Source organism: Cellulophaga baltica (assembly GCF_900102165.1).
Classification (GTDB): Bacteria; Bacteroidota; Bacteroidia; order Flavobacteriales; family Flavobacteriaceae; genus Cellulophaga; species Cellulophaga baltica.
The window spans coordinates 114771-172441 of sequence record NZ_FNBD01000005.1 but is presented as its reverse complement, the minus strand read 5'-3'; the positions used below and the strand labels follow the sequence as shown (position 1 = coordinate 172441).

The following is a 57671-nucleotide window of genomic DNA, read 5'->3' as shown; positions in this document are numbered from 1 at the left end:
TATGTCGTACACGACAATTTTAAACGATTTCATGATACTATCTTACTCGTAGATAAAGGTCAAAAGCAAGTAAGTAGTACGGTAGGGCATAATTTAATGCATAATCATCCCTATGCAACACAGCGGTTTGAACAAGCGCATGACAATTTAGATAAATTGATTGCTGTTTTTAAAAGCGGTGATTTAAAAGAATTTATAGCTATTGTAGAAAGTGAGGCCTTAACCTTACATGCTATGATGATGACAAGTATGCCTTATTTTATTTTAATGAAACCCAATACTTTGGAAATCATCAATAAAATATGGGAGTTTAGAGAAAAATCTGGTTCTAATGTTTGCTTTACTTTAGATGCAGGAGCCAATGTTCATGTACTCTATCCTGAAAATGAAAAAGATATTGTTTTTCAATTTATTAAAGAAGAGTTAATTGCATATTGTGAAAACCAGCAGTATATTTGTGACCGAATTGGATTTGGTGCTAAACAATTAAAAATGAATGCCTAACGACTATAATTAAAGCTAATTATTTGCGTTATTGAGGAAGGTTTAAAGTGATTTTTACACTTATAAATGGGTTGAAGCTCATTTAAAGTGTAATAATTTGTTAATTTAGTGCTAAGTTAAAACAATCAAAAAGGTGAAGGGACCATTATTTTATTCAAAAATTTTACTTTTCGGAGAATATGGAATTATAAAAGATTCTAAAGGATTGTCCATACCTTATAATTTTTTTAAAGGAGCTTTAAAATCGGATGATAATTTATCGGATGAAGCAAAGAAATCTAATGAAAGTTTGGAGCGTTTTGCTGCATATCTTGAAGAATTAGCAGTAGAAAACCCAGAACTAGTAGCTTTCGATATAGCCTTATTGAAAAAGGGTGTAGCTCAAGGAATGTATTTTGATAGTTCAATACCACAAGGATATGGTGTAGGGAGTAGCGGTGCTTTAGTTGCTGCTATATATGATAAATACGCCTTTGATAAAATAACAGTTTTAGAGAATCTTACTAGAGAAAAATTACTGACCTTAAAAACTATATTTGGGAAAATGGAATCATTTTTTCATGGGAAGTCTTCAGGACTAGATCCTTTAAATAGTTACTTAAGCTTACCTATTTTAATTAATTCTAAAGACAATATTGAATCCACTAGCATTCCTTCTCAAAATGCAGAAGGTAAAGGTGCTGTGTTTTTATTAGATAGTGGTATTGTTGGAGAAACGGCGCCAATGGTGCAAATTTTTATGGAGCAAATGAAAGAAAAAGGCTTCCGTAAAATGTTAAAAGAACAATTTATTAAACACACAGATGCTTGTGTAGAAGATTTTGTTAGCGGTAACGTAAGTTCTCTTTTTGGAAATTTAAAGCAACTTTCTCATGTAGTTTTAGATAACTTTAAACCAATGATTCCAGTGGAGTTTCATAAACTTTGGAAACACGGGATTGATACGAACGAATACTACTTGAAACTTTGTGGTTCTGGTGGTGGTGGTTATATCCTAGGATTTACCGAAGATTTTGAGAAAGCTAAAAAATCCTTGAATGGTCATAAATTAGAAGTAGTCTATAACTTCTAAAAACAATCCGCATGCTTAATAGAAAAAACAAGCTCCTGCTTTTAAAGTTATTGAGTCTGTTTTCTGTTGTTAGGGGGTACAATATTTTAATTATTGTAATCGCTCAATATTTAGCATCCATTTATATCTTATCACCTAATTTACCACTTCGCAAGGTGGTTTTTGATTTTAACCTTTTCCTTATTGTTTTATCTTCTGCCATGGTTATTGCAGCGGGTTACATCATAAATAATTTTTACGATGCGGAAAAAGATCTGATAAATAAGCCGCGCAAAACAATGCTAGATAGGTTGGTGAGTCAGCGTTTTAAACTAAGCACTTATTTTGTCCTAAATTTTTTAGCAGCCTTGGTCGCAAGCTATGTTTCTTTCAAAGCTGTTTTGTTTTTCTCTTCGTATATTTTCGGAATTTGGATTTATTCACACAAACTGAAAAGAATCCCATTTGTTGGAAATTTTATTTCGGCCACACTTGCCGTAGCACCCTTTTTTGTGGTTTTTGTATATTATAAAAACTTTGAATCGGTCATATTTGTGCATGCACTATTTTTATTTTTAGTGATTTTAGCACGAGAACTCATCAAAGATTTAGAGAATATGGCAGGAGATTTGGCTCAGAATTATAAAACGATCCCTATTCTCTATGGGGAAAATACCTCAAAAACTATTATTGGTATGTTGTTTCTTCTCACTTTAATTCCTTCCATGCTATTAATCTTTAAATTTGATGTAGGATACATGTACGGCTATTTCATAGCTTGTGTTGTTTTGCTGTTGCTATGCCTAGTTTTGTTGTTGCGTTCAGATTCTAAAAAACACTACATCTTATTACATAATATTCTAAAGCTTATCATTATTGCAGGGGTTTTTAGTATCTTGTTGATTAATGTAGATCTGGTATTAAATAGAATTTTATAGATGAATAATTTACTTAAAGTAGCCTTAGCGCAAATTTCTCCTGTGTGGCTAGATAAAGAAGCAACCCTAAAGAAAATAGAATCTTCCATTGCAGAAGCGGCAGCTCAAAAAACAGAATTAATAGTTTTTGGTGAGGCGTTATTACCAGGATATCCATTTTGGTTGGCACTAACAGAAGGTGCTTCTTGGGATTTAAAAGTAAATAAAGAAATTCACGCACACTATGTTCGTAATGCGATACAGGTTGAAGCAGGAGAACTAGACGCTGTTTGTAATTTAGCAAAGGAGCATTCTATAGCCATTTATTTAGGTATTATGGAACGTGCAAAAAATAGAGGAGGCCATAGTATTTACTGTTCACTTGTCTATATTAATGAACAAGGAGAGATAAAATCTGTGCACCGAAAATTGCAGCCTACCTATGATGAGCGATTAACTTGGGCTCCAGGAGACGGTAATGGTTTGCAAGTTCATCCTTTAAAAGAATTTACGGTTGGTGGGTTAAACTGTTGGGAAAATTGGATGCCATTACCTCGTACAGCGCTTTACGGTTTAGGAGAAAATTTACATATTGCTGTTTGGCCAGGTAGTGACCATAATACCAAAGATATTACTCGTTTTATTGCACGGGAATCTCGTAGTTATGTAATATCTGTATCTTCTCTAATGAAGAAAACAGATTTCCCTAAAGCTACTCCGCATATAGAAGCAATTTTAGAAAAATCTCCCGAAGTTTTAGCGAATGGAGGATCATGTATTGCTGGCCCAGATGGGGAATGGCTTGTAGAACCTGTTTTGGATACGGAAGGTCTTATCTATCATACCTTAGATTTTAATCGGGTATATGAAGAGCGTCAGAATTTTGATGTGGTAGGGCATTACTCTAGGCCAGATGTTACTAAGTTAACGGTAAATAGAGAGCGACAATCTACTGTAGCGTACACCGATTAAGAACTAATTTTAACTTTATCTAACCTAGACAGTTAAATCAAAGGCTAGTTTGCTTATACATCCGATTTCCTTTATTACCTTTGCGGAAATATTTTAGTTATGAGTAGGTCAGATTCCAACAATGATAATAAGTCATCAGGAAGAGAAGGGGGAACATTTAGAAAGAAAAGTTATGCGAGAGGTAACGCTCCCATTAAGAAGAAGATAGAAACGAGAAAGCCTTCTAACCCAAATGTTCTACGACTAAATAGGTATGTAGCAAATTCAGGTGTTTGTTCTCGTAGAGAAGCAGATATCTATATTGCTGCAGGTAGTGTAACTGTTAATGGCAAGCCTATCATTGAAATGGGATATAAAGTTCAGCTAACAGACGAAGTTCGTTTTGATGGTAGACTTTTAAATCCAATCAAAAAAGAATATATCGTATTAAACAAGCCTAAAGATTTTGCTACATCTACTAGAGATGGTTCAGGTAATCGAACTGCAATGGGCTTAGTTTCTAATGCATCAAAAGCAAAATTACTTCCTGTAGGTAAAATGGATAAGGCTTCAACAGGCTTATTGTTATTTACCAATGATGGTGATTTAACGGCTCGTTTAAATTCGCCTAAAAATGGGTTGCGTAAAATTTTTCACGTAGAATTAACCAAGCCTTTGAAAAGTACAGACCTTAAACGGATAAAGGAAGGTATTGAGATAGAAGAGAGTATTGTAAGAATACAAGATATTAGTTATATCGAGAATGCTCCGAAAACACAAGTTGGTATTGAAATATTTAGTACTAGAAACAATATTGTGCGTAGACTTTTTGAAAAATTAGACTATGATGTCGTTAAGCTAGACCTTGTGGTTTACGCCGGACTTACTAAAAAAGATTTACCACGTGGACATTGGAGACCTCTGACTGAGCAAGAAATTATCAATTTAGGAATGATAAAATAATAGGAGCTCAACATGTTAAAGAACAAGCCGCATTTAGTTTTATGGTTTATAGGGGCCTTGCTAGCAATAGGGTGCTGCATTTCGTATTTCTTTAAGATTGATACTAATTTTCTATTAACTTTAGGGGAAACGTATTTAGTAGTAGCGCATTCACATATTTTTCTATTAGGATCTCTTTGGTTTTTGCTATGTGGATTCGGGTATTTTATTTTACAAAAATATGAGATAACACCAATCTATTCCCTTACTAAAATTCATTTGATTGCCACGTTATTAAGTTTGCTAGGTATCGTTGTTGATCAATTTACCAACAACGATGGTGTCGAATCTGTAATTGCTTGGACATCAATCTTACTATTTCTTGTAGCGCAAACAATTTACTTTATAAATATTACTACAGCAACGGTATTAAAAGTAAGGGTGAAGTAGATTAGTTATATGTTGAATATTAAAAATATATGCTCACTCAAAGAAAAACCGCATATTATTCTTTGGTTTTTTACTGCGCTATGTTTTGTTATTTATTTGTTGAACTATTTTTTTAACGATGATTCAACGATCGATATAAGCTATTATGATACGTATTATGTACTCTCTAAAAGTTCACTACTGCAGGTTTTGGGGTACTGGTTTTTTGTCTGTGGTATGGGTTACTTTCTCTTGAATTTTTATAACAAAAGAATCTTTTCTTGGTTAAGTAGGATTCATGTGTGGATGAGCTTATTAGCCATCACATTGATACTATTAGAATACAGTAATGTGAATTTTTTAAGTTCTACAAAACGATTTTATGAGATTACAGTATATTCTGAAACTTTAAATTATCTGGGAATACTACTTTTTATAATAGCTCAAATTATTTATTTTTTTCACATGCTTCTAAGTATTTTTAAGAAGCAACAACCTTAATTAGAAGATATTAATCAATAGCATACCCTTCGCCAAATTGATAACTAAGTACAAACCCATGTGTATTTCCTAGCGGAGATTTGTTGGTACTTAGGTTGTAATTATATATAAACCGGACGCTATCAAAAAGATATACTCCGGCCAATAGGTTAAGAGAAGAGCTTGTTCTGTAACCTCCTCCTATTTCAAACTTATTTTTAAAACTAACCGCTACGTTTAAATCTGCTTGTAGCAAATCTCAATCCGTAATAGTATAAAAGGTTTTAACATCAGTATTTGATAATCAATAGGATTTAGATCAGTTGAATAATTAGTAATCTACTCAATTTACCCATTTCCGTAAAATATAGGCTGTAATTCTTTAAGTTAATGCGTTAAGATTTAACTCATTTCAACAAACAGCATATTTTACTTGTAGGTACCTTGCCTTTAAAATAAAAATTATGAAGATTACTCCACTAATAGGAATGGCAAAATTGTTTGTCAAAAGCAAAAAAATAAAACTGGTACTTATAGGTGCTCAATTTGGATATATGGGCTATAAATATTTAAAAAGTAGAAAGCGAAAAAGAAATAATCTAAAAACTTTAAAATCGTAGAAGATTTCAAGTCAGTAATTTTTTTAAATATGTTCCATGAAAATCAAGGTGTTTCTTAGGGTTTTTGGGGTTATTTCAATCCTCTTGACAATATTTCCGTATATCTCGGCAAACCAATGGTACATTCGCATTTTTGATTTCCCACACCTTCAGCTTACGTTGCTTACGTTGTTAGCACTACTGGTCTATTTTCTTAAGTTTAATTTTGGAAATTTTATAGATTACCTCTTCGTGCTTGTTTTAGGCCTATGCTTTGTATTTCAGAGTTTGAAAATATATCCGTACACTGCATTTGCTCATTATGAGGTTCAGAATTCCAGCCCTTCTGCATCTAATGAGCTTAGTATTTACACGGCAAATGTGCTACAAGAGAATAAAAAAATAAAAGAGCTGTTATCTGACATTAAAAGTAATGATGCAGATCTTATGGTTTTTACAGAAACGAACACTCGATGGATAAATATATTAAAAAAAGAGTTAGCAGAAACTTATAGGTATACCGTTGAAGTGCCTTTGGAGAATACTTATGGAATGGTACTTTTCTCTAAATTGGAATCACACAACGCTGCTGTGCATTATATGGTTGAAGATTCGATCCCTTCAATTCACACGCAAATAATATTAGAAACTAAAGACACCATACAACTCTATGCAATTCACCCAGCACCACCAGCCCCACAGCACAATCCTTCTTCAGTAGACCGGGATGCAGAGATGATGAAAGTTACACGATTAGCTAGAGAATCTAAATTTCCTGTCGTTGTATTGGGTGATTTTAATGATGTTGCCTGGTCTGAGACTACTACTTTGTTTCAAAAGGTAAGCGGACTTTTAGATTTGCGAAAAGGGCGAGGTTTTTACAGTACCTATAATGCTAAAAGTTGGTTTATGCGTTGGCCTTTAGACCATGTATTCGCATCGGCTCATTTTAGAATTAAAGAGGTGCATAGGGGGGCAAAAATTGGTTCTGATCATTTTCCATTTTACGCTAAGTTTACTTTTGAACCTAAGTTATCAGCTATGCAAAAGCTACCAGAACCAAGCGACGAAGATCTGAAAACTGCATTTGATCAAATAATAGAAGAAGAAAAAGAAAACGAATAATGGGTGATTGTTGTAAAAAATCACCCATTATAAGATATTATAAAAAGATTTATTTGGTTGTTCCGTTGAAATGTTAGTTTATGTCGTTCATTTTTTTACGAATTTCATTTAAACATAAATTGCCTAAACTGCCTTCATGAGTATGTTTTATATCACGTTTAGGTGTAAACCTACCTTCGTGAATTTCAGTACCCATTTGTTTGTACGCATCGCGAAAAGGAATGCCACTTAAGACCAATTCATTTAAAGTGTCTACGCTAAATAGATAATCATATTTAGGGTCTTCCAAAATGTTTTCATTTACTCTAACTTCTTTTAAGCTGAACGTTAAGATTTCTATACACGCTCTTAAATCTTGAATAGCAGGTACAATCACTTCTTTTACCAATTGTAAATCTCGGTGATATCCACTGGGTAAATTGGTTAAGATTAGAGCTAATTGATTAGGAACTCCCTGAAGTCTATTGCATTTACCTCTCACCAATTCAAAAACATCAGGATTCTTCTTATGCGGCATAATACTAGAACCTGTAGTTAGCTCATCTGGGAAAGAAATAAAATTAAAGTTCTGACTCATATAAAGGCAAATATCCATTCCCATTTTAGAAAGGGTAGCAGCAACACTACTAATTCCAAAGGCAGTAGCTTTTTCTACTTTACCACGTCCCATTTGTGCGGCAACAACATTATATTTTAAATTAGCGAAACCCATTTCTTGTGTTGTAAAAGTTCTGTCAACAGGAAAAGAACTACCGTAACCGGCAGCACTACCTAAAGGGTTTTGGTCTGCTATTTTATATGCAGCATCAATAAAATATAAATCATCTATTAAACTTTCGGCATAGGCAGAAAACCATAGGCCAAAAGAAGAGGGCATTGCAATTTGTAAATGGGTATACCCAGGAATTAAAACCGACTTATATTTATCAGCTAGATTTAATAATAAGTCAAAGAGGATTTTTGTTTCAGATTTTATTTCTGCTAATTCATTCTTCAAATACAAATGCATCGCTACTAAAACCTGATCATTTCTTGAACGCGCTGTATGTATTTTTTTGCCAGTATCACCTAACTTTTCAGTAAGCATATACTCTATTTTAGAGTGCATATCTTCAAAAGAGTCATCAATAACAAATTCTCCTTTTTCAATACTCTCACCAATAGTAGCGAGCTCTTTTACAAGACTCTCTGTTTCTTCTTTTATTAGTAAGCCAATTTTGCCTAACATTTTGGCATGAGCTGTAGATGCTATTACATCATATTTAGCCAATAATAAATCTAATTCACGATCATTACCCACGGTAAAATGATCAATTTTCTTATCGGTGCTAAATCCTTTATCCCAAAGTTTCATAATATTAAGTATTAAGTAGTTAGTATTAAGTACAAAGGTGAATATCAAGCGAAACTTAATAATTTGTACTTAGTACTCAATTCTGTTCAATAAATCCTTCTAAAATTTTAATATACAAATCTATACCTTCTTCTATTTCATTCACATAAATAAATTCATCTGCCGAATGGGAGCGGGTGCTATCACCTGGACCTAATTTTAAAGATTGGCAGGTAAGAGCTGCTTGGTCAGAAAGGGTAGGAGACCCATAGGTTTCTCTTCCTAATGCAATTCCTGATTGTACCAAAGCATGATTTTTATCAATTTTAGACGAGTTTAATTTTAAACCACGTTCTTGTAAGGTGCACGGAGCTTCTTTTTTAAGTAAGTTAGCGACTTCTAGATTGGTATAACAATCATTTACACGAACATCTACTACTAAATCTACTTGTGAGGGTACTACATTATGTTGACTCCCAGCTTTGATTTGGGTGACCGTCATTTTCACTTCTCCTAATGCTTCTGATGTTTTTTCAAAGCTATAGTTTTTAAACCATTCTAGTACTTCAATTGTATTGTAAATAGCATTATCGGTATTAGGGTGTGCCGCATGAGAAGGCGTTCCTTTAACTACTGCATCAAAAACCACTAATCCTTTTTCTGCAATAGCTAAATTCATTAATGTTGGCTCACCTACAATAGCAACATCTATAGGAGGTAGTGAAGGTAAAAGGCCTCTTAAGCTATTTATTCCCGCACTTTCTTCTTCTGCAGACGCGACCATTAATATATTATGATTTAAATTTTCAGAAGCGTAAAAATGTGAAAAGGTAGCTAATAAAGAAACCAAGCAACCTCCAGCATCATTACTGCCTAATCCATACAATTTACCATCTTCAATATGTGGGTGAAAAGGATCTTTTGTATACGCCTGATTTGGCTTTACAGTATCATGGTGCGAGTTTAAAAGCAATGTTGGTTTTGTGTCGTCCCAATGTTTATTTTTCGCATAGACATTATTGTTATCTCTTGTAAATGAAATGTCAAAGGATGTAAACCAAACTTGAATAGCATCGGCCGTTTTATCTTCTTCACTTGAGAAAGATTGAATGCTGATTAACTGTTTTAGTAAAGCTATTGCTTTTTCTGTTAGTTGCTTTTGATTCATGATTATAAGATTATTGTGGTAAACAATTGTGCATCTTCTTGTATCATTTCTATATCACCCAAACATACTTTGTGTACGTTATGGTGTAAAGCATGATAGCAATTTTCTAGCTTTGGAAGCATACCGTCTGCAATAATTTCTTGCGCTAGTAGTTCTTTATATTTTTCACTGTTAATATGTGTTACAACAGAATTTTCATCTTTAATATCTAAAAGGACTCCCTTTTTTTCGAAGCAATAATACAGTGTAGTCTCAAAGGTATCTCCCATGCCTATCGCAATTTCAGAAGCTATCGTATCTGCATTGGTATTTAAAATCCGTCCTTGACCATCGTGAGATAATGCACAAAATACAGGTGTTAAGCCAATTTGTAATAAGGAGGCAACGAATGCTGTATTTACACCGTCTATATCACCTACAAAACCATAATCTATCTCTTTAACGGGGCGTTTGTGCGCCTGTATAGCATTCCCGTCTGCACCGCTAAGTCCTATGGCATTACAGTTCTTTGCTTGTAATTTGGCAACGATAGTTTTGTTGGTTAAACCGCCATATACCATGGTAATTATATCAATACTTTTGCCATCGGTAATACGCCTACCGTTAACTAATTGTGATTCAACCCCTAGTTTACTCGCTAATTGTGTGGCTAATTTACCACCACCATGAACCAAAATTTTAGGACCTTTTATTTTAGAAAAATGGACTAAGAACTTATCAAGTTCACTGGTGTTTTCAATTACATTCCCGCCTATTTTTACAACTGATAAGCTCCTCTTTTTCTCATCAAGGGGAAGATTTATATTTTCGGGTGAATTTGACTTCATTTTTCCGCTTTAAGTTTGTTATTCCTCTTACTTGCCAGTATTAGTTGAGGTTTTCTAGAATTTTTTTCAGTACAATTTGAGCAGAATAGGTTCTATTATTAGCCTGCTCTATGACAATACTTTGGTCAGAATCTAAAACAGCATCTTCTACGACGACATTTCTACGTACAGGTAAGCAATGCATGAATTTTGCATTTCCTAGTTTTGCTTTGGTCATCATCCAATTTTTATCTTGATTAATTACGTTACCGTAGTCCTTGTAGCTGCTCCAATTTTTTACATAAACAAAATCTGCATTTTCTAATGCTTTTTCTTGATTGTATTCTATAGTAGCGTCTTTTGTAATTTCAGGATTTAACTCATAACCTTCTGGATGTGTAATTACAAAATCGGCCTCTTGTTTTAGCATCATTTCCGTGAAAGAATTTGCTACGGCATGTGGTAAAGCTTTAGGGTGTGGCGCCCATGAAAGCACAACTTTTGGTTTCGCTTTTGTATTTTGCTCACTGATTGTGATTGCATCTGCCAAAGCTTGTAAGGGGTGGCCAACAGAGCTCTCCATATTTACAACAGGGATACTCGTATATTTTTTGAAGCCATTAAGGACTAACTCTGCTTCATCTTTTTCTTTATCAGTTAAAGAAGCAAATGCACGGATAGCAACAATATCACAAAATTGTGATACTACCTGCGCAGCTTCTTTAATATGTTCCGATGTACCTTGATCCATAACAGTGCCATCGCCATATTCTAAAGCCCATCCTTCACTTCCAAAATTCATGACCATGACTTCTAAACCTAAATTGGAAGCTGCTTTTTGAGTGCTCAAGCGCGTTCTAAGGCTATTATTAAAAAACAATAGGCAAATGGTTTTATCTGCGCCTAAATTTTTAAATGCTTTAGGGGCTGCCTTTAATGCTCTTGCTTCTTGTACCCAATTTGGGAGTGAATCTATGTCTTGAATGCTAGTGTAATGCTTCATGATACTGTACTTTTTATAGCCTTAAGGCTTTACTTTATTTTTGTAAAATTACTTTTGCCATTCATGGCATCCGTGATAAAATTATCTTTTAGTCCGTTGATGATCCATGTTTCAATGTTAGCAGCTTTTGCAATAGTTGCTGCTTCTATTTTAGATTGCATACCACCAGTGCCGTGTGTAGACTTATGATCGCCTACTTCATTGATTAATTCATTTAAATGTATGACCTCTTTAATTGTTTCTGGCATAGTTTCCGTTAATGATTTTTTGGTGTAAATACCATCAGTATTGGTGGCTATGATCAATAAATCTACTTGCAATAAAGAAGCGGTTAGCGCTGCTAGTTTATCGTTATCTCCAAATTGAATTTCATCGGTAGCTACGGTATCATTTTCATTAATAATGGGGATAAAATTATTCGCTACCAAAACATCTATGGTGTTTTTAATATTCAATTTAGATTTAGGATGTTCAAAGTCTGCATACGATAAGAGGCACTGCGAAGTAAACAGTCCTAATTCGCGAAAATTCTCCTGAAAAATACGCATGAGATGCGGTTGCCCAATAGAAGCTAGTGCTTGTTTTACATTAATATCCTCGCCATTATGTTCGAGCTTTACAAACTGACGTGCAGCAGCAATAGCCCCAGAGCTAACGATAATAAATTCATGCGAATCTTTTAGACGTTCTATTTGACGCCCAATATCTTCTATTTTACCCCGAGAAATATGATTGGTTTCTTTGGTTAAAGTATTAGAACCTATTTTTAATAATACGCGAATCTTTTTCATTTGCTGTTAACTTCTAACTTGTCCGTTGCCCAAAACATACCATTTGTTGGTTACCAAATGCTGTAAGCCAATAGGCCCTCTTTGGTGTAATTTATCTGTACTAATGGCTAGTTCTCCTCCTAAACCAAATTGAAAACCATCTGTAAACCGTGTGGAGGCATTATGATATACCGCAGCTGAATCTACAGACTCCATAAATAATTGCGCCTTTTCTTCGTTTGAGGTGATAATTACAGCAGAATGGCCGCCACCATAAGTGTTAATTTTGTGAATGGCATCCGTTACGTCTGCAACCTGCCCAATAACAATTTTGTAATCTAGAAATTCTTCATACCAAATTGCTTCAGTATCAAAAGTGGTAGAACCTTCTAAATCAGTAAGCGTTTGATCGGTTAATATCTCTACATCACGTTTCTTTAATTCTTGAATAAGATGTTGTAGAAATTCAAATTTCCGAGGCATATCTGCAGCAATTAATACTTTATCTAAAGCATTACAGGCTGATATTTTTGTTGTTTTTGCATTGATAATGATATCAACAGCCATCTCTAAATCGGCATCTGTAGCCACGTAAGCAAAGTTATTTCCTCTACCACTAATGATGACAGGGCAGGTGGCGTGTTTTTTGACAAAAGCGATGAGTTTTTCACCTCCACGCGGTACAATAAGATCAATCTTCTGTGTCGGGTGCTGTAAAAAAGCTTGGGTTTCTTCTCGGTTAAATTGTAAATAAGTAACCCAGTCTGTTGCGCATTCATTTTGTTCCAAAACCTTGTGCCAAAGCGCCACTAAGGCCAAATTGCTTTGTAAAGATTCTTTTCCGCCTTTCAATAAGATCTTATTTCCAGATTTAAAAGCAATACCAGCAGCTTCAATGGTAACATCTGGTCTGGATTCGTAAATAATACAAATAGTACCAAATGGAGCCGTTTTATTACTTACTTTAATTCCGTTTTCATGGGTAAAACCAAAACGTTCTACACCTAAGGGGTCTTCTTGGTCTGCTAACTGTTGTAAGGATAAGATCATCCCTTCAATTTTAGCATCATCAACTTTTAGGCGGTCTCCCATAGCAAGATCATCACCAGTATAGGCCTCTAAGTCTTTTTTATTAGCGTCTAAAATAGCTTCTTTTTCCAGGGCTATAAATTCCGCCATGGTTTTCAAAACCTTATTCCGTTGTTCTATACTTAATAGTAAACTCACTATAATTCCTTTTTTAAAGCATCAAAGAAGATATCTATCTCTTTTTCTGAAATGTTAAGCGCAGGTAAAATACGCAGCAGTTTTTTATTACTTGCTCCACCGGTAAAAATATGCTGATCATAAATAAGTTTTTTGCGTAATTCTGATACCTCAAAATCGAACTCCAAACCAAGCATTAATCCACGGCCTTTAATTTTTTTAACTTGAGGGATTTCTGCAGCACGCTCTTTAAAATAGGCTCCAATTTTTGCAGCATTGGCAATCAAGTCTTCTTTTTCAATAACTTCTAAAACAGCGAGAGATGCCGCACATGCTAAATGGTTGCCACCAAATGTAGTACCTAACATGCCGTATTTAGCCTCAATACTTTCATGAATTAGAACACCGCCCACAGGGAAACCATTCCCCATACCTTTTGCAATGCTAATAATATCTGGTTGAATGTTGTGATGTTGAAATCCAAAGAATTTACCACTTCTACCAAATCCTGATTGTACTTCATCAGCAATTAGGATGACATGATGTTTCTTGCAACTTTCAGCAATTTTCTGGTAAAATTCGGTTGATGGCTCATCTAATCCACCCACGCCTTGTATTGCTTCTATAATTACAGCACAAACATCTCCTTTTTCAATTTCGCTTTCAAAGGCATCAAAAGCATTGAATGGTAAGAAAGTTACTTTTTGTTGTTTGTTGATGGGGGCATTTATATTCTGATTATCTGTAGCGGCTACTGCAGCCGAAGTTCTACCGTGAAAACCGTTGTTAAATGCAATAACTCTGGATTTTCCAGTAATAAATGACGCCATTTTTAAGGCGTTTTCATTGGCTTCCGCCCCAGAGCTACATAGAAATAAGTTATAATCTTCACAATCAGAAAGCGCTCCCAATTTAGTTGCTAATTCTGTTTGTAATGGGTTTTGGATTGCATTGCTGTAAAATCCAATTTTATGTAATTGATCTTCTAATCTTTTAATATAATGTGGGTGTCCATGTCCGATAGATATTACAGCATGACCTCCATAAAAATCCCAGTAATCTTGTCCGTTTATATCAGTAACGATACTCCCTTTAGCACTAACAGGTGTAACATTATATAAAGGGTAAACATCAAATAGTTTCATTTTTTACGTTTTATTTTTACACGAATTAGGCTATTTGTTTTCTTCTTTAATACGACTAATTTTATCGTATGAAGCTACAATTCCTTGTATTAAAGAAGAGCTTAATCCTTGATGTTCCATTTCGTTTAATCCTTGAATCGTACAACCTTGAGGGGTTGTGACTCTATCTATTTCCGCCTCTGGATGGCTTCCTGATTCAATTAACAGGCCTGCCGCACCATTACAGGTATGCATGGCTAGCTCTTGAGCTTCTTTAGCGTCAAAACCTAATTGTATAGCTCCTTGAGTAGTAGCACGTATCATACGCATCCAAAAGGCAATTCCGCTAGCACAAATTACAGTTGCCGCCTGCATTTGAGTTTCTGGAATTTCTAGCGAATGGCCCATTCTATTAAAAATAGCTAGAGCCAATTCAATCCTTTTTTGTCCTTTTTCATTAGAGCAAATACAAGTCATAGATTTTCCTACTGAAATGGCGGTATTGGGCATGCTTCTAATGATGTTTTGGTCATCTCCAACTACCGCTTCTATTTGAGCAATACTAAATCCGGTAATCGTAGAAATAAGCACATGCTTTTCGGTTAATAGATCTTTTATTTCGCCTAGGATTTTTACAAACTGATTGGGCTGAACAGCAAAAATTAAAATATCAGAATTTAATACAGCTTCCCTATTGTCTGAGGTTACCGTAACATTGCCGTACTTCTCAAATTTTTCAATGCTACCTGTTTTTCTTTTGGTAAGGTACATGGTGGTTGCTCCATTGCTACTTAAAATTCCTTTGGCAATGGCTAGACCTAAATTTCCTGCTCCTATAATTGCTATTTTCATTTGTAAAAAATTTTATTTTCATTGCCGCTAAGGCGGAAATTTATTTTGATGACTTCTAAAATGACCATCTTCTTTTTCGGTGTACGCTTACCGCCGATGGGTACTAGAATGCTGCCGCTTTTAAATTTAGCCCGCTATTTTCTGCTAGGCCAAACATTAGATTCATATTTTGTACTGCTTGCCCAGATGCCCCTTTTAATAAGTTGTCTATTGCAGAAGTAATTAATAATCTATTGTTGTGTTTGTATAAATGAATATGACACTGATTGGTGTTTACCACTTGCTTTAAGTGAATCTCTTGATCTGAGATTTGTGTAAACAGGGCTTCTTTATAAAAATCTTTATACAAGGTAATTGCCTCCTCTAAAGTACCGTTATACTTGGTATACGCGGTAGCGAGTATGCCTCTAGGAAAGTTTCCTCTGGTGGGTAAAAATAATAACTCTCCCACGGGGGTTTCAAAAGAAGCTAAACTTTCGCCTATTTCTCCCAAATGTTGGTGCGTAAATGGCTTGTACCAAGACACATTATTATTTCTCCAGCTAAAATGTGTAGTTCCAGAAGGGCTAACACCAGCGCCAGTACTTCCAGTAACGGCATTGATATGGACTTCATCTCCTAATAGATTTGCTTTGGCCAATGGTAATAATGCTAATTGAATGGCTGTGGCAAAACATCCCGGATTTGCAATGTAGTTAGCTGTTTTTATTTTTTCTCTATTGGTCTCAGGCAAACCATAAATAAATTCCTTACCGTCTAATACAGCATCTGCATGTAAGCGGAAATCATTACTTAAATCTATAATTTTAGTATCTGAAGAAAAACTATGTTCTTTTAAGAAGCTTGTAGAATTCCCATGACCTAAGCACAAGAAAACAACAGCTACATTTAGATTTACAGTATCAGTAAATGCTAGGTCTGTAAGTCCTAATAAATCAGGATGTGCTGTGGTAATCTCTTTGCCTGCTCTTGTAGTGCTGTATACAAAATCTATTTCTGCTTCAGGATGGTTTAAAAGTATACGAATAAGTTCTCCACCCGTATATCCAGAACCACCAATTATGCCTGCTTTGATCATCGTTTTTACTTTTCTCCGTTTACATGATTGTATATTCTGCCAGGATTTGAAAGAATTTTTATAAAACCTTTCGCATCTGTAGCAGACCATCCTTTGTTTTCTTCACCGTAACTTCCAAAAGCATCCGTCATTAAATCATGCTGAGATGAAATTCCGTTTAATCTAAATTGGAACGGATATAAGCTTAGGAAAACATCACCAGAAACATTTTTTTGAGTATCTGTTAAGAAAGCTTCAATATTTCGCATTACTTCATCCAAGTAATTACCTTCATGTAACAACATGCCATAGAAATTACCTTGTTGTTCTTTTTGGTATTGTTGCCATTTTGTAAGCGTATGTTTCTCTAATAAATGATGCGCTTTGATGATGATTAAAGCAGCAGCAGCTTCAAAACCTACTCTACCTTTTGTCCCAATGATGGTATCACCAACGTGGATATCTCTACCAATAGCATACTTAGAGGCCATAACTTCTAGTTTTTCTATATTCGCAACAGGAGTATTTTTGATCCCGTTTACAGCTACTAATTCTCCTTTTTCAAAAGTAAGTGTAACATCTGCAGGCTCTTTTTCTTGAAGTTGACTAGGGTATGCGCTGTCCGGTAATGCTTTATTAGAACTTAGTGTTTCTTCTCCACCCACAGATGTTCCCCAAAGTCCTCTATTGATAGAGTATTTAGCCTTTTCCCAAGGATAATCAATTCCGTTTTCTTTCAGGTAAGCAATTTCAGTTTCTCTAGATAATTTATTATCTCTAATAGGGGTGATGATTTCTATTTCTGGAGCGATAATCTGAAAGATCATATCAAAACGTACTTGATCATTTCCTGCGCCAGTACTACCGTGAGCAATATAATTGGCTCCAACCTTTTTGGCGTAGTTAACTATTTCAATAGCTTGTACAATACGCTCTGCACTAACAGAAAGTGGGTAGGTGTTGTTTTTTAAGACATTCCCAAAAATTAAATACTTTACTACTTTATCATAAAACGTCTGTACGGCATCAATAGATTTGTATGAAGTAGCCCCTAATTCTAAAGATTTTTTTTCAATCTGACTTATTTCTTCTTTTGAAAAACCACCGGTATTTACACTCACGGCATGAACTTCAAATCCTTTGTCTTTTGATAAATGTTTCGCACAGTATGATGTGTCTAATCCGCCACTATAGGCTAAAACTAATTTTTTCATTTTATTTCTTTTTTAGGAAAAGGGATTCTTTTATACTTTTTAATCGCTTAAAAGCTTTTGTGTTTAATTTTTCTTTCTCTTCTTCAGCTTTCTTTTTTGATATTGCTTTAGGGTCATAAAGCATGGCAGTACATAGACACATTTTACGTTCTGTACGTGTAAGAATATCAAAATTTTTACAGGTTTGGCATCCTTTCCAAAACTCCGGATCATCAGTAAGCTCCGAGAAAGTGGTTGGTTTATATCCTAACTCGTAATTAATTTTCATTACAGCCAATCCGGTAGTAATACCAAAAATTTTAGCATCAGGAAATTTTTCTCCCGAGAGTTCAAAGATTCGTTGCTTTATTTGCTTAGCTAAACCTCTATCTCTATAGTCTGGATGGACGATAAGACCAGAATTAGCGACATATTTTTCATGTCCCCAAATTTCAATATAGCAGAAGCCAGCAAATGTGGTTCCGTCTAATGCTATAACAGCGTTACCGTTTTCAAGTTTTTTACGAATATATTCTGGAGTGCGTTTTGCAATACCAGTACCACGAGTTTTTGCAGATTCTGCAATCGTATCACAGATAATTTCTGCATACTTAAAATGTGATTCGTTAGCAATTAGTAATTCCATTGCCAATTAGGATTTAAGAGTAAAAATATTAATGAAATGTTGTTTTGAGACTTAGCGGAAATGGACTCACCTATTTCCATAATTATAGTGCACCCTTACGGGCGGCGACGTGTAGGCGTAAATGAACGGGCAGATGCGAATGATCTGTCTGTAGTGAATATGTAATTGTTTTTGTTCATTATGAGTCAAAAGTACAAATAAAATCGACTTATCAACAGTAGTGTTTAAATTTTTACAAAAACTTTACAATTTGTTACGTTGTTTACTTAATTCGTAAATCATAAAAGAAAATACTAGCAGATATTCAATAGTGAGAATTCCTAAATGCTCCACATAATTAGGATCAGAATAAGCCCAATAACTAAGAATTACAGTGGCAGACCATACTAAAGCGTATCTATAGTTGGTGAAACAAGTAAGTACTACTAAAAAGATAATGTACCAAGGGTGTACTGTTGGTGATATGAAGTAATATATCGTAAGTATCCAAAGCATACTGCTTATTAAAGTACTCAGGTTATCATTTTTTCTAAAAAAGGTAAAGGCTAATACTGTTAAGATAGTAATAATAGGCGTTAGCTTTCCGTAAGTTTTGATCAATTCCCAAGGTTTTGCATCAAAATAATTTACGCCTATTGTTTTAACAACATTATAAATGCTTGAATTAAACTCAAAATTAGAAAACCATAAGCCTACTGTCTTAGAAAAATTAGCAATGAATTCTGAGGCGTAAAAGGGGAGGAGTAACGTTAGGATACTTAGTCCCACGATACTGTAAAAAGCAACACTTTTTTTAAACTTAAAATGAGTTAAAAAAAGAGGTAAAAATAAAAGCGGAACTAATTTGATACTTATAGAGCAAGCGTAAACTACAGCGGCAAGCTTCCAATTGTTCATTGATAATAAGTATAGAGACCACACAAAGAAAAATAGCATAACCCCTTCAAAATGGAGATTTCCTGTAAGCTCCATGATTACAAGCGGATTTAAGAAATACCAGAAGATTAAATGTGGTGATTTGTTCAGCTTGCGCAATAGTTTTCTCCCGAAATAGACAATTCCTATATCTGCAAGGATTATAAGGATACGCATAACTATTACAGCGCCTAAAATACTTTTACCACCGAGTAGTGCTGCAACTGCGAATATAAGCTGATTTAGGGGTGGGTAATTACTGTGAAACTTAGGACTTAACTCTCCCATCCCCGTAAGGAGTTCCTTGGCGTTGTCTATTACTAGATTGGGATCTAGAATAAGATCATTAGGAATGTTTAGATAGGGGTTAATAAAGTTACTCACCAATTCACCATCCCATATAAATCGATAAAAGTCTTGTGATAGGTTGGGAATTGTTACTAAGAATATAATTCTAAAAATTATTCCTGTAACGAGAATAAATTTTAGGTTTAGTTTTTCAAACTGTACTATTTTAAAACACAAAACTAGTAGCCCTATAAAAAGGACTACTAGTTTTGTAAATTCGGTTCTTTCAAAATGAAATGCGAATATGTAATATAAGATGCAACTTAAAAGCATCATTACCATTGGAACTTTATGAAGCTTCCAATATGATTTCATTCTTATGCTCTTGCCGTGAGTGATTTAAAGAATACGAATCCGAATCCTAAAAATAACATAAAGTGAAAAGGGAACAATCCAAAATCATTCAATGGAATAGCACTATACATTCCAAATAGGAAGTAGACCATTAATGCCGCTTCTATAATCATGTTTGGAGATAGTTTGGTAGCTAAATACTTATTTCCTTTCCAACTGTTCTTAATATTGTCTAAGTTAAACTTAGGCGTTCTAACAAATTCACTTCTTTTACCCATATGGCCTTCTAATACAGCAATAGAATTGTGTAAAGAGAAACCTAATGCTATAGAGAAGAAGGTGAAAAATAGTTTTATATAGTCAATGAAATTATCAAAACTACTGCCTTGTATACTTTTGTAGGTAAACCAATAACAGACAAATAAGATAATAGTACTTACGATAAAGAAACTTGTAACTTCAAAAATCCAACCTAAATGGCCATAGCTGTTTTTGATATAAAGCATGGGAATACTTAATAGGGCTACTATGAATACGCATAGGAACATAGAACTATTAAGTAAATGCATTACCCCGTGAAATTTAGTTTTAAAAGGGATGTTTTTAGAAGAAACGACACTCGTAACTGTCTTTCTGAAATTCTCTGCACCACCCTTGTTCCATCTAAATTGTTGCGAACGTGCGGCGCTAATAACAACAGGTAATTCTGCAGGAGTTTCAACATCTTCAAGATATTTAAACTTCCAGTTCTTTAATTGAGCTCTGTAGCTTAGATCTAAATCTTCAGTTAAGGTATCGCCTTCCCAGTTACCAGCATCAAGAATACATTCTTTACGCCATATACCAGCAGTACCATTAAAATTGATAAAGTGTCCTTTTGCATTTCTTCCTACTTGTTCTAATGTAAAGTGAGCATCCAATGCAAAAGCTTGTATTCTAGTTAAGGTAGAATAGTCTCTGTTAATGTGGCCCCAACGGGTTTGCACTACTCCTATTTCTTGATCCTTAAAATAGATAATGGTCTTTTTTAGCCAATCTGCTGATGGCAAGAAATCTGCGTCAAAAATTGCAATAAATTCACCTTTTGCAATTGTTAATCCTTCTTTAAGAGCACCTGCTTTAAAACCACTTCTATTCTCACGTCTTATGTGTTGAATGTCTAAGCCAGTCTCTTGTAATTTTTTAATATGTTCAGCAGTCTTTTCTACAGACTCATCTGTAGAATCATCAAGAACTTGAATCTCTAATTTACTTGATGGGTACTCTAATTTTGCAATATTTTCTAATAAACGATCCATTACATACTCCTCATTATAAACAGGAAGCTGAATGGTTACAAACGGAATTTCTTTGGGGTCTAATAGGTTGTACTTGGGGGCTGTTTCATTTTTTTTCTTATAACTTAAGTAGTTGAACAACAGGTTCAATTGCGCCAAACTATAAAAGAAAATTAAAACAAGAGCAATACTATAGATTGCGATGATAATGTAGGAAATTGTTAATGCCATCTTATTTTATACTGTATTTAAAAATCCAACTTAGGATTTTTATGCCTGCAAATATACTACCTTTTACGGTACCTGACACTTTTGATATGCCAATTCTTTTTTTATAACGTACTGGTACTTCGGTATATGTAAATTTCTTCTTTAAAACCTTCAATTGCATCTCTACAGTCCAGCCATAAGTTTCATCCTCCATGTTCAAGGCCAGTAATTTATCATATTTGATAGCTCTAAACGGGCCTAAGTCTGTAAATCTTGCATTGAAAAACAGTTTCATTAGAAAGGTTGCTAACCAATTTCCAAATATTTGCTGGGGTGTCATAGAACCATCTTCTCGTAACGCCTCATCTCTAGCTCCAATAACCATATCAATATCATCATGAAGTATAGGGGCAACTATTTTAGTGAGTTCTTCCGGGTAATCAGAATAGTCACCATCAACAAATACGATGATATAGGGGTTTTTAGATGTTTTGGCGATATAATCCAGTCCTGCTAGGCAAGCATAACCATATCCTTTTCTGGTTTCTGTAAGTACTGTAGCGCCAGCGGCTTCAGCATTTTCAGCTGTGCTATCCGTAGAATTATTATTGACCACAATAATTTCAGAGACATTTCCGGGAATTTCTTTTATAACGTGGGCAATGGAATCTGCCTCATTATATGCGGGAATAATTACTATAATTTCTTTCATTATCTTAGGTCAGAAAGTTTATTCTCGCTTCTAAAACTAGAAAAGCTAAACCACTCTTTAATTTTTTCTCCATTTCTATACTTTTCTGCCGAAGTTAATTTCTGGTTGGTGTATTTTAAACAATACCCATCTTTGACTCCTTCACTAAGTTGGCATTTATGATTAATATGTCCGTTGCTATCATAAAACAACCACCACTTATATTTTTGACCGTATCTGTAGTTTCCTTCTTGTTTTAATTGTCCATTTTTAGTGAAATAAACCCAGTAATCTGTTTTGCTATTTTCTTTGTAATGTCCTTGTTCAGAGAGACGACCATTTTCATAATAAAATTTCCAATAGCCGTTTTTCTTTCCGTTTTCTACCCAACCTTCAGATTTCAATATTCCGTTTTTGTAATAATTTTTAGAATATGTTTTCGCAAAAGCATTGGTATTTAGCAAAACAAAGGCGCAAACATAGAAAAAAGCTTTTAAATACATGATTGATTATTTTTTGTTCACTAACTCCATTAAATCAACATCATTTCCTAAAAGTACTTCTGTAGAATTAATTCTTCCTTCTTCCGGTCCGTTTTCTAATTTTAGAACTCCTCTAGGGCATACAGCAGAACATACGCCACAACCAACACAACTAGAACGTACAATGTTTTCTCCTTTTTGAGCATACGCTCTAACATCAATACCTTGCTCGCAATACGTAGAACAGTTACCACAAGAAATACACTGTCCGCCATTTGTAGTAATTCTAAAGCGTGATTTGAAACGTTGTACAAAGCCTAGGTAAGCAGCTAATGGACAACCGAATCTACACCAAACTCTATTTCCGAAAATCGGATAAAATCCTGTTCCAATAACTCCAGCGAAAATAGAACCAATTAATAAGCTATATAAATTTTGAATGCTAGAGGTTTTAATTCCTAATACGGTTCCTGTTTCTGCAAAAAAGCTATATAAGGTTAAGGCTGTCATGACTAATGCAAATAATAATACCCCATGAATTAACCAACGTTCTACTTTCCATGAGAATAAAGATTTGCTAGAGTGTTGTCTGTAAGGGTCTCCTAAGGTCTCTGCAAGACCACCGCAACCACATACCCAAGAGCAATACCATCTTTTGCCAAAGAAATAAACCATGACAGGAACAAAAATCAAGGTTAATACAATACCCCAAACTAAAATAAAAAGACCAATACCACCACTGTTTAAGAGTGATTTTAAATTCCATTGAAAAAAGAAATCATAATCTAAAGGGAAAGCATTTTTAAAATCATAGTACGGCATTTGTAAACGCACCATTATTTCAGGGATAAGAAATGCAAATACAATTTGAAAGAATAATACCGATGTAGTGCGCACCATTTGATACACATTATGGCGGTATTTAATATACATTCTTGCAGCCATTACCGTCATTACAACACAATACATAAACCCGTAAACAAACCAGTGTCCGGCAGGATTACCGCTTAAACTTTCACTTATAGGATCTACTATGAAGGTCCAGTTTACAGCGTATTCTGATGCAAAATAAAGGACAAGGTAAAAAGAAACTAAGAAAATAAAGACCATCCATGCTATCCACCCCTTATTGGTGGCACTTTCATGGTAAACTCCATCATTTTTAATACCTTTTTTACCTAGTAAAATAGCATTAGGTAAAATGTACATTAACGCTCCAATAATGGCTAAGCCAAAAGTTAAGAACCACATGATACCTTTATTGTTAGCAATAAAACCAGTTCCTGACTTTTTACCAATAAGGGTAGCCATGTCACTAGAGCTGGTGTATATTTTTTTATCGTATTCTTTATTTTTTACATGGGTTTCATTAGCGTTGTCTAAAGCATTTGCTACAAGAGGTGATAATCCTTGCATTCCAGAAAACTCCTTGCCTACAACGTTTTGATTTATATCCGCTATGAATACTTCGCTTTTTATATTTTTTTCAGCAACAATGCTATCAAATGAATTCTGATCTAATTTAAAGGTTCCTAATAATGGAACAGCGGTGAAGACAGCTAAGCCCGTCAAAAAGATAATAAGGCCAATTTTTTGTATTATTTTCATGTTATATTTTTTACCTTATTAAGATTAAGCTTTACTAAAAATTCTTTTCCAACTCTTTTTCTTGACACTGATGTTTGTGTTGTAAGTGCTATTAAATTGGCTTACAATTTCTTGCTCGTAAGCTTTGAAGAATTCTGGATCAAAATTGGCATCTTTTAAATGCTCAATGACAAATTCTATATTCTTATTTTCTGTGAGCCAGCGGTCAAAAATTTCGTGCCGCATTCTTATACCAAAGGTGTTTATTCCTAAGAATTGTCTAGTATCTTTATGTATGGCAATCGTTAGGCAGATATTTTCTTTTGCATGGCGCCAATGAAAATGTTCTTCATGGTCTTGTTTGCTTCGTTCGCTAAATACCCAACCATATGTTTGGTATTCAATATCTAAAAATTTAGCAGAATTAAACCAGTGTCCAGGTTTGTATTCCGTAGGGTTGCCACATAATGTTTGGGCAAGGGTTTCTCCCATCATTCTTCCTGTATACCAAACAGCTTCAATAGGTCTTCTGTTGCCAATACCTTCATGCTGTTCCGCACAATCTCCAATAGCGTAGATATCTTTTATATTGGTTTCTAAAAGTCTATTTACTTTTACTCCTCTTCCTAGTTCAATACCAGAGTCTTTAAGGAAATCAATATTAGGGGAAACTCCTGCTGTTAGTCCAACAACAGAGCATTCTATAATATCTCCTTTATCTGTTCTAATTGCTTTTGCATGACCGTTTTCATCAGAAATAATTTCTTCTAAATTAGTCTCCAAGCGTAAATCTATATGGTGATCTAAAATATGCTCATTAATTAGTTGTGATTCTCCTTTCGGCAAAACGCCATTCCAAAAACTATTTTCTCGCACTAAAAAAGTAACAGGAATTTTTCTGCTGCGAAGCATTTCTGCCATCTCTATACCTATAAGTCCGCCACCAACAATTACGGCTCTCTTGCACACTTCTTGGTTTGGAGCATTTTTTTCAAGCTGTTCTAAATCTTGTTTAGAGTATAACCCTTGGACGCCTTTTAGGTCTTGACCTGGCCAACCAAATTTATTAGGTTTAGACCCTGTAGCTATAATTAACTTATCATAAGAAACAGATGTTCCACTTTTTAATTTCAAGCTTTTATTTTCGTGATCTACTCTTTCTACAAAAGCATTTAGTAACTCAATTCTATTCTTTTTCCAAAACCAATTCTCATACGGCTGTGTATGTTCAAACTTCATGTGCCCCATGTACACATACATTAAGGCCGTTCTAGAGAAGAAATATTCACTTTCTGCAGAGATGATTGTAATTTTTTTATCAGATAATTTTCGAATGTGTCTAGCGGCTGTAACACCTGCTATTCCATTTCCAATAATGACAATGTTTTCCATATGCTTTGATTGGTTGTTGGGTTTGAGTCGTAACTAGTTATGAGAACTTAACAAATTCTGAATATTTTATTTAAGTTTTTAAATAAAATATTTCTGTTATAGAATTGTGATATTCTTTGATTCTCTTTGAACCATCGAAACCAAGAAGCATTGTTATTGTTAGCATTTGAAAAGCTTCTCGACTTAGATGTAGATACTAATAAAAAGTTTAAGATATGAAAAAGAGTGTAGGTATAGTATTTTTTTTAATGGGAATTAACTTTAGTTTCGCACAGTCAACTACAGATTTTATTTACAAAGCAGATGCTTTTTTTAAAACGTATGTGACTGATGGTAGCGTTAATTATAAAGCAGTAAAGAAGAATAAAACCGATTTATTAGATTTAAAAACAATGCTGGCAACGCAAACTGTTGCTAAGGAAAACACGAAAGAGTATCAAGCTTTTTGGATCAATGCGTATAATATATCTGTAATTGACGGTGTAGTTGCTAATTACCCTATAAAATCTCCTTTAGATGTAGCAGGCTTTTTTGATAAAATCACCTATAAAATAGGAGGAACAAACATCACCCTTAATGATATAGAAAATAAGAAATTAAGAGCAGAGTTTCCTAAAGAAGCACGCTTTCATTTTGTGTTAGTCTGTGCAGGTTTAGGTTGTCCTCCGATAATAAATACAGCTTATAAAGCAGCTACATTAGACCATCAACTTACACAACAAACAAAGAAAGCAATCAACAACCCAAGCTTTATTATGGTAGAAAAGAATAAAGTAAAAATCTCTCAATTATTTGAGTGGTATAAAAAAGATTTTTTACAAAAAGATGCATCTGTAACAGATTTCATCAATAGATATAAAACAGAAAAACTTCCGGAAGGTGCAAAAGTGGGCTATTACAGCTATGATTGGCGCCTAAACGAAACTAAATAACTAAAGGAAATTAAGATAATCAAAGAATAAAAATTATGAAAAACAAAAATTACATAGCATTGGCAGTATTGGTCTTAGCAACCTCATTTGGGTTTGCACAAGATGAAGAAGAGAAAAGTAATATTCAACAATATACCCCCTCAAAATTAATAGGGAAAGGACAGTATGATATAAAATGGTTTAACAACTTATATACGCAAACAGAGAGTACTTTTTCTGAAGGCAAAGAACCGAGACAAACATTTTTCACCTCTAGTTTAGAAGCGTATACGGGTGTTGGTGAAAATAAAAGATGGAATGTTGGTGTTATTCTAGAATTTAGATCAAACGTTATAAATGATAGAAGTGCTTTAGATGTTTTTAAATTTGATGGAGAAGAGTCTTCGGCGCGTTCAGGACTTACCTCTATTGCGCCTTCTGTAAAATTTGTGCCTTTTACAGCGGTGAGTAATTTCAGTATTCAGAGTTCATTTTTCATTCCTTTAGTCGATAATGAAACAGAGAATGGCGTGTTCTTAGATCAAAAAGGGTATACTTGGCAAAATAGATTTTTCTATGATTATACCTTTCCAGGAGATAAATGGCAATTATTCTCTGAGCTAAATTCAGAACTTCATTTTGGTGATAAAGAAGAAAGTTTTGCGAATAACAGCTTAAGCTTAACTCCTGGGTTATTTTTAAGTTACTTTCCAAGCAGCAAATTTACGGTGCTAGCACTAGCGCAACACTCTCAAAGATTAGATTTAGGAAATGATTTTTCTCAAGATTTTACAGCCGTAGGTGGAGGAGCAAAATACCAATTAACCAAAGCACTAAATTTAGAACTGCTGTATACAAATTTTGTTAGAGGTTCTAATACTGGACTAGGAGAAACCTTTAACTTAGGATTACGAGGTATTTTTTAAAGCCTGTTTAATAAATGCCTATTTTTGAATTATAAATCAAGTATAATGAATAAAATAGGCGTTTTGCTTCTTTTTTGTATCCAAATTTCATGTTCTAGCCAGGAAAAGAATAAAATTAACGGAGTAAGTTTTGTATCCTCTAGAATAGAAGTAGCACAAGAACATATTCAAGAGGTGGTAGATTTAAATGCAAACCATGCAGCGGTGATGCCTTTTGGGTTTATTCGCGATTTAGCTTCTCCCAAAGTTAAATTTAATACGGATAAGCAGTGGTTTGGTGAAACTAAAAGTGGCGCAAAGCAATATATTGAAATGCTCCATAAAAATAATATTGCGGTGATGTTAAAACCACAAATTTGGATATGGCGTGGGGAATTTACTGGAAATTTAAAAATGAATAGCGAAGCGGAATGGCTGACACTGGAACAATCTTATAGTGACTTTATTCTAACTTATGCAGAATTGGCGCAAGAAGCTAAGGTAGAGATTCTGTGTATAGGAACAGAGTTAGAGCAGTTTGTGGTAAATAGGCCAGAATATTGGATGGCTCTTATTCTTAAAATAAAAGAACGCTATAAAGGGAAGCTTACCTACGCTGCTAATTGGGATGAATACAAGAAAGTTCATTTTTGGAATACTTTAGATTATATTGGTGTAGATGCATATTTTCCTTTATCTGAAGATAAATCGCCGTCTGTTGAGGCTCTGAAAACGGGTTGGCAAAAGTGGAAAACTGGTTTAGCGGAGATAGCGTCAAAAGAAGATAAGCCTATCTTATTTACAGAATATGGCTATAGAAGTATGGATTATACCGCTAAGAAACCTTGGTTGGTAGATCGGAATGATGAAAATGTAAACTTAGAAGCACAAGTAAATGCTACAGAAGCTATCATACAAGAATTTTGGTCGGAAGATTGGTTTGCGGGAGGATATGTTTGGAAGTGGTTTATAGATCACAAACAATCTGGCGGGGGTACGGATAATAGGTTTACGCCCCAAAACAAGCCAGCACAAGAAACCTTAAGAAAATTATATAAAATCAATTATTGATTTGAAATTTTTTACCATGAAATTAAATTATTTTTTCTTAAGTCTTATTTTCATGGTGTTTGGTACGGTCTTAGGGCAGGATCTAATCATTAAAGAAATTACAATAACAGGTGTAAAAAGAACCAAGCCATCTTTCTTGTCAAAAATTATTACAACAAGAAAGGGGGATGTTTTAAATACCCTTGCGTTAGAAAATGATATTCTAAAATTAAAAAGATTACCACCAGTAGCAAATGCAACTTTTAAAATAAACCAACTACGAGAGGGTACTGTAGCAGTTGTTTTTGCCATTGAAGAAAATTTTACCTTAATTCCTTTTGCAAATCTTTTTAGTTCTTCAAATGATGATTTTGCATTTCGGTTGGGTTTACAAGAATTTAATTTGTTAGGCAGGAATATTACCCTAGGGGGTTTTTATCAATACGATATATTTAATTCTTATGGTGTAAGTATAAGGGCGCCCTATTTGTTTTCTGATAAATTTGGTTTAGCAGTAAGTTACAATGATTTTACAACACAGGAGCCTGTTTTTTTTAGTGAAGCTACTGCAGATTATAAGTATAATAATAAAGGGGTGGAGGTGTTAGGCTTGTACCAAATGAACCTAAAAAATACAGTGGAGTTTGGTTTTTCTTTTTTTTCTGAAGACTATCAATATATTGATGGCTTTACAAGCAATGCAGTGCCTACGGCATTAAAAGTTGACAAACGCTTATGGAAATTACTGTATAACTTTGAAGCGCTGAATTATCATTACCAATACTTAAATGGCTTTAAAAGCGCATTAAACTTGCAGTATGTGCATAGCGCAGACGCAAATCTTCCAGATTTTGTCATAGGCTTTAATGATTTTCTGTTTTATAAACGTGTAGGTCAAAAAGGAAATTGGGCCAACAGAGTCCGCTTAGGGTTGGCTACTAATTCTGATAGTCCATTTGCTCCTTTTACCTTAGATAATAATTTAAATATTAGAGGGGTAGGTAATACCATAGATCGCGGTACCGGTGCCATAGTATTTAATACAGAGTATAGACATACCTTAGTAGATAAAGATTGGTTCGTATTACAGAGCAATGTTTTTGTAGATGGAGGCTCTTGGCGAAACCCAGGAGGTGAATTAAGTGATTTTTCTCAGAATGAAAATATTAGAATTTATCCTGGGGTAGGTTTGCGTTTTATGCATAAAAGAGTTTTTAATGCCATTTTTAGGATAGATTATGGCCATGGAGTCACAAAAGATGCAACAAAAGGCTTAGTATTTGGAATTGGACAATATTTTTAATAATATTTACTACAAATATCAGTATCAATGAACTACAAAAAAACAATCCCCCCTTTTTTGGCTTTGTTCGCGATGATTCAGTTTGGTTTTTCTCAAGAGAAATATCAGACATTTGTCGCTCAAAAAGGAGACGGAATTGTTTCTGTTTTATGGAGAGAAGGCCTTCAGGTAGATAAGTATTATCAGGAATTTTTGAAACTAAATAGGGGGTCAATTATCGATGGAAGTTATTTGGAACGTGGAAAAACTTATAAGATTCCTAATAGCGAAAGTTCTTTTCGGAATATGGGGAGAATGATAAACCTTAGTAATCAAGAAGATCGTCCTATTTTCGATACTACGAAGACAGCGATAAAGAAGAGGGATAGCTTGCTCAATAATACCGTATATTATTTACTTATTGATAATTTTAATGCCGATAATTTTCAGCAAGAAAAGAAGAATTCCAAAAGTAATTATCAGTTAGCTACTGCTATGGCTGTTAATTTGTTAGCTCATGGTGCTCGGGTGTTTTTATTTGAAAATGATAAAGAGGAGGGGGTAAAGTTAGGAGATTATGTAACTGCAATAAATCAGCGGTATTTAAAATACCAACAGGACTACCAGCGGCTTTTGGTGGTTGATGTGGGGAATGGTAGTCTTAGTGCTTCTTCTATAATTTCGGTAGCTCATGATCAGAAGAGTATGGAGGGAAAACATTTTGCCAATAGCATTACAAAAACGTTTAAATCAAAAAAGTTTAGATTGAATGCGAGACAACATGAGGCTGAATTTTTATCAAACAAAACCAACGTATATTTAATCAATAATGTGTTGCCAGCACTAAGCTTTATTACCGTAGAAAATCAGAATAAAAAAACACCACCCGTTACAGCTACTGAAGCAAATAAAAGTAAATTTGCGAATGTAATCACTACTGGTATACAAATTGATTACTCAACCATAGCCATGGAAGATAAAAAGTAACGCTTCCAAACACATTAAATTTATAAATTGAATTTTGAAATTACCATGTTAAAATCAGGCATAAAATATGTTTTGTTTGTCTTAGTTTGTACCGTTATTCTTCCGGTAAATGCTCAGGACTCTGTGAACACCGTAGTTGCGGAAAAAGGAGATGGGATACTCTCCTTATTAAGAAAACATGGGGCAGATCCGTACGAAACCTATGAGGAGTTTGTTTCTATGAATGTTCACAATCTTCGTGATAGTGTTCATCTGTATGAAGGCAGAGCATATAAAATACCTAAAGTAGTCCAGAATTTAAATCTTAAGGTAGAGCCAGAAGCTACATCTATCGCAGGTGTTTCTTATGAGATATTTGGTAAGAAGCATGCCGAAGTGATTCCGCAGAGTACTAAATTAAAAAATAATGTATACTATTTAGTTTCAGGGCATGGCGGTCCTGATCCTGGAGCTATGACTACCTATGTTGGGAAACCAATTTCTGAAGATGAATATGCGTATGATGTTACCTTAAGGCTTGCTAAGGAGTTGCTTTCTCATGGGGCCATCGTCTATGTCATTATTCGCGATCCTGATGATGGTATCCGAGATGAACGTATTTTGGAGATGGATAGAGATGAGGTGGCTTATCCAAATGAGGAAATTCCGTTAAATCAAGTAGCCCGATTAAAACAACGTGTGGACATCGTTAATAAACTCTACAAGGAAAATAAAGGAAAGTATCAGCGTTTGATTGTAACACATGTAGATAGCAGAAGTAAAGGTCAAAATATTGATGTTTTCTTTTACCATCATGAGGATAGTAAGAACGGTAAAAAATTAGCGGAAAGTATTCATAAAACTTTCGAAGCCAAATACAAGCAATACCAACCTAATAGAACATATTCTGGTACTTTTGAAGATAGGACTGCGCTTTATTTGGTGCGTAAAACGCACCCGGCAATGACTTTTATAGAAATTGGAAATATTACCAATGAAAAAGATCAACGTAGAATTCTTGACCCAGATAACCGGCAGGCACTCGCTAAATGGATTAGTGAAGGGGTGATATTAGATTACGAAAACTAAACGGCTACTTTTCTTCGGTAGTAATCGTATAATTTTTCTGGACCAGCACCTAGATAGTTTTTTAAGTGAATGACGCCAAAATGATACTGTAATGTAATTTTTCCTTTATCATCATACCTTCTCGTAGAGGTTTTTACATGAAAAGGGAGTATGGTAAAATTGGATATTTTATATATACGTCTTATGAATTCATTATCCTCATAAATAATATAGTTTTCATTAAAACCACTAGTTGTATCAAATAATTTTTTGGTAATAAAAAGCGATTGGTCTCCTCCTCTACAAATAGATAAATTAATTCTAGTTAGCCATCCAAAAAAGTTTAAAAACCTGCTATTGGTATCAAATTTAAGTAAAAAGCATCCTACCTTATTTCCTTGCTTCACTTGATTTACGATAAGACTATCAAATTTTATAGGAGGAAAGGTGTCTACATGTAAGAAGTACAATATAGCACCCTTTGCAGACATTGCTCCAGTATTGAGCTGCTTTGCTCTTCCCTTATCAGAATGAATGACTTTAGCGCCATTCTCTAATGCAATCTGTACCGTCTTATCCGTGCTTCCACCATCAATAACAAGAATTTCTTCAATGTACTCAGGACTACTGTGTGTAGTGAGATAATGTAGAATTGTTTTAATGCATTGTTCTTCATTTAGAACAGGGATTACAATGCTTATTTTAGGATTACTTGATTTCATTTAAGCTCCAGTTGTAATCAAGGTATTTTACTTTAGCATCTGTGCTTATTGCTATTTTGCTATATGGTTTTATGTATTCTTGTAAAGATACTTTTGTTGTAAAATCACTTTTATACCATTTAAAAATATTAGAAAGTTGTAATTCGTTTTCTGATATAGTATTACGAGTGGTATCGTTTATGAAACTGAACGTTGCTTTCTGTAATTGTGCTTCCATAGTTGCGGGAAGGTAAGCGGTATTTTCAAGCTTAGGGCAGGAGTAAGAAGCGCAATTAATTGCAAAATGAATTCTTGGTTCATTCATTTTACGTAAAATTTTATGTTCAATAGTTCCTAATGAATACGTTTTGTTACCAATTTTAACCCATTCTTGATCCCAAGGACTTTTAATATCCTTGATGCTTTTTACGGGGTAATTATCTAGAATTAATTTTACGGTAGCAGCATTGTATAAGTTAATATAGTAAGCTAGTTTCTCATCTTTAGACCATTGATCTGTAGGAGCATTTTTTGCTAAGCTATCTAAATAGGTACTTAAGGCAAAAGCGTCTTTTTTAAAATCTTTATAATTTACATTACCTTTTTGATCAACATATTTTCCAAGCAGTGTATTCCATTCCGCATGGCTGGGTTTGCTGTTGGTATTGGGTACGGAATTACTAGTACTCGTAAAACTAAGAGAAAACAGGGTAAACAGTATTAAGGTAAAAACTTTCATAACTCACTTTTTTACATTAGTTGAAATTTAAAAGATAACCTTACAAGATTTTTTTTATCGGCTTGTATAATCGTTTAAACGTACTTTTTTCCTTAAAGTTGTTTGATCAACTCTCTAAAGAGCTGTACCATACTAGGTTCTGTTTTTTCTGCAACAGCTATAATATCATTAATATCTACTGGTTTCAAGTTTTCTGGGTTGCATTCATCTGTTAAAACGGAGACAGCGATAACGGGTAGATTTAAATGATTAGCAACAATCACTTCGGGAACGGTACTCATACCTACTGCATCTGCTCCTAGAATTTTGAGCATTCTATATTCCGCTCTAGTTTCTAATTGTGGGCCAACGACAGAGGCGTAAACACCTTCTTTTAAAATAATATTTTCCTTTTTAGCTATGGCGAGTAGCTTCTTGCGCATATCAGCATCGTATGGAGCGCTCATGTCTGTAAACCTGCTGCCAAATTCGGCAACATTTTTAAAAGCGAGTGGTGAGCCTCCCTGAAGGTTAATATGATCTTCGATAAGCATCATGTCTCCCTTTTTTAAATCGGTATTAATAGCGCCCGATGCATTAGAAATAAAAAGCTTTTTAATTCCTAATTGATGCATCACGCGTATTGGATAGGTGACATCTATTAAATCATACCCTTCATACATATGAAAACGTCCTTGCATGACTACAACTTTCTTTCCTTGTAAGGTGCCAAATATTAATTTTCCAGAATGAAACTCTACTGTGGCTAGTGGAAAATATGGAATATGGTTGTAGTGTGCTTCAATAGGATCTTCTAAATCATTTGCTAGTCTGCCTAGTCCTGTGCCTAATACAATTCCTATTTCTGGCGCGTCAAAACCTTTTCCAATTAAGTAGCTTACAGATTCGTCTAATTCTTTTTTATTCATGAGTGTTATTTTTTTAAGAAAGATTGAAAGGCTGGATGGTCTTTGATATCTTCTATGACATCAACATCATTCCTTTTCTCTAATAGGGTTGTGTTTTTATCTTCTAAATTTTTCAAAGTGTCTTTTAGTACGGTAGGAGTGCCCCAGGCTTTATCTGTGAAAACTGCATGTTCTACTGCTTTCATGCCCAATAGGTAGTAGCCACCGTCTTCTGCAGGTCCTACAACAAAATCAGATGTATCCAATTGTGTAAAGGCATTCTCCAAATCTTTTTGGGTCAGATCATACATATCACTACCAATAACAATTATTTTTTTATACCCTTGTTTAAATCCAGCTTTAAATGCATTCTCCATTCGCAGTCCAAGATTAATTCCTTTTTGCAATTTCTTATCGTAAATATCGTTGCTCCAAATATCATCCTTCCAAATTTCCTCAGAATAATATAATTGTTTTTTTATAGTTAGATTTTTAGTGATTTCTTCGGTATGGTTGAGTAAGAATTTATAAATAGCTAATGCTTTTTTATCACCAATACTGGCCGCCAATCTGGTTTTGCATTTGCCAAGTTCTGGATTTCTCGTAAAAATTAAAAGAAGGTTTTCTTTAGACACAAGTGTTTGTTTAGTTTATGATTTTATTGCCTTTGGTCAGTAATTTTCCCCAGTACTTACTAAATACATGGACGTTTTCTGTACGGTTTTTTTCCGAGTCATAGACAGGTAGGTCTTCTTCTACCCATTTGAATATGCCACCGTATAGATTTTGGACATTAGAATAGCCATTTGCTAGTAATTTTTCGCCAATATTTTCAGAACGCACTCCTATAGAACAGTAGACCACTATCTTTTGGTTTTTGTCTTCCAGTTTTAATTTATGGGCGTCGAAATTATCATAACCCACCCAAATCGCATTTTTTAGGTGGCTTACTTTGTATTCCTTAAGTTCTCTTGTGTCAAGAATGACAAGGCTATCTTGTTGTTGTAGTTCTGCTACAGTGATGTAAGGTATACTTTCCTTATTGAGCTTTTCTAGTGTTTTTTCAATAGATCTTTGTCCTATTAAAAAGTTAGAAAAGCAAAGGAGAATGATTAGAACCAAGTATTGTCTTTGCACTGTAAATTATTTTCTAACAAAGATACCAATTAGAAAAGCTGATTTCAAAACAGTTTTTTATCTTTCTGTAAAGTGGCGCTAATTTCACTATTTTTATACTTCAATAAAATGTATATGAAGTTTATAATCAGGTGTTTATTTTCTTTTATGGGGTTGGTTTTCTTACTTTCTTGTCAGTCTAAAGAAAAGAAAAACAAAGTTAAAGAAGAGTCTATAGGGGCTACCGAGGTGGCAATTTTGCCTAATACAGAGGCATACCGGCCTCAGTATCATTTTACTCCGCCAGAAAAATGGATGAATGACCCTAATGGTTTGGTGTATCATCAAGGAATTTATCATCTCTTTTATCAATATTATCCAGATGATATTGTTTGGGGACCTATGCATTGGGGGCATGCGACAAGTAAGGATTTATTACATTGGGAGCATAAACCTATAGCCTTATTTCCAGATAAAAATGGGTATATATTTTCAGGGAGCGCTGTTATCGATACAGAAAATACTTCTGGTTTCGGCACTAAAGAAAACCCTCCGTTAGTAGCTATTTTTACGTATCATGATATTGATGGAGAAAAAGCAGGAAAAACAGATTTTCAAACCCAGGGAATCGCTTATAGTTTGGATAATGGAGAGACTTTTACGGTATATGAAGGTAATCCTGTTATAGGGAATTACGGAATTAAAGATTTTAGAGATCCAAAAGTTTTTTGGAATGAAAAAGCAAGTAATTGGACGATGCTTTTAGTGGCTGGTGATCATTTGCAAATATGGCAATCTGATACACTTATTTCGTGGAAAAAAGTTAGTGAGTTTGGCAAGAACCAAGGCGCACACGGTGGCGTTTGGGAATGCCCAGATTTGTTTCCATTAAAGGTTGCAGGAGAAGCTAAAGAAAAATGGGTGTTGCTTATTAGTATTAATCCAGGAGCGCCAAATGGCGGTAGTGGTACGCAGTATTTTATTGGAGATTTTGATGGAACCACATTTACGTCTACCCAAGAAGAGGATAGGTGGTTGGACTGGGGGACAGATAATTATGCTGGAGTAACCTATAATAATACGCCCGATGGGAAAAGAATTTTCATAGGATGGATGAGTAATTGGTCCTATGCTAGAGATACGCCTACAGAAAAATGGCGCAGCGCTATGACTATTCCAAGAGAATTGAGTTTAGAGAAAATCAATGAGCAGTATGAGTTAATTAATTATCCAATTACAGGATTGAAAAAAGTGTTGAAATCCTCAAATTCTTTTAAAGCTAATCCTATATATTCTGTTGCAGGTTTAAATATTAGTCAATCAGAGATTGTCTTTACCACAGCTTCGAGAGATTTTGAACTCAGTTTTACGAACCAAAAAGAGGATAGACTTAAATTATTATTTGATGGTGCAAACAAGCAAGTTGTTTTAGATAGGGCTACTTCTGGTAAAACAGATTTTCAAGAAGATTTTGCCAAAGAAAATCAGTTGATGCCCATCAAAAATTTACCAGAAGGCGCCGTAGAAGTCCGAATTTTAATGGATTGGTCTTCTATTGAAGTTTTTATAAATAAGGGGCAATATGTGATGACCTCGCAAATTTTCCCAAATGAACATTACACCAATCTAAATTTTCACCAAAAAGGAGAAGAACCTGTAGAAGTTAAGAAATTAGAAATTAGAGAGATTGAAAGTGTATGGTAAAGCCTTTGTGTAGACTGTTTCCTTTCAATTAGAACTGTTTTTTTGAGGGAATCCATATAAAAATAGCGCTAAGAAGTTTAGCGCTATTTTTATATCCTAATTTTAGGACGAATTGAAATGAATTTAGCTTAAAATTATTTTTTACTTTTTTGAAAGACTTTTAAACTATCTCTATTTTGAGTAACAATGATATAAGGATTTTCTTCTTTAGCATGTTTTACTTTAATCATATGTTTTGCATCACCTGAAACTAAAAAGCCACTTTCGCTAGTTTCAATAGTTTTAAAATTTCCTTTTCCATCACCTTCTAATAAGCATCCGTTTAAAGCATCAAAACGACCAATAAAAACCTCATTACCAAAATCATTACCAACTAACAAGAGGTCTAAATTCCCGTCATTATTATAATCTAGACTTAAAATGCTATTGATAGGAGCAACTTGTGCTTCCCAGGGCAACTGCGTGTATTTGAACTTGCCGTTTCCTAAATTTTCAACGTAGATACTTCGGTCATAATTGCCTGTTAGTGTGGTAGCTCCTTCCAATTCTTTTTCAGAGAGTAAAGTTTTTTCTGTTGCGAGTGCATATTCCTTATAGAAGTTATATTTTGATCTAAATAGCGTACTCTGGCTATAAAGGTCTCCCCAGAAATTAGCAGGGAAAGATTTGTAGCTAGTATCTTTATAGCTGTGTTTGAAGTAGGCAAACATGATAGGGTCTAATGTACCATTCTTATCAAAATCTTTAGAGATAAGCGTAACTGGTCTTTCTGCAGAGGGTTGATATAAATTATTGGCACCCATATTTCCTACGATAAAATCAATATCTCCATCTTTATCAAAATCTTCCGCGGCTATACTTTCCCACCATCCAACTAGTTGGTCTAGGCCTGTGTTTGCCATTATTTTTAAAGATTTGGTATCATTTTTAAAAATAGTTATGGACATAAATTCTCCTACGACGATTAAATCATCAGAACCGTCTAAATCAACATCTTTCCATGTAGCACTGGTAACCATGCCTATATTTCTGAGTGCTGGAGCATAGCTATCTGTAACATCTTCTAATATGCCATTATTGTTTTTGAGCAAAAAGCTTTTGTCTGGGATAGGGTGCTTTGCAAATGGCGTTCGGCCTCCCACAAATAAATCAACAAAACCATCTTTGTTAAAATCGGTTACCGTAACAATGGAGCCGCTAGAACTAATCTTTGGCATTTTATTTGTTGCTATTGTAAAATTGCCTTTGCCATCATTAATTAGGAGTCTATCGTCATAAAAACCATTATCTAGCATAAATTCATTACTACCTGATACCAAGTAAATATCTAGATCACCATCATTCTCTAAATCAAAAACAGCGATACTTTCTTCTTCGAAGTTTTTGTTTTTAGGGTCATTAAATAAGTCTTCTTGGATAAAGGTACCCTCCGTATTTTGAAAGAATAATTGCGGAGAAAAGCCTGAGGAACTACCTATGATAAAATCTTCAAATCCATCGCCATTTAAATCGCCAGCGGCAAGGCAAGGACCGTTTTGTGTAAGCTTATGAGGTAAGATTCGTTGTACATTAAAATCAATAATATCTATTTCTTCATGTTTGTAATTAATGGCCGTATTTCTTGTAATGTCAGTTAATAAAGGTGTTGAGTTTTTTGAAATAAAAGGAAAACTTAGCTCTTCCTTTGATGGTACGTGCGCTTTGTTAAAGTTAAATTGTACTTTTTGGTTTGCAGCAATATTGGATACTTTTTCAAATTGGCCATCAGACCAAAGAACCTCTATGCTTTTTATTGTTTTTTGTGCGCCTAAACCAAAGTGCAATTTACTTTCTACAGAAGACATATAGCCTCTACTTAAGTAATGTTCTTGGTATTGAAATAAATCATTTTCAAATCGGATAACTACTTTACTACCAACACCAAGTTTATTTGTTTTAGGACCAACTAATTCTACTTGGATGTAATTATTTTTTTTAGTGCTATTATTTTTGAAAAGGAAAGCTTCATCATTTATATTATTAACCACATAATCTAGATCCCCGTCGTTATCCAAATCTGCATAGGCCGCTCCGTTTGAAAAAGAAGGAATATTAAGCCCCCATTCTTCTCCTATATCTATAAATCTGCCATCTCCATCATATTTGTACGCATAGTTTGGAATTTTGATCTCAGGTATAGAGTCTAATAATTGCATATTACTTAGGTAGCGACTCACATTAAATTTGAAGTCGCGAAAGTCTAAATCAGTGATATCTCTAGGGAAGCCGTTCGTGATTAATAAATCTTTATAACCATCGTTATCCATGTCAGCAAATAGGGGAGACCAACTCCAATCTGTTCTAGAAACACCGGCCATAAGCCCAATTTCACTATAAGGTATTCCGGGACCGTTCCCTTTTTGTAACATGTTTCGACTATACTGATACTCATAATCAAATTTTTCATTGAGTACATAGCTTGTATATTTATTTTTGTCAACGGTTGTTTTAAGTCTTTGATTTGTCTCACTTAACATGTCAAGTGTAATAATATCTAGATACCCATCATTGTTATAATCAGAAATATCAGAACCCATTGAAAATTTACTTTGATGTTTGATGACGTCTTTGATTTGGTTGGAGAAGGTTCCATCTTGATTATTAAAATATAGAATGTCATTGGTCAAGTAATCATTACTCACATAAATATCTGGCCAGCCATCATTATTCAAATCTGAAATTGCTAGACCTAGTCCGTACCCTTCTATGGTAATTCCGGCTTCGAGGGTTACATCTGTAAATGTTCCATTGCCATTATTGTGGTACAATTTATCATTGCTTAAAGAAGAGCCGTCCGTGATTTTTTTTCTATAATTGGATGGGAGCACATGAATGTCTACATTGTTAAGTACATATAAATCTAAAAGCCCATCCTTATCATAGTCAAAAAAGGTAGCATTCATACTATTTTCATTACCAGAAATTCCATACTCATGAGCTTTCTCTATGAAGGTTGGAGTGCCATTTTTATTCAGTCCTTGGTTCACAAAAAGCTTATTTCTTTTTTTCTCTTTTGATAGCATGGCAGAGCAAACGTAGATATCTAGTAAACCATCATTGTTAATATCTACAAGGGCAACACCTGTATTCCAATTTTCTTTAGCTTCTGTTCCAGATTCCTTGGAAACATCTACAAATATTAAGTCTCCTTTGTTAAGGTACAGTTTATTAGCTTCTTGGTTTCCTGTGAAGAAAATGTCAGGTAAGCTATCATTATTAAAGTCGCCAACTGCAACACCGCCACCATTAAAAATATATTCATTATTAATAATGTTAAAACTATCGGTTTCTGCTATTTTGTTGTTGAACGTAATACCAGAATGATTAGAATTTATTTTAGAAAATAACGTGTCTTCTTTTTTACCGCAAGAACTGATAATTGAACATAAAATAATAAAAATAAAGATCAGATTTTTCATTGTGTTGGCTGTGTTGTGGTATTTGATCAATTAGGATATTGTGCTGAATTATATTGGTCAAATTAAGAATTATTAGTGACACTCGCTACAAGAGAAAGTATTAGTTTGTAAGTTTTTGGTAATTCATAATTTGTCTCTAAGCAACAGTGTCAATTCAGGATGTTTTCTTTTATGGCTGCCTCCAATTTATTTTTAGAGTATTTTGAAAATCATTATAATACGCTTCATTATTTAGATTTAATAAAGCTTGATATTACTAATTTATTTCAAAAAAACCACCCAACAATTAGTATGTTGGGTGGTTTGGTATTTTTCGCGCTAAAAAATGTTAGCGGAAGACTATGGTCTTATTCCATAGCGCTAATAAAGTCTATTGCACTCTTAGGTAGTAAAACCTTGTCTATGATATGAGCTACACCATTTCTAGCAATAATGTCTGCAGTGGTGATATTCGCATTGACATCGTTGGTTTCATCGCCGATAACAAAATTTTCAGTTCCAAGAACACTGATGATTTCGATATCTCTTTCAGAAACGGTGGTTGCCATTCCGGCAGCTAAATCTGTGCTCATTACTTTACCTGTTAAAACGTGGTATAGAAGTATGTCACTCAGAAGTTCTATTTCCTCATCAGTATCAAAACTTGCAATACCAGTGTAGTCAGCTCCTAATGCATCAAAAAGATCTGCAAATGCAGCATCGGTAGGTGCAAATACAGTAGCGGGTCTAAAATAGGTGAAATTAGTAGCTGTAGTATCCTGTACATTCATGGCATCCGTGAAAGCTCCAACCAAATCGGTTGCAATTAAAGCCTCCTCCAATATACTTAATTGTGGAGCATTGATAACTGTTGTCGCTAAGTCATCAGAGCTTAAAACAGCTAAGAAGTCTAATGCAGCTTGTGGTAAAAGTACTTTGTCGATAATGTCTACAACTCCGTTTCTAGCATCTATATCAGCGGTGATTACACTAGCGTTGGTTGCCGTGGCATCACCAAATGCAAATCCAGCTCCATCAGCAATTACGTCAATAAGGTTATCTGTTAAAAGAGTTGCTGCCGGTCCTACTACTAAATCTGTAGACTCGTTTGCAGGTGGTAATACATGGAATAAAAGAATATTGCTTAATAATTCAATTTCAACCTCATTGTCAAAATCATCAACACTACTATAATCATCTCCTAGTGCGTCAAAAAGATCCCCAAAGGCCTGGTTGTTAGGAGCTAAAACTCTTGCGGTATCCAATGCTGCAATGGCATCTGATAAACCAGCTTTGTCTATAGCGCTTGCCAAAATACTTAAATCTTCAGTTCCTTTTGCCCATTCTAAAAGTGTAGGACGGGTATCAAAACTTAAGGCATCAATGGCAGCTTGTGGTAAAAGAACTTTGTCTATTAAGTGAACAATTCCATTATCTGCATAGTTGTTTGCTTGAGTTACGGTTGATACAGGGTTTGTTTGTGATAATTTTGTTGCATCAAGCAATTGTACGTCGCCATCAGCAGTTACTATTACAGATAGGTCATCTCCTAAAACGGTGGTTAGTGTAGCGCCATCTGTAAAAGAACTCGCTTCTAAATTACCAGAAACCACATGATAGCTTAAGATTTGTGAAAGTAAATCTTTATCTATATTCGCTAATAAATCTTCAGTAGCTGTAATTTCTTCTGTAGTCTCATAACCCAAGGATACTGCTAATGCAGTAAATGCAGCATCAGTAGGAGCAAAAACAGTAAACGGCCCTGTGCCTTCCAAGGTAGCAGGAAGATCTCCTGTGGCAGCAATAAGAGCTGCTTCTAAAGAGGTAGCGCTTCCACTTGCGCTTATTCTAGTATATACGGATCCAGGCCCAACAATGGCGGCTCCGGGAGAATCGACCTCGTCATTATCACAGGAATTTAATCCTACTAATGCGAGCATCGACAATACAATACTTATAGTTTTAAATTTATTCATATCTATATTTTATTAAGATTTTATTGCTTGAAACTTTAATTAATACCCAGGATTCTGGTCTAATACACCTCCACTTTGGTCAATGGCATTTACAGGAATCGGGAACAGGTCAAATTTCTCTGTGTATGCTCTAAATCTGCTATAATCAGATTGATTTATATCAGCAGCTTCATTGGCGATATAAGCGTTAATAACTTCTTGTGCAACACCCCATCTTCTTAAATCAAACAATCTATGTCCTTCCATTCCTAATTCTAAACGACGCTCAAAACGTACCGCTTTTCTAGCAAATTCTTGACTAGCGAAAGCACTGTAAGGTTCAATTTGATAGTTGGCAGCATTTCCGTCGCCCGCTTCATTTTGAACATAGGTCATATTTTTTGCTCGGTTACGAACGCTATTGACATACTCTAAAGCAAGGGCTAAATCTGGTGCGGATTTTTCAACAGCAGCTTCGGCGGTCATTAGTAAAACATCAGCGAAGCGCATAACATTATAATTAATACCAGACCAATCAGATCCCCATCCACCAGTTCCTCGGTTGGCATCAACTTCATCTGCTTGGTACACATTTTTCTTAGGTAAATAAGGGCCAGAGACATCTGCAAAAGTTGCTCTGATCCATTCTTTTCCTGGGTTCAGGCCAAAACCATTATAATCTATTCCTCTTCTAGATACGGTATAATCTAATCTTGGATCTAAAGGTCCAGTGTGCGGCGTAAAGTCATCAGCGCTCTCAATGCCATAATCATTAGCAACATCAGTGTCAGCAAATGTATCCAATAATGGTTGTCCGCTGCCGTCTGTTTGGTATGCATTGACTAAATCTTGGGTTGGTTGGTAAAAACCACAACAAGTTCCTAATGGTCCGCCACCAGGGAAATTTAAGGTGCCTGTACCGTTACCGTTAAAAGAACGGCCGTCATCAGAAACATATTGAATAGCAAACATAGATTCTGAGCTGTTTTCTCCAACAAAATTAAAGTTGTTTACATATTCAGCATTCAAAGAATATGGGCTTGTGGTAACAACCTCATTTAATAAGGTAAATGCTTCGTCCCATTTTTCTTGATATAAATATGCTTTTCCTAAGAATGCCTTTGCAATCCAAGAATTAGCTCTACCATTGACTACCTCAGGACCTAGATTGTCAATTGCAGTTAAGAAATCAGCTTCGATTTGAGCCCAAACAGGCCCCGGATTTGGTTGATTGAACTCTAGGTTGTCAAAATTTTCCACAGAGATAAAAGGAACATTTCCGTAAAATTTCTGAAGTTCAAAATTGTAATACCCTCTTAGGAATGTAGCTTCTCCTAGTTGTTGGCTAAAATCTCCCTCAGGTATAGTTGATATCAGAGATAATACGGCATTTGCACTATTTACACCGCCGTATAAGGCACTCCAGCGTCCAAGAAACCATCCGCTACCAGTTTGCCAATCTAGAGTTTCAACTTGGAATAGTTCCGTGTTATCACCATCCGTACTTCCTCTATGTGCGTCATCAGAAACGACATCGGTCCACCAGTTGTCTGCACCTGCCGCAGTTCCTTCACCTAATCTACCAATACGTTCGCCATCCATTGCGGAATACGCAGCCGTTAATTTTAAGTCTACTCCTGTAGCATTTTGTAATGCTTCGTCAGAGAGTGCCCCTGTTGGAGCAATATTTGTAAAATCATCACTACAGGCACCTAGCATCATGCATGTCAGCGATATGGAATAAATTATATTCTTTTTCATTTTTTAAAATTTTAAGTTGATACCTAATGAATAAATTGAGGCTAACGGATAGTTGTTGTCAGATACACCTATGGTAAGGTTATCTATAGAACCATTACTATTAAATCTCGGTTGTAATTCTGGATCTACACCATCATACCCGGTAATAGTAAATAGGTTAGTACCTTGAAGGTAGAAACGAACACTATCCATTCCTAGTAAGCCCGATACTTGATCATTGAAGGTATAACCAATTTGTAAGTTTTTCATACGCATGTATGAACCATCTTCTACAAAAAATGAATTGGCATTACCTTCGTTATTTGTGATACTCTGGCTAAGTGCAGGTAAAGATGCATCAAGATTGGTTGGGGACCACGAGTCTAAAACTCTTACACTTCTATTAGCATTGAAAAAGGTTGGTAAATCTGTATACACTTTATCGTTGTTGAAAATATCATTTCCTTGAGATCCTTGGAAAAAAGCAGAAATATCAACACCTTTATAAGATGCGCTTAAGTTAACACCATATGTAAAATCTGGGTGCGGAGAACCTATAAATGTTCTATCGTCATCGTTAATTGTACCATCATTATTGATGTCACTATATTTAAATCTACCAACACCATCTGCAGCAGAAGCAAAACCTTGATCTGCGCTTGCACTTACCTCGGCCTCTGAAGCAAAAATTCCATCAACAATTCTTCCGTAGAAAGAAGATATTGGTTGTCCTTCTTGAGTTCTTGTAACCGCACCCGTAGTTCTAAAACCATCAAATCCTACTTGAAAAGCGCTAATCAAATCGATTACTTCATTTTTATAACTAGAGAAATTTAGATCAACACCATATTTAAAGCCAGAATTTAATTCATCTGCATAACTAAGTGTTGCATCAATACCTTTGTTCTCAATAGAACCAAGATTTACATACGGTGCATTTGCAGCAATTGATGTTGTACTAAATGCACTGTTATCTTGACTAATTAAATCTTTAGTTTTAATAATGAAATATTCCGCCTCAAGATTTAATTTGTTGTCAAAGAAACCAAGTTCAATACCAAAGTTTGTAGTTTCACTGGTTTCCCATTTTAAATCCGGATTACCCACAGACTCTAAAAGAGCTCCTTGGGTTACAGCACCGCTGCCGTTAAATCCATAATCTGCATATTGTCCACTTAATACTGAAATATTAAAAGTAGGGTTGTCTACAGGAAGCGTTTGGTTCCCTAATTGTCCCCAGGATCCTTTAAATTTTAATCTGCTCATTAGGGCATCAGTAGGCCAAAATTCTTCATTACTAGCAACCCACCCAGCACTAAAAGAAGGGAAAATATCGCTTTGATTATCTCCTAAGAATCTAGAAGATCTATCTTGACGTACCGTAGCTGTTAGTAAATATTTACCTGCGTAACTGTAGTTGGCAGTTCCGAAAACAGAAAATAAAGAGGAAGCATTGTCATAGGCGTATGCTACGTTAGCAGCACCACCACCATTTTCTAATAAATAATAGTCAGGAGTTTCAAAGAAGAAATCAGTTCTAGAAATTTCTTTACCTTTTCCATTAACATTTAATGCTTCAATACCTACTAAGGCATTAATACTATGTTCTCCGAATGATTTGTTATAACTTAAAGTATTGTTCCAAACCCACTCGTACGTGTCTTGGTCTGCTTCTGTAAGTGTATTTGTTGAGATAGGTTCTGAAGACTCAGGAATTAAAGCTCTAAAACGTCTGTCATTATAGGCTTTAATAGAGCCACCAATAGATGTTTTAAATTGTAAGCCATCAATAATGTCAAGAGTAGCGTAGATATCACCAAAAACTCTAAATGATTTATTAAAGTCATTAGCTTGTCTATTTGCTTCTGCTATTGGATTGTTTGGATTGGAAAGTCCAGTATCATTACTATAGTTACCAGCATAGTTTCCTAAGTCATCATAAACAGGAACTAAAGGAGACATTCTTGTTGCAAAATTATACCAAGATTGACCGCCAGCCCTTCTATCAAAAGAGATGTTAGCGTGTTGACCAACTTTAATTCGATCACCGATTTTAAATTCTGAGTTTAATCGCATAGATCCTCTTTTAAAACCAGTAGCAATTTGAATTCCTTCACGATTTAAATAACTTGCAGAAAACAAGAATTTAGATTTCTCGTTACCGTTTTCAAGGGTAATAGAGGCATTCTGAGTAATGGCTGTTCTGTATAGTTCATCTAACCAATCTGTTCCTCCATTAGGCTTTACTGTTGCAGAAATACCGTCTGGAGTTCTCTGTAAAGTTGCGGGTGTAATAGGGTTTGGTCCGCTACCATATTGTGGGTGAGAGGGGACACCCCCATCGTTCCTGATACTTTGCCAAATCATGTCTCCATGTTGTTCTGTGTTTAAAAGCTCAGGTACGTTTGTAGCTGCAGAGAAACCAGTGTAGGTATCTAAAGATACTCTTGCTTTGTCCATATTGTAGCCACCACTTCTTGTTGTAATAATCACAACACCATTAGAGGCTCTGGCTCCATATATCGCTGCTGCACCATCTTTTAGTACATTCATTTGCGATATATCTGCAGGATTAATAGAGTTTAAGATACTTGCGTCGTCCGTTTGTACTCCGTCAATAATGTAAAGTGGATCATTACTGTTACCAGTACCATATCCTCTTATTCTTACTGTTGGTGACGCACCAGGAGATCCATTATTCGTAATGGTGACCCCAGAAACACGTCCTTGTAATGCTTCTGCAGCATTTACAATAGGCGCTTTTGTTGCTTCAGAAATATCAACACTACCTACAGAGCCTGTAAGGTCTCCTCTGGTTTGTGTGGAATATCCCGTAACAACAACTTCTTCAAGTGCCGCAGCGTCTTCCTGTAAAACTACATCTATAGTAGACTTTCCATTGACAGCCATTTCTATTTTTTTGTAGCCTACATAACTAAAAACCAATGTAGCATCTGCTTCAGCAGCTATGCTAAAGTTTCCGTCAAAGTCTGTTTGTGTTCCAATCGTTGTTCCTTTAACAACAACAGTTGCACCAGGTAATGGGCCAGTTTCATCTGACACCGTACCAGTAACCTGTTGCGCATTACTAAACCCGAAGCATAGCAAAGCTCCAAGGAATAATGCACTTTTAAGTGATTTTAGATTCATAAATTTTAATTTTAGTTGAATTTATCTTGAGTTATTAGGGTAAGCGAAATCATTAAGAGCTTTTAAATATTTAGTTTAATCTGATATTAAATATTCATTTTTTATCATTAAAATAGGTTTTTGATTATGAATTTTACAGATAAAAAGACCTGTAAATGCATATTTGTAATAAAAGTATTATGTTAAAACTGTATTAATTTGTCATTTTTGATATTTAATTTGTCATTTTTGACAATGCTAGATAAACTATAACGTTGTAGTATATTTATTTAACAATTTGATTAATGATTTTAAAAGTTTGAGGGTAAGATATTTTTTGTATTACCTTATAAGTGTTAAAATAATAGCTAATTCGTAAACCTTATTTATGGAAAATTTTCAATGGAATTTTACTTCTAAAAAAGCAGTGAATGAACATGCTGTCACTATTCAGAGTTTAGAATATTTAAAAAGTATTCCCGATAGGAGGAAGACAACTAGGGATTGGGAGGCTAGAGTAAAGTCTAAATATCATAAAATTATCTATATTAAAAATGGAAGTGGATTTTTCGAATCAGATAAAATTTTAAAACAAGAACTTTTTAAGGATACACTGTTAGTTATTTATCCAAATACTTGGTATAGATGCGTGCCGAATAGTACATCGTTATGGGAGGAGTATTCTGTAACTTTCAGAGGGAATTATATGGAATATTTAGTTGAGAACGAGTTGTTTAATATGAATCAACAAGTGTATCAAATAGGTTACAATTATGAGATTGACTTGCAGTTTGAATCCTTAATTGCTATTTTGAAAAATAATTCTTCTAGTGAGGATGTAGGAGTGCAGTTTATTTTTATAGATATTTTAAGAGTGTTGTATTCTAATTTCTTAACCAATAAAAATCAAATCTTTAGAAAAGAGAAAATAATATTTGATGTTGAAAGCTATATAAAGGAAAATGTAAAATCTAAAATAGTTTTTGATGATGTTGCTCGAAAGTTTAATGTTAGTTATTCTTTACTGCGAAAACTATTTAAGGAAAAAACCAATATGACCTTAAAACAATACCATTTAATGCATCGGTTAAATAAGGCAAAGGATATGATAGCTGACAGTGATCTAAGTTTTTCAGAAATAGCGTTCCAGTGTGGTTTTGAAAATCTCCAGTCATTTTCAAAAACTTTTAGAGCTAAAGAAGCTACAACTCCAAGTGCTTTTAGGAGGATAAGAGCGCTTTAAACTAGCGTCTGTAGTGTGGTACCCGATGACTATAAGTTGTGATTTTAGGTTTAAAATTCTGGAGTTATAATGACTGCTTCTATAAAGTTGTAATTAGGATCAGGATTAGCCTGAAACTCAAAATTTCCAAGGTAGATTTCTTTAATATTGTCCTGATTTGCATTACCTAGTCTCATGGTCATCGGACGAATTTCAGGAAGCTCAGGATGTGCTATTTTAAATTTAAAATTACCTTCATTGATGAAGTAAAGGACTTGCTCCGTTTTTCTAAACTCCGGCTCAACAAAAAATGAGGAGGAAACCAGATCTGTTAAACCATCATGATTCAAATCTATCTCTAAAAGATTTGTGGCTCCATAAGATGGGAAAAAATAAACTTCCTTCCATGTTTTCTTCTGGTTTTCAAAAATACGTATGCCGTGAAAACTTTTCTTTACAATGCTATAATCGGCATTGTCTCCATTTGCCATGATTAGTTCTTCTTTGCCGTCATTGTTGAGGTCTGCAAGGAGAAAAAAGCTTGAGCCGTGGTGTGGAGGAAAGTCTAGTATAGTAGTTTCTTTGAAATTAGCATTACCATCATTTATAAATAAGCTGATACGTTCTTTTGCTTGGGTTGTTAACGCGTAAAAGTCCATCTGACCATCATTGTTTACATCTCTCAATACAAAGTTTCTAGCGCCCGGATTTGTTGCTATGATTTTTCGTTCTTTTGATTTTCCATCTACTAGGGTTATCTGGCCTGTATAATTACCAAATTCAGCAATTAGATAATCTTTAATACTATCATTATTTAAATCTACATGTTCAAAATCTACAGGTCTATGAAGTTTATCAATGATCAGTTGTTGGTTTTTAAAATCAGCATCAAACTCATGAAGACTCCCTAGTTTTTTCTGAGTAGGGTTCATATTACCGCCAATGCAGAGCACGCTATTGGTTTTGATTTGGACTACAGGGCTTGGTAGTTGTATGTTGTGTTTCTTTTTGGTAGCTAAGTCAGTTACTTTTAATTGCCCTAAAACAGTAGCTGTCATGAGCTGATGATCATGAACGCCAAAATAGGTTGTTAATCCCTGTTTTTGATCCAAATTTTTGAGGAGCTCAACTGAGGATGTTTGTAAGTGGTTTTCAGCTTTAGTCTTTTGAGGTGAGGGTGTGCTAGGGGAATTATCAATATAGAATTTTTCAATTAATAACCATTCTTCATTGGAGAGCATTGGGCTGATCGCGTAAACACCCTTTTCTGCTAAGTTGATGTATTCGTCATAGCCAATTTTGGAAACGATGGATTTCTGATCACCTAAGCCCATCCTGTTTTTCATTTCAGGTAAAAGAGTGTTTTTCCAAATATGTTGAGGAAGTACCTTTGGTTCTGGATACAAGTGGCAACTTGCACAATACATTTTTGAAAGTTCTTGTCCTGTTTTTGGCTTTTGGGTTCTTTCAGGAAAATCAAATTTCAAGTAAATAAAGCCTATGATGATACAAAAAGAGGTGAAAACTAAAATATATATTTTTGAGTTCTTCATATTTTATATAAATATATGGCTCATTTTCAGTTTTTTATACAAAAAAACCCAAACATTTCTGTTTGGGTTTTTGTTGTGGTGCCTCCAGGAATCGAACCAGGGACACATGGATTTTCAGTCCATTGCTCTACCAACTGAGCTAAGGCACCAATGCCGTTAAGCGGCTGCAAATATAATTTCTATTTTCCGATATCCAAATAAAAAATGAAAAAAATGTGAAAAGTTTTTTTATAATTTCAGAACTTTGAGGCATGAACCTAATAATAGACGCAGGTAACAGCTTAATTAAAATTTCTGTTTTTCTTGATAAAACAGAAATTCATCACGAACAATTCGCAATTTCAGAATTTGTAAAGCGAATAAAACAGGTTTTTGGAGCTTATCCGAACATTACAAATGCGATTATATCGTCTGTAGGTGTTCTGGATAAAAAAGATATGGCAGTGGTATCATTGTTTTGTGAAGTGCATCAATTAACAAACAAAACAAAAACACCATTTAAAAATTCATATGCTACACCAGAAACTTTGGGTGTAGACCGTATTGCATTGGCAACGGCAGCATTTTATCATAATCCAAACAGCAATACTTTGGTTATTGATGCGGGGACGTGCATTACCTATGACATGGTAAATGATTATGGGGAGTATATTGGCGGAGCCATATCACCAGGAATACAAATGCGATATAAGGCCTTGCATCAACAAACAGCAAAATTACCACAGCTAGAAAAAGAAGATTTAATAGATTTTATTGGAAACTCTACAGAAACATGTATTCACAGTGGTGTGGTAAATGGTGTTTCGGTTGAAGTAAACGGAATAATTGAACAATATAATCATCGATTTAATAATTTAACAGTTATTTTAACAGGAGGTGATGCGCTATTTTTGTCAAAACGAACAAAAAATACCATATTTGCCAATCCAAAATTTCTCCTCGAAGGGTTAAATTGTTTATTGGAATACAATAAAAAGTAAATGATTAAGAAAATTTTTGTTGCAATAGTGCTCTTAAGCTCAATAGGATTAAGTGCTCAGAACGGAACTGTTTCTCCATATTCTTATTTTGGTCTAGGAGATACCAGAAATTCAGGAACAGTAGATAATCAAATGATGGGGGGCATTAGTATGGTTGGAGACAGTATTCACATCAACCTAAAAAATCCTGCCGCGTATAGTAAGTTAATGTTAACGACCTATGCTGCAGGGATATCCTACAACAATATTGGTTTGAAAACTTCAGATGCTAGTCAAAGTACTTCTGTTACAAATTTAGATTATTTGTCTATCGGCGTGCCTTTAGGTAAAGGTTTTGGCGTGGGCTTTGGTTTAATGCCTTTTACTTCTGTAGGGTATGATTTAGAAACTTCTACCACAGTTGATGATGTAACTATCATTAATAATTATGCCGGTGACGGTGGTTTAAATAGGGTTTATTTCTCGTTGGGCTACCAATTGTTAGATGATATATCTATAGGGGCTACTGTAAATTATAATTTCGGTACTATTAATTCCACACGGGTTCAAACATCATCTGATGCGCAGTATGGTGCATTGGATAGGAGAGAAACGCAAGTAGGTGGTTTTGATTTTAATTATTCTATTAATTATACGCCTAAAATTTCTGAAAAATATACCTTATACACAACTATTGGGGTAGATACTCAGATAAATTTAAATGCGGAGAATTCTCAATCAATAGGTTCTTTCTCTAGGGTTACAGGTCAAGAAATAGAAGTTGTTGATGTAAACTTAGATGCGCAAGCTAGAAAATTTGCTCCGGTGAGAATACCAACCAAGACTACCTTGGGAGTTGGTATTGGGGAAGATTTAAAATGGTTTTTAGGGGCCGAATATACCTTCCAAGAGTTGAGTACGTATAGAAATGACTTCTTTGAAGTAGACAATTTAACCTATAACGATGCAAGTGGTTTTGCAATAGGAGGATATTTTGTTCCGGAGTATAATTCTTTTACAAGTTACTATAAGAGAATTACTTACAGGGCTGGTTTGCGGGTTTCTCAGACAGGTTTAGAGATAAATAATGAAGACATAAATGATTTTGGCATAACTTTTGGAACTGGATTACCACTGGGCAGAGATATCTCTAATCTTAATATTGGTTTTGAAATCGGAAAAAGAGGAACTATCGATGCTGGTTTGATCAAAGAAAGTTATTTCAAAGTAAACATTGGACTATCTTTAAACGATAGATGGTTCAGAAAAAGAAAGATTAATTAACCATTAAATACTAGATTATGAAAAAGAAGTTTTACATCGTAGCCCTTGCGGTTTTAGGCTTTGTAGGAACAATGTCGGCTCAAAACAATCCGGAATGTACAACAAACCTGTCTATATACTCAGAGCACGTAAAAGTTAAGAATTATGAAGCAGCATACACACCATGGAAAATGGTTTATGATAACTGCCCAAGTTTACACAAAGCAAATTTTGCTTATGGTGAAAGAATTTTAAATTATAAAATTGAAAAAGCAACAGGAGCTGAAAAAGAAGGTTTCTTTAAAGACTTGATGGATCTTTATGATGCTAGTTTAGTTCACTTCCCTTCTAATTTTACAGTAGCAGGTGTTGCTGCAGATAAGGGTATTGCCATGTATGATAACAAAATGGGTTCTGAGCAAGAAATCTTTGAGGTATTAGATAAAGGTTTTACTCAGGATAAAGCAAATTTCAGCAATCCAAAAGCATTGTATATCTACTTTACGGAATTAGTAGAATTACACAATGCAGGATCAAAAGACTTGCAAGAAGTTTTTGATACCTATGATAATGTAATGGAGCAGATAGGTGTTGAGAATAAAAAATTAACAGATCGTATTGAGCAATTATTGCCTAAAGAAGATGCAGGTACTATTACTTCTAAAGAAAAGAGAATCTTGGCTGCAGATTCTCAGAACTCTGAGACATATGGTAAAATTGAAGGTAGTATTGATTCTAAATTAGGTGCTTTGGCAGACTGTTCTAATTTAATTCCTCTTTATCAAAAGAATTTTGAAGAAAAGAAAAGTGATATCACTTGGGTAAAAAGAGCGGTAAACAGAATGTTCAACAAAGAATGTACTGACGATCCAATGTTCAAGAAGTTGTTAGATGCGCAATTAGCAATGGAGCCAACTGCAGATTTATATGTGTATTTAGGGTATTTAGAAATGAAGGCTAATAAGACTAGCTCAGCAGTTTCTTACTTTAATAAAGCAGTAGATTTAGAGACGGATAAGTACAAAAAATCAGATTTATTATACAAAATAGCCACTAGTTATTCTAGAAGTAGTAGATCTAATGCTAGAAGTTATGCTCAGAAAGCAATTGATGCTAACTCTTCTAACGGTAAGGCTTATTTATTGATAGCAACATTATACGCTAACAGTGCTAATGATTGTGGTGCAACTGCTTTTGACAAGAGAGCAATGTATTGGAAAGCTGCAGAAATTGCAAGACAAGCAGGAAGAGTTGATCCTTCTTTAAGTGGTAGATCTAACCAGGCGGTAACGAGTTACATGTCTAAGGCGCCATCAAAAGAAATGATATTTAGTTCAGGAATGGCAGGTAAAACTGTTACCTTTAACTGTTGGGTAGGTGGTAGCGTAAAAGTGCCTAATCTATAAGATGATAAAAAATAAAGTATTTACATTTAAAAGCATTGCTGTGGTTTACACCATGGCAATGCTTTTTTTTGCTTGTTCAGATGATTATGAAAGAGTCGGAGAAGAAGCTAAAAAGAATTTGTACCCGCAAGGAGTTGCGGAAAATTACAAGTTAGTATACACAGAGGCAAAAGAAGTTTTGTCAAGTGAGGAGGTGTCTAAAAGTAATAAGATTGCTGTATTGACCGGAGAAATTAGTGAGGACTTTGAAAACCTCTCTTTTCCGCATCGTACTTTTCCAAAAGGAATACGTGTTGAGTTTTTTGATAAAGACGGTAATAAAAGCGTAATTTTGTCAGATTATGCAATAATTTATTCCGGCACTAGCGTTATTGATTTGCAGGGTAATGTAGTGATAGAAATGCAGGATGGTAAACGTTTAGAAACAACGCAGTTATATTACGATCAGCATAACGAGTGGATTTTTACGCAAGAAAGGTTTAAGTATTCTGATGAGAAAGACGGAACACTTATTCATGGAATGGGCATGGATTTCAATAGAGATTTTACCATTTTAAATGCGCATAAAACAGGAGACGGATACAAAATAATAAAAGATAAAGAAATAGATGGTTAAGATTTTTAAGTTTACGGAATACTTATATTTGGTTGTGGCATTTTTCTCTCTGTACCGCATTTACACAGACTGGAATGAGAACCGTGAATTCGCTTACCTATTTATCTTTTTTGCAATCATGTCTATAGGCATGTTTTTCTTTAGAAGAAGCTACCGTAAGAAATTTGAAAAACACAAACAAAACCAAAATCAATAATTTTGGGAACTTCAATTCTTATCATAATTTTTTGTTTAATACTTTCTGCCTTTTTTTCAGGTATGGAGATTGCTTTTATTTCTGCAAACAAGATTCATATTGAAATAGAGAAAAAGCAAGATGGTTTTTTAGCTAAGATCTTGACTAGATTAACCAAAAAGCCTTCTAAATTTATTGCCACCATGTTAATCGGTAACAACATAGCACTTGTTGTGTATGGTTTTTATATGGGTGATTTATTAATGTTGTGGTTTCAGAGTTTCGGTACCTTTGAGAGTGTAATTTTTAAAACCTTATTTCAAGATTTTAGCTTACTCACCCAAACAGTTATTTCTACATTGGTTATTTTGCTAACGGCAGAATTTTTGCCTAAAGTGCTTTTTCAAATATATTCAAACAGCCTGCTTAAAGCTTTAGCGTTACCTGCATATTTGTTTTACCTTCTTTTTTCGTTTATTTCGGAGTTTGTTATTAAAATTTCAGATATTATCCTGAAAGTTTTTTTTAAGACTGATGGCGATGAGGTACAATTAGCATTTAGTAAAATAGAATTAGGAGACTACATCACAGAACAGATGGAAACCGTAGAGAAAGAGGATGAGGTAGATTCTGAAATTCAAATATTTCAAAATGCGTTAGAATTTGCTGCGGTAAAGGCAAGAGATGTTATGATTCCTAGAACAGAAATTGAAGCTGTTGAGATTCATGAGTCTCCAAAAAATCTAACTAAAAGATTTTCGGATACGGGGTATTCTAAAATTTTAATTTATAAGGATACGGTAGATAATATTATAGGTTACGTACATTCTTATGAGCTTTTTAATAAGCCAAAAACTATAAAAAGCATTTTAATGCCAGTAGAGTTTGTGCCAGAAACAATGCTTATCAGTGATATTTTAAGTAGTCTTACTAAAAAACGAAAGAGTATTGCGGTAGTGTTAGATGAATATGGGGGTACCTCTGGTATCATGACGGTAGAAGATATCGTAGAAGAGCTTTTTGGTGAAATAGAGGATGAGCATGATTCTACAGATTTGTTTGAAGAACAGGTGTCAGAAACGTTTTATAAGTTCTCTGCACGTTTAGATGTTGATTACATTAATGAGAATTATAGATTAGAGCTTCCTGAAAGTGATGAATATGGCACCTTGGGTGGTTTAATAGTGAATGAAACAGGGGAGATACCGGATAAAGATTCTCAAATAAAAATTAATCACTTCTTGTTTACGGTCTTGGAAGTGTCTAGTACTAAGATTGATTTAGTTTCCTTGGAAATTTTAGACAAAGATTAACTGCTGCTTTTTTTAAATCATTTTTACTTCTTAAAACCCGTACCATTCTAATCACTTGATAATAATATGGTTAAGCGGTTTTATTTTAATATTTTTTTGTCTTTAGTATTTGAAAGAAAAATGGTATTTTCGTCGCCTGATATAAATTAGTATAATATAATGGCAATTTTAGATAAAATTAGAAGAAAAACTACCATCTTGATTTTAATCATTGGTTTAGCATTGTTTGCATTTGTAATTTCTGGAATATTCAGTACAAATGCTTTTTCTGGTGCAAAGGTAGGTTCTTCAGTAGCTGAAGTAAATGGCGACGAGATTTCAATAGATGGTTTTAGAGAGCAAGTAGAGATAGCGTCTAAAAGTTACGGCGCAAATGCTTCTTCAATGCAAGTTGTAAATAATGTTTACGAGCAGAACGTAAGAAATGCTATTCTAGACCAACAATTTGAAAAATTAGGTATTGTTGTAGAACAAGATCAAATTGTAAATTTCTTAAGAACAAATCCAACCTATTCTCAATTACCACAATTTTTAAATGAGAATGGTGTTTTTGATGAAAATAAATTTATCAGCTTTATTGCAGATTTAAAGTTGAATAACCCAGCAGGGTACCAACAATGGTTACAGGAAGAACAAAGCATTATTCGTGCAGCGAAAGAGCAAATCTACTTTAACTTAATTAGAGCTGGTGTTGGAACAACATTAAAAGAAGGAGAGTTAGATTACAAATTGGCTAATGATAAGTTTGATATTAGTTATGTAAGAGTTCCTTATGCTTCTATCTTAGATAGTACAGTTGCAGTTAGCAAGAGTGAAATAGAATCGTATGTTAAAGCACACGCAGAAGACTTTAAGCTAGAAGATAGCAGAGATATTCAGTTTGTGTATTTCGAAGAAAAAGCTTCTTTGTCAGATGAAAAAGAAGTAGAAGAAAAAATTACAGCTTTATTAGGGGATACTCAAATGTTCAATGAAGCTAAAGATACTACTGAGACTGTAAGAGGTTTTAGAAACACTTTAGACAATATTGCATTTTTAGATGTGAACTCAGATACTAAGTTTGATACTATATATAAGCCTAAATCTAGCTTATCACCAAAAGTAGCAGATACTTTAGTGAAAATGAATATAGGACAGATTTACGGTCCTTACCGTGACGGCAATACATTTAAAGTTTCTAAACTAACAGGTAAGCGTGCTGGTGGTAATGTAAAAGCTAGTCACATCCTTATCGCTTTTGCAGGAGCAACTAGTGCAGGAGAAGAGGTGACTAGAACTAAAGAAGAGGCAGAAAGTAAGGCAAAAGAAGTATTAGCTGAAGCTAAAAAATCAGGGGCTGTATTTGCAGATCTTGCCAAAGAAAACTCAGATGGGCCTTCAGGACCTAGAGGTGGAGATTTAGGATTCTTCCAAGAAGGGGCTATGGTAAAACCATTTAATGATTTTGTTTTCAATAATGGTACAGGTGCTATTGGTTTGGTAGAAACAGATTTCGGTTTCCATATTGTTAAGGTAGAAGAAAAGCAAGATCTTTATCAAGTTGCAAACTTGGTACGTGAGGTAGAGCCTTCTGAAGAGACAATAGATTTACTTTTCCAAGATGCTACTAAATTTGAAATGTCTACGTTAGAAAATAGCGCTAAATTTGAAGAGGTGGCTAAACAAGATAACTATGTAGTTAGACCTGTAAATAAATTGAATCCTATGGATGAAAATTTACCAGGTTTAGGATCGCAACGTGCAATTGTACAATGGGCTTTCAATTCAGATTCAGAAATAGGAGATGTAAAACGTTTTGATTTAAATGATGGTTATGCGGTTGTTAGATTAACGGCTAAATATGCTAAAGGGTTAATGACCTCTGAAGATGCTTCTCCAGTGGTATTGCCAATATTGCGTAAGCAGAAAAAAGCAGCTATGATTATCGAAAAGAATAAAGGAAAATCTTTTGATGCTTTTGCAAAAGACAACAATGTTTCTGCAGCTACGGCTTCTGCAATATCTGTGAAAACACCAACAATTGCTGGAGCAGGTAGAGAGCCAGCTGTTGCGGGTACTGCATATGTTTTAGCAGAAGGAAAAACTTCAGGATTAATTGAAGGAGAAAGTGGTGTGTATATGGTAACGGTTACTAAGAAAACGCCAGCAACAAAACTAGAGAACTATAGTACGTTTGCAAATACCTTAAAGGCTTCAAACAGTACAAGAGTAAATACTTCAGT

General features: G+C 34.6%; 48 protein-coding genes, 1 tRNA gene and 1 pseudogene (2 of these 50 cut by a window edge). 21 read left to right on the top strand and 29 right to left on the bottom strand.

Annotation, left to right across the window (positions count from 1 at the left end; translation table 11 throughout):
* The 6 genes from BLQ19_RS10380 to BLQ19_RS10355 all read left to right on the top strand — a co-directional run.
* Nucleotides 1–504: the final stretch of a diphosphomevalonate decarboxylase gene (locus BLQ19_RS10380; RefSeq protein ID WP_074538308.1), read on the top strand. It extends 591 nt beyond the left edge of the window; only the last 504 of its 1095 coding nucleotides appear in the window; the start codon falls outside the window, past its left edge; the stop codon is at nt 502–504.
* A 133-nt stretch (nt 505–637) separates the two neighbouring features.
* A complete protein-coding gene (locus tag BLQ19_RS10375; protein WP_074538307.1) occupies nt 638–1576 on the top strand; it encodes a mevalonate kinase family protein in 939 nt (312 codons plus the stop codon).
* Between the two features lie 11 nt (nt 1577–1587).
* Nucleotides 1588–2493 (top strand): geranylgeranylglycerol-phosphate geranylgeranyltransferase, encoded by a 906-nt coding sequence (locus tag BLQ19_RS10370; protein ID WP_024479044.1) that lies wholly within the window; start codon nt 1588–1590, stop codon nt 2491–2493.
* A complete protein-coding gene (locus tag BLQ19_RS10365; protein WP_025613798.1) occupies nt 2494–3444 on the top strand; it encodes a carbon-nitrogen hydrolase family protein in 951 nt (316 codons plus the stop codon).
* A 99-nt stretch (nt 3445–3543) separates the two neighbouring features.
* The gene (locus BLQ19_RS10360; RefSeq protein ID WP_029444985.1) at nt 3544–4386 is read left to right on the top strand and encodes a pseudouridine synthase; all 843 of its coding nucleotides are present in this window, start codon (nt 3544–3546) and stop codon (nt 4384–4386) included.
* 12 nt (nt 4387–4398) lie between these two features.
* A complete protein-coding gene (locus BLQ19_RS10355) occupies nt 4399–4815 on the top strand; it encodes a hypothetical protein (RefSeq protein WP_034667757.1) in 417 nt (138 codons plus the stop codon).
* A 490-nt stretch (nt 4816–5305) separates the two neighbouring features.
* On the opposite strand, the gene BLQ19_RS10345 is transcribed toward BLQ19_RS10355, so the two are convergent.
* Entirely contained in the window at nt 5306–5530 is a 225-nt protein-coding gene (locus tag BLQ19_RS10345; protein WP_024479040.1) for a type IX secretion system membrane protein PorP/SprF, read from the bottom strand.
* A gap of 400 nt (nt 5531–5930) precedes the next feature.
* On the opposite strand from BLQ19_RS10345, the gene BLQ19_RS10340 reads away from it, so the two are divergent.
* Nucleotides 5931–6998 (top strand): endonuclease/exonuclease/phosphatase family protein, encoded by a 1068-nt coding sequence (locus BLQ19_RS10340; protein WP_074538305.1) that lies wholly within the window; start codon nt 5931–5933, stop codon nt 6996–6998.
* Between the two features lie 73 nt (nt 6999–7071).
* Here the strand turns inward: BLQ19_RS10340 and argH are convergent, their stop codons facing one another.
* The 17 genes from argH to BLQ19_RS10255 form a co-directional block, all read right to left on the bottom strand.
* Nucleotides 7072–8352 (bottom strand): argininosuccinate lyase, encoded by a 1281-nt coding sequence (argH, locus tag BLQ19_RS10335; RefSeq protein ID WP_074538304.1) that lies wholly within the window; start codon nt 8350–8352, stop codon nt 7072–7074.
* 76 nt (nt 8353–8428) lie between these two features.
* Entirely contained in the window at nt 8429–9499 is a 1071-nt protein-coding gene (locus BLQ19_RS10330) for a M20 family metallo-hydrolase (protein ID WP_074538303.1), read from the bottom strand.
* A 2-nt stretch (nt 9500–9501) separates the two neighbouring features.
* A complete protein-coding gene (gene argB, locus BLQ19_RS10325) occupies nt 9502–10326 on the bottom strand; it encodes an acetylglutamate kinase (RefSeq protein ID WP_074538302.1) in 825 nt (274 codons plus the stop codon).
* A 40-nt stretch (nt 10327–10366) separates the two neighbouring features.
* The gene (locus BLQ19_RS10320; RefSeq protein WP_074538301.1) at nt 10367–11308 is read right to left on the bottom strand and encodes a Rossmann-fold NAD(P)-binding domain-containing protein; all 942 of its coding nucleotides are present in this window, start codon (nt 11306–11308) and stop codon (nt 10367–10369) included.
* 29 nt (nt 11309–11337) lie between these two features.
* On the bottom strand, nt 11338–12099 hold the full coding sequence (proB, locus tag BLQ19_RS10315) for a glutamate 5-kinase (RefSeq protein WP_074538300.1): 762 nt from the start codon (nt 12097–12099) through the stop codon (nt 11338–11340).
* A gap of 6 nt (nt 12100–12105) precedes the next feature.
* A complete protein-coding gene (locus BLQ19_RS10310; RefSeq protein WP_074538299.1) occupies nt 12106–13305 on the bottom strand; it encodes a glutamate-5-semialdehyde dehydrogenase in 1200 nt (399 codons plus the stop codon).
* Nucleotides 13305–14429: an aspartate aminotransferase family protein gene (locus BLQ19_RS10305; protein ID WP_025613791.1), complete on the bottom strand. Its 1125-nt coding sequence runs from the start codon at nt 14427–14429 to the stop codon at nt 13305–13307. Before BLQ19_RS10305 ends, BLQ19_RS10310 begins: the two co-directional genes overlap by 1 nt.
* A 30-nt stretch (nt 14430–14459) precedes the next feature.
* The gene (gene proC, locus BLQ19_RS10300) at nt 14460–15260 is read right to left on the bottom strand and encodes a pyrroline-5-carboxylate reductase (RefSeq protein WP_024479031.1); all 801 of its coding nucleotides are present in this window, start codon (nt 15258–15260) and stop codon (nt 14460–14462) included.
* A 103-nt stretch (nt 15261–15363) separates the two neighbouring features.
* The gene (gene argC, locus BLQ19_RS10295; RefSeq protein WP_074538298.1) at nt 15364–16338 is read right to left on the bottom strand and encodes an N-acetyl-gamma-glutamyl-phosphate reductase; all 975 of its coding nucleotides are present in this window, start codon (nt 16336–16338) and stop codon (nt 15364–15366) included.
* 5 nt (nt 16339–16343) lie between these two features.
* On the bottom strand, nt 16344–17531 hold the full coding sequence (gene argG / locus BLQ19_RS10290; protein ID WP_074538297.1) for an argininosuccinate synthase: 1188 nt from the start codon (nt 17529–17531) through the stop codon (nt 16344–16346).
* 1 nt (nt 17532) lies between these two features.
* Complete coding sequence (locus BLQ19_RS10285; RefSeq protein WP_024479027.1) at nt 17533–18156, bottom strand: GNAT family N-acetyltransferase; 624 nt, start codon at nt 18154–18156, stop codon at nt 17533–17535.
* 243 nt (nt 18157–18399) lie between these two features.
* On the bottom strand, nt 18400–19734 hold the full coding sequence (locus tag BLQ19_RS10280) for an MptA/MptB family glycosyltransferase (RefSeq protein WP_254788333.1): 1335 nt from the start codon (nt 19732–19734) through the stop codon (nt 18400–18402).
* Between the two features lie 2 nt (nt 19735–19736).
* Nucleotides 19737–21221, bottom strand: coding sequence for a cellulose synthase family protein (locus BLQ19_RS10275; protein WP_024479025.1), 1485 nt, complete (start codon nt 21219–21221; stop codon nt 19737–19739).
* Nucleotide 21222: 1 nt separating this feature from the next.
* Entirely contained in the window at nt 21223–21912 is a 690-nt protein-coding gene (locus BLQ19_RS10270) for a glycosyltransferase family 2 protein (RefSeq protein WP_024479024.1), read from the bottom strand.
* A complete protein-coding gene (locus BLQ19_RS10265) occupies nt 21912–22394 on the bottom strand; it encodes a toxin-antitoxin system YwqK family antitoxin (RefSeq protein WP_024479023.1) in 483 nt (160 codons plus the stop codon). The genes BLQ19_RS10270 and BLQ19_RS10265 overlap by 1 nt, the downstream gene beginning before the upstream one ends.
* A gap of 6 nt (nt 22395–22400) precedes the next feature.
* Complete coding sequence (locus BLQ19_RS10260; RefSeq protein ID WP_025613785.1) at nt 22401–23981, bottom strand: 4Fe-4S binding protein; 1581 nt, start codon at nt 23979–23981, stop codon at nt 22401–22403.
* 24 nt (nt 23982–24005) lie between these two features.
* Nucleotides 24006–25352 (bottom strand): NAD(P)/FAD-dependent oxidoreductase, encoded by a 1347-nt coding sequence (locus tag BLQ19_RS10255; protein WP_074538296.1) that lies wholly within the window; start codon nt 25350–25352, stop codon nt 24006–24008.
* Between the two features lie 215 nt (nt 25353–25567).
* Here BLQ19_RS10255 and BLQ19_RS10250 point away from each other — a divergent pair, with 215 nt between their 5' ends.
* Genes BLQ19_RS10250 through BLQ19_RS10225 form a run of 6 tightly spaced genes read left to right on the top strand, consistent with a single transcriptional unit; the run spans nt 25568 to nt 31555 of the window.
* Entirely contained in the window at nt 25568–26284 is a 717-nt protein-coding gene (locus BLQ19_RS10250; RefSeq protein ID WP_074538295.1) for a DUF547 domain-containing protein, read from the top strand.
* Between the two features lie 35 nt (nt 26285–26319).
* Nucleotides 26320–27189 carry a transporter family protein gene (locus tag BLQ19_RS10245; RefSeq protein ID WP_074538294.1) on the top strand — a complete coding sequence of 290 codons (870 nt, stop codon included), beginning with the start codon at nt 26320–26322 and terminating at the stop codon, nt 27187–27189.
* 45 nt (nt 27190–27234) lie between these two features.
* Nucleotides 27235–28239 carry a glycoside hydrolase family 113 gene (locus BLQ19_RS10240; RefSeq protein WP_074538293.1) on the top strand — a complete coding sequence of 335 codons (1005 nt, stop codon included), beginning with the start codon at nt 27235–27237 and terminating at the stop codon, nt 28237–28239.
* Nucleotides 28240–28255: 16 nt separating this feature from the next.
* Complete coding sequence (locus tag BLQ19_RS10235; RefSeq protein WP_074538292.1) at nt 28256–29521, top strand: POTRA domain-containing protein; 1266 nt, start codon at nt 28256–28258, stop codon at nt 29519–29521.
* 27 nt (nt 29522–29548) lie between these two features.
* The gene (locus BLQ19_RS10230; protein WP_074538291.1) at nt 29549–30487 is read left to right on the top strand and encodes an N-acetylmuramoyl-L-alanine amidase; all 939 of its coding nucleotides are present in this window, start codon (nt 29549–29551) and stop codon (nt 30485–30487) included.
* A 27-nt stretch (nt 30488–30514) separates the two neighbouring features.
* Complete coding sequence (locus tag BLQ19_RS10225; RefSeq protein WP_083332233.1) at nt 30515–31555, top strand: N-acetylmuramoyl-L-alanine amidase family protein; 1041 nt, start codon at nt 30515–30517, stop codon at nt 31553–31555.
* On the opposite strand, the gene BLQ19_RS10220 is transcribed toward BLQ19_RS10225, so the two are convergent.
* The 5 genes from BLQ19_RS10220 to BLQ19_RS10200 all read right to left on the bottom strand — a co-directional run bounded on the left by BLQ19_RS10220 (nt 31552) and on the right by BLQ19_RS10200 (nt 34998).
* A complete protein-coding gene (locus BLQ19_RS10220) occupies nt 31552–32256 on the bottom strand; it encodes a TIGR04283 family arsenosugar biosynthesis glycosyltransferase (protein ID WP_074538289.1) in 705 nt (234 codons plus the stop codon). The two genes, BLQ19_RS10225 and BLQ19_RS10220, sit on opposite strands and share 4 nt — an antisense overlap.
* Nucleotides 32243–32974 (bottom strand): DUF547 domain-containing protein, encoded by a 732-nt coding sequence (locus BLQ19_RS10215; RefSeq protein ID WP_074538288.1) that lies wholly within the window; start codon nt 32972–32974, stop codon nt 32243–32245. The genes BLQ19_RS10220 and BLQ19_RS10215 overlap by 14 nt, the downstream gene beginning before the upstream one ends.
* A gap of 92 nt (nt 32975–33066) precedes the next feature.
* Nucleotides 33067–33882 carry a purine-nucleoside phosphorylase gene (locus tag BLQ19_RS10210; RefSeq protein ID WP_074538287.1) on the bottom strand — a complete coding sequence of 272 codons (816 nt, stop codon included), beginning with the start codon at nt 33880–33882 and terminating at the stop codon, nt 33067–33069.
* A 5-nt stretch (nt 33883–33887) separates the two neighbouring features.
* The gene (locus BLQ19_RS10205) at nt 33888–34496 is read right to left on the bottom strand and encodes a TIGR04282 family arsenosugar biosynthesis glycosyltransferase (RefSeq protein ID WP_074538286.1); all 609 of its coding nucleotides are present in this window, start codon (nt 34494–34496) and stop codon (nt 33888–33890) included.
* A gap of 10 nt (nt 34497–34506) precedes the next feature.
* Nucleotides 34507–34998 carry a rhodanese-like domain-containing protein gene (locus BLQ19_RS10200; protein ID WP_074538285.1) on the bottom strand — a complete coding sequence of 164 codons (492 nt, stop codon included), beginning with the start codon at nt 34996–34998 and terminating at the stop codon, nt 34507–34509.
* 114 nt (nt 34999–35112) lie between these two features.
* Between BLQ19_RS10200 and BLQ19_RS10195 the strand changes: the two genes are divergently transcribed.
* Nucleotides 35113–36681 (top strand): glycoside hydrolase family 32 protein, encoded by a 1569-nt coding sequence (locus tag BLQ19_RS10195; RefSeq protein ID WP_074538284.1) that lies wholly within the window; start codon nt 35113–35115, stop codon nt 36679–36681.
* 134 nt (nt 36682–36815) lie between these two features.
* Here the strand turns inward: BLQ19_RS10195 and BLQ19_RS10190 are convergent, their stop codons facing one another.
* From BLQ19_RS10190 to BLQ19_RS10175, 4 genes are all read right to left on the bottom strand, one after another.
* Nucleotides 36816–40139 (bottom strand): VCBS repeat-containing protein, encoded by a 3324-nt coding sequence (locus BLQ19_RS10190; protein ID WP_074538283.1) that lies wholly within the window; start codon nt 40137–40139, stop codon nt 36816–36818.
* Nucleotides 40140–40486: 347 nt separating this feature from the next.
* Nucleotides 40487–42094, bottom strand: coding sequence for a fasciclin domain-containing protein (locus tag BLQ19_RS10185; protein WP_083332232.1), 1608 nt, complete (start codon nt 42092–42094; stop codon nt 40487–40489).
* A gap of 39 nt (nt 42095–42133) precedes the next feature.
* The gene (locus BLQ19_RS10180) at nt 42134–43834 is read right to left on the bottom strand and encodes a RagB/SusD family nutrient uptake outer membrane protein (RefSeq protein ID WP_029444958.1); all 1701 of its coding nucleotides are present in this window, start codon (nt 43832–43834) and stop codon (nt 42134–42136) included.
* Nucleotides 43835–43837: 3 nt separating this feature from the next.
* Nucleotides 43838–46963 (bottom strand): SusC/RagA family TonB-linked outer membrane protein, encoded by a 3126-nt coding sequence (locus tag BLQ19_RS10175; protein ID WP_074538281.1) that lies wholly within the window; start codon nt 46961–46963, stop codon nt 43838–43840.
* Nucleotides 46964–47330: 367 nt separating this feature from the next.
* Between BLQ19_RS10175 and BLQ19_RS10170 the strand changes: the two genes are divergently transcribed.
* Nucleotides 47331–48185: an AraC family transcriptional regulator gene (locus BLQ19_RS10170; RefSeq protein ID WP_074538280.1), complete on the top strand. Its 855-nt coding sequence runs from the start codon at nt 47331–47333 to the stop codon at nt 48183–48185.
* 482 nt (nt 48186–48667) lie between these two features.
* On the opposite strand, the pseudogene BLQ19_RS21855 reads toward BLQ19_RS10170, so the two are convergent.
* Nucleotides 48668–49096 (bottom strand): annotated as a pseudogene (locus tag BLQ19_RS21855) (FG-GAP repeat domain-containing protein); the annotation flags it as partial.
* A gap of 697 nt (nt 49097–49793) precedes the next feature.
* Nucleotides 49794–49866 (bottom strand) — tRNA-Phe (locus tag BLQ19_RS10160).
* Nucleotides 49867–49968: 102 nt separating this feature from the next.
* On the opposite strand from BLQ19_RS10160, the gene BLQ19_RS10155 reads away from it, so the two are divergent.
* From BLQ19_RS10155 to BLQ19_RS10125, 6 genes are all read left to right on the top strand, one after another.
* The gene (locus BLQ19_RS10155) at nt 49969–50697 is read left to right on the top strand and encodes a type III pantothenate kinase (RefSeq protein ID WP_024479002.1); all 729 of its coding nucleotides are present in this window, start codon (nt 49969–49971) and stop codon (nt 50695–50697) included.
* Nucleotides 50698–51960 (top strand): BamG family beta-barrel-assembly machinery protein, encoded by a 1263-nt coding sequence (bamG, locus tag BLQ19_RS10150; RefSeq protein ID WP_074538278.1) that lies wholly within the window; start codon nt 50698–50700, stop codon nt 51958–51960.
* A 17-nt stretch (nt 51961–51977) separates the two neighbouring features.
* Nucleotides 51978–53345: a tetratricopeptide repeat protein gene (locus tag BLQ19_RS10145; RefSeq protein ID WP_074538277.1), complete on the top strand. Its 1368-nt coding sequence runs from the start codon at nt 51978–51980 to the stop codon at nt 53343–53345.
* A gap of 1 nt (nt 53346) precedes the next feature.
* Complete coding sequence (gene lptC, locus BLQ19_RS10140; RefSeq protein WP_024478999.1) at nt 53347–53961, top strand: LPS export ABC transporter periplasmic protein LptC; 615 nt, start codon at nt 53347–53349, stop codon at nt 53959–53961.
* A 258-nt stretch (nt 53962–54219) separates the two neighbouring features.
* On the top strand, nt 54220–55449 hold the full coding sequence (locus tag BLQ19_RS10130; protein WP_051333131.1) for a hemolysin family protein: 1230 nt from the start codon (nt 54220–54222) through the stop codon (nt 55447–55449).
* Nucleotides 55450–55608: 159 nt separating this feature from the next.
* Nucleotides 55609–57671, top strand: the 5' portion of a protein-coding gene (locus BLQ19_RS10125) for a peptidylprolyl isomerase (RefSeq protein WP_074538276.1). The gene runs 58 nt beyond the window's last position; the window shows 2063 of its 2121 coding nt (coding positions 1–2063); the start codon lies at nt 55609–55611; the stop codon falls past the right edge of the window.

Excerpts from the sequence above, each read along its gene's own strand:
- BLQ19_RS10370 (WP_024479044.1), top strand. The coding sequence starts at position 1,588 with ATGCTTAATAGAAAAAACAAGCTCCTGCTTTTAAAGTTATTGAGTCTG.
- BLQ19_RS10365 (WP_025613798.1), top strand. The coding sequence starts at position 2,494 with ATGAATAATTTACTTAAAGTAGCCTTAGCGCAAATTTCTCCTGTGTGG.
- BLQ19_RS10360 (WP_029444985.1), top strand. The coding sequence starts at position 3,544 with ATGAGTAGGTCAGATTCCAACAATGATAATAAGTCATCAGGAAGAGAA.
- BLQ19_RS10355 (WP_034667757.1), top strand. The coding sequence starts at position 4,399 with ATGTTAAAGAACAAGCCGCATTTAGTTTTATGGTTTATAGGGGCCTTG.
- BLQ19_RS10340 (WP_074538305.1), top strand. The coding sequence starts at position 5,931 with ATGAAAATCAAGGTGTTTCTTAGGGTTTTTGGGGTTATTTCAATCCTC.
- argH (WP_074538304.1), bottom strand. The coding sequence starts at position 8,352 with ATGAAACTTTGGGATAAAGGATTTAGCACCGATAAGAAAATTGATCAT.
- BLQ19_RS10330 (WP_074538303.1), bottom strand. The coding sequence starts at position 9,499 with ATGAATCAAAAGCAACTAACAGAAAAAGCAATAGCTTTACTAAAACAG.
- argB (WP_074538302.1), bottom strand. The coding sequence starts at position 10,326 with ATGAAGTCAAATTCACCCGAAAATATAAATCTTCCCCTTGATGAGAAA.
- BLQ19_RS10320 (WP_074538301.1), bottom strand. The coding sequence starts at position 11,308 with ATGAAGCATTACACTAGCATTCAAGACATAGATTCACTCCCAAATTGG.
- proB (WP_074538300.1), bottom strand. The coding sequence starts at position 12,099 with ATGAAAAAGATTCGCGTATTATTAAAAATAGGTTCTAATACTTTAACC.
- BLQ19_RS10305 (WP_025613791.1), bottom strand. The coding sequence starts at position 14,429 with ATGAAACTATTTGATGTTTACCCTTTATATAATGTTACACCTGTTAGT.
- proC (WP_024479031.1), bottom strand. The coding sequence starts at position 15,260 with ATGAAAATAGCAATTATAGGAGCAGGAAATTTAGGTCTAGCCATTGCC.
- argC (WP_074538298.1), bottom strand. The coding sequence starts at position 16,338 with ATGATCAAAGCAGGCATAATTGGTGGTTCTGGATATACGGGTGGAGAA.
- argG (WP_074538297.1), bottom strand. The coding sequence starts at position 17,531 with ATGAAAAAATTAGTTTTAGCCTATAGTGGCGGATTAGACACATCATAC.
- BLQ19_RS10285 (WP_024479027.1), bottom strand. The coding sequence starts at position 18,156 with ATGGAATTACTAATTGCTAACGAATCACATTTTAAGTATGCAGAAATT.
- BLQ19_RS10280 (WP_254788333.1), bottom strand. The coding sequence starts at position 19,734 with ATGAAATCATATTGGAAGCTTCATAAAGTTCCAATGGTAATGATGCTT.
- BLQ19_RS10275 (WP_024479025.1), bottom strand. The coding sequence starts at position 21,221 with ATGGCATTAACAATTTCCTACATTATCATCGCAATCTATAGTATTGCT.
- BLQ19_RS10270 (WP_024479024.1), bottom strand. The coding sequence starts at position 21,912 with ATGAAAGAAATTATAGTAATTATTCCCGCATATAATGAGGCAGATTCC.
- BLQ19_RS10265 (WP_024479023.1), bottom strand. The coding sequence starts at position 22,394 with ATGTATTTAAAAGCTTTTTTCTATGTTTGCGCCTTTGTTTTGCTAAAT.
- BLQ19_RS10260 (WP_025613785.1), bottom strand. The coding sequence starts at position 23,981 with ATGAAAATAATACAAAAAATTGGCCTTATTATCTTTTTGACGGGCTTA.
- BLQ19_RS10255 (WP_074538296.1), bottom strand. The coding sequence starts at position 25,352 with ATGGAAAACATTGTCATTATTGGAAATGGAATAGCAGGTGTTACAGCC.
- BLQ19_RS10250 (WP_074538295.1), top strand. The coding sequence starts at position 25,568 with ATGAAAAAGAGTGTAGGTATAGTATTTTTTTTAATGGGAATTAACTTT.
- BLQ19_RS10245 (WP_074538294.1), top strand. The coding sequence starts at position 26,320 with ATGAAAAACAAAAATTACATAGCATTGGCAGTATTGGTCTTAGCAACC.
- BLQ19_RS10240 (WP_074538293.1), top strand. The coding sequence starts at position 27,235 with ATGAATAAAATAGGCGTTTTGCTTCTTTTTTGTATCCAAATTTCATGT.
- BLQ19_RS10235 (WP_074538292.1), top strand. The coding sequence starts at position 28,256 with ATGAAATTAAATTATTTTTTCTTAAGTCTTATTTTCATGGTGTTTGGT.
- BLQ19_RS10230 (WP_074538291.1), top strand. The coding sequence starts at position 29,549 with ATGAACTACAAAAAAACAATCCCCCCTTTTTTGGCTTTGTTCGCGATG.
- BLQ19_RS10220 (WP_074538289.1), bottom strand. The coding sequence starts at position 32,256 with ATGAAATCAAGTAATCCTAAAATAAGCATTGTAATCCCTGTTCTAAAT.
- BLQ19_RS10215 (WP_074538288.1), bottom strand. The coding sequence starts at position 32,974 with ATGAAAGTTTTTACCTTAATACTGTTTACCCTGTTTTCTCTTAGTTTT.
- BLQ19_RS10210 (WP_074538287.1), bottom strand. The coding sequence starts at position 33,882 with ATGAATAAAAAAGAATTAGACGAATCTGTAAGCTACTTAATTGGAAAA.
- BLQ19_RS10195 (WP_074538284.1), top strand. The coding sequence starts at position 35,113 with ATGAAGTTTATAATCAGGTGTTTATTTTCTTTTATGGGGTTGGTTTTC.
- BLQ19_RS10190 (WP_074538283.1), bottom strand. The coding sequence starts at position 40,139 with ATGAAAAATCTGATCTTTATTTTTATTATTTTATGTTCAATTATCAGT.
- BLQ19_RS10185 (WP_083332232.1), bottom strand. The coding sequence starts at position 42,094 with ATGAATAAATTTAAAACTATAAGTATTGTATTGTCGATGCTCGCATTA.
- BLQ19_RS10180 (WP_029444958.1), bottom strand. The coding sequence starts at position 43,834 with ATGAAAAAGAATATAATTTATTCCATATCGCTGACATGCATGATGCTA.
- BLQ19_RS10175 (WP_074538281.1), bottom strand. The coding sequence starts at position 46,963 with ATGAATCTAAAATCACTTAAAAGTGCATTATTCCTTGGAGCTTTGCTA.
- BLQ19_RS10170 (WP_074538280.1), top strand. The coding sequence starts at position 47,331 with ATGGAAAATTTTCAATGGAATTTTACTTCTAAAAAAGCAGTGAATGAA.
- BLQ19_RS10155 (WP_024479002.1), top strand. The coding sequence starts at position 49,969 with ATGAACCTAATAATAGACGCAGGTAACAGCTTAATTAAAATTTCTGTT.
- bamG (WP_074538278.1), top strand. The coding sequence starts at position 50,698 with ATGATTAAGAAAATTTTTGTTGCAATAGTGCTCTTAAGCTCAATAGGA.
- BLQ19_RS10145 (WP_074538277.1), top strand. The coding sequence starts at position 51,978 with ATGAAAAAGAAGTTTTACATCGTAGCCCTTGCGGTTTTAGGCTTTGTA.
- lptC (WP_024478999.1), top strand. The coding sequence starts at position 53,347 with ATGATAAAAAATAAAGTATTTACATTTAAAAGCATTGCTGTGGTTTAC.
- BLQ19_RS10130 (WP_051333131.1), top strand. The coding sequence starts at position 54,220 with ATGGAGATTGCTTTTATTTCTGCAAACAAGATTCATATTGAAATAGAG.